Origin of the sequence: Bradyrhizobium sp., from assembly GCF_035935975.1 — a bacterium.
GTDB lineage: Bacteria > Pseudomonadota > Alphaproteobacteria > Rhizobiales > Xanthobacteraceae > Bradyrhizobium.
Genome location: NZ_DASYWN010000030.1, coordinates 1 through 57,671, shown reverse-complemented (window position 1 = coordinate 57,671; position 57,671 = coordinate 1). Strand labels below are relative to the sequence as shown.

The 57,671-nt window shown below is 65.1% G+C and carries 48 protein-coding genes (1 of these 48 running past the window's edge); 15 read left to right on the top strand and 33 right to left on the bottom strand.

Annotated features, from left to right (window positions below; genetic code table 11):
* Together VGR99_RS16175 and VGR99_RS16170 are read right to left on the bottom strand one after the other, a co-directional pair.
* Window positions 1-657: the 5' end (the start) of a B12-binding domain-containing radical SAM protein gene (locus VGR99_RS16175; RefSeq protein ID WP_326899585.1), read on the bottom strand. The gene continues 930 nt to the left of window position 1, outside the view; 657 of the gene's 1,587 nt are visible here — the first part of the coding sequence; the start codon lies at window positions 655-657; its stop codon lies off the left edge, out of view.
* Between the two features lie 149 nt (window positions 658-806).
* Entirely contained in the window at window positions 807-2,189 is a 1,383-nt protein-coding gene (locus tag VGR99_RS16170; RefSeq protein ID WP_326899584.1) for an ethanolamine ammonia-lyase subunit EutB, read from the bottom strand.
* Window positions 2,190-2,410: 221 nt separating this feature from the next.
* On the opposite strand from VGR99_RS16170, the gene VGR99_RS16165 reads away from it, so the two are divergent.
* Together VGR99_RS16165 and VGR99_RS16160 are read left to right on the top strand one after the other, a co-directional pair.
* The gene (locus tag VGR99_RS16165; protein ID WP_326899583.1) at window positions 2,411-4,150 is read left to right on the top strand and encodes a HAMP domain-containing methyl-accepting chemotaxis protein; all 1,740 of its coding nucleotides are present in this window, start codon (window positions 2,411-2,413) and stop codon (window positions 4,148-4,150) included.
* 473 nt (window positions 4,151-4,623) lie between these two features.
* A complete protein-coding gene (locus VGR99_RS16160; RefSeq protein WP_326899582.1) occupies window positions 4,624-4,890 on the top strand; it encodes a hypothetical protein in 267 nt (88 codons plus the stop codon).
* A 180-nt stretch (window positions 4,891-5,070) separates the two neighbouring features.
* Here VGR99_RS16160 and VGR99_RS16155 read toward each other — a convergent pair whose 3' ends face one another.
* Together VGR99_RS16155 and VGR99_RS16150 are read right to left on the bottom strand one after the other, a co-directional pair.
* Window positions 5,071-5,430, bottom strand: coding sequence for a hypothetical protein (locus VGR99_RS16155; protein ID WP_326899581.1), 360 nt, complete (start codon window positions 5,428-5,430; stop codon window positions 5,071-5,073).
* Between the two features lie 155 nt (window positions 5,431-5,585).
* Window positions 5,586-7,079, bottom strand: a complete 1,494-nt coding sequence (locus VGR99_RS16150; protein WP_326899579.1) for an FAD-dependent oxidoreductase — start codon at window positions 7,077-7,079, stop codon at window positions 5,586-5,588.
* Between the two features lie 50 nt (window positions 7,080-7,129).
* Between VGR99_RS16150 and VGR99_RS16145 the strand changes: the two genes are divergently transcribed.
* Both VGR99_RS16145 and VGR99_RS16140 read left to right on the top strand, forming a co-directional pair.
* Window positions 7,130-7,609 carry a MarR family winged helix-turn-helix transcriptional regulator gene (locus VGR99_RS16145; RefSeq protein ID WP_326899578.1) on the top strand — a complete coding sequence of 160 codons (480 nt, stop codon included), beginning with the start codon at window positions 7,130-7,132 and terminating at the stop codon, window positions 7,607-7,609.
* 24 nt (window positions 7,610-7,633) lie between these two features.
* A complete protein-coding gene (locus VGR99_RS16140; protein WP_326899576.1) occupies window positions 7,634-8,086 on the top strand; it encodes a low molecular weight phosphatase family protein in 453 nt (150 codons plus the stop codon).
* Between the two features lie 19 nt (window positions 8,087-8,105).
* Here the strand turns inward: VGR99_RS16140 and VGR99_RS16135 are convergent, their stop codons facing one another.
* On the bottom strand, window positions 8,106-9,122 hold the full coding sequence (locus VGR99_RS16135; protein WP_326899575.1) for a zinc-dependent alcohol dehydrogenase family protein: 1,017 nt from the start codon (window positions 9,120-9,122) through the stop codon (window positions 8,106-8,108).
* A 147-nt stretch (window positions 9,123-9,269) separates the two neighbouring features.
* Here VGR99_RS16135 and VGR99_RS16130 point away from each other — a divergent pair, with 147 nt between their 5' ends.
* Window positions 9,270-10,178 (top strand): LysR family transcriptional regulator, encoded by a 909-nt coding sequence (locus VGR99_RS16130; RefSeq protein ID WP_326899574.1) that lies wholly within the window; start codon window positions 9,270-9,272, stop codon window positions 10,176-10,178.
* Between the two features lie 272 nt (window positions 10,179-10,450).
* Here the strand turns inward: VGR99_RS16130 and VGR99_RS16125 are convergent, their stop codons facing one another.
* The 22 genes from VGR99_RS16125 to hpaR form a co-directional block, all read right to left on the bottom strand.
* A complete protein-coding gene (locus VGR99_RS16125) occupies window positions 10,451-10,660 on the bottom strand; it encodes a hypothetical protein (protein WP_414645124.1) in 210 nt (69 codons plus the stop codon).
* A 523-nt stretch (window positions 10,661-11,183) separates the two neighbouring features.
* Window positions 11,184-11,528 carry a hypothetical protein gene (locus VGR99_RS16120; RefSeq protein ID WP_326899572.1) on the bottom strand — a complete coding sequence of 115 codons (345 nt, stop codon included), beginning with the start codon at window positions 11,526-11,528 and terminating at the stop codon, window positions 11,184-11,186.
* A gap of 7 nt (window positions 11,529-11,535) precedes the next feature.
* Window positions 11,536-12,027, bottom strand: coding sequence for a septal ring lytic transglycosylase RlpA family protein (locus VGR99_RS16115; RefSeq protein WP_326899570.1), 492 nt, complete (start codon window positions 12,025-12,027; stop codon window positions 11,536-11,538).
* A 456-nt stretch (window positions 12,028-12,483) separates the two neighbouring features.
* On the bottom strand, window positions 12,484-13,716 hold the full coding sequence (locus tag VGR99_RS16110) for an acyl-CoA dehydrogenase family protein (RefSeq protein WP_326899569.1): 1,233 nt from the start codon (window positions 13,714-13,716) through the stop codon (window positions 12,484-12,486).
* Window positions 13,717-13,963: 247 nt separating this feature from the next.
* The gene (locus VGR99_RS16105) at window positions 13,964-15,175 is read right to left on the bottom strand and encodes an ABC transporter substrate-binding protein (protein WP_326899568.1); all 1,212 of its coding nucleotides are present in this window, start codon (window positions 15,173-15,175) and stop codon (window positions 13,964-13,966) included.
* Window positions 15,176-15,392: 217 nt separating this feature from the next.
* On the bottom strand, window positions 15,393-15,968 hold the full coding sequence (locus tag VGR99_RS16100) for an HdeD family acid-resistance protein (RefSeq protein ID WP_326899566.1): 576 nt from the start codon (window positions 15,966-15,968) through the stop codon (window positions 15,393-15,395).
* Between the two features lie 125 nt (window positions 15,969-16,093).
* Window positions 16,094-17,617, bottom strand: coding sequence for an FAD-dependent oxidoreductase (locus VGR99_RS16095; RefSeq protein WP_326899564.1), 1,524 nt, complete (start codon window positions 17,615-17,617; stop codon window positions 16,094-16,096).
* A 78-nt stretch (window positions 17,618-17,695) separates the two neighbouring features.
* A complete protein-coding gene (locus VGR99_RS16090; protein WP_326899563.1) occupies window positions 17,696-18,592 on the bottom strand; it encodes an alpha/beta hydrolase in 897 nt (298 codons plus the stop codon).
* Between the two features lie 118 nt (window positions 18,593-18,710).
* Complete coding sequence (locus VGR99_RS16085; protein WP_326899562.1) at window positions 18,711-19,538, bottom strand: metal-dependent phosphohydrolase; 828 nt, start codon at window positions 19,536-19,538, stop codon at window positions 18,711-18,713.
* A gap of 294 nt (window positions 19,539-19,832) precedes the next feature.
* Entirely contained in the window at window positions 19,833-21,467 is a 1,635-nt protein-coding gene (locus tag VGR99_RS16080; protein ID WP_326899560.1) for a tetratricopeptide repeat protein, read from the bottom strand.
* A 173-nt stretch (window positions 21,468-21,640) separates the two neighbouring features.
* Complete coding sequence (locus VGR99_RS16075; RefSeq protein ID WP_326899559.1) at window positions 21,641-22,519, bottom strand: transglutaminase family protein; 879 nt, start codon at window positions 22,517-22,519, stop codon at window positions 21,641-21,643.
* Window positions 22,516-25,041: a circularly permuted type 2 ATP-grasp protein gene (locus VGR99_RS16070; RefSeq protein ID WP_326899557.1), complete on the bottom strand. Its 2,526-nt coding sequence runs from the start codon at window positions 25,039-25,041 to the stop codon at window positions 22,516-22,518. The genes VGR99_RS16075 and VGR99_RS16070 overlap by 4 nt, the downstream gene beginning before the upstream one ends.
* A 27-nt stretch (window positions 25,042-25,068) precedes the next feature.
* On the bottom strand, window positions 25,069-28,338 hold the full coding sequence (locus VGR99_RS16065; RefSeq protein ID WP_326899556.1) for a transglutaminase family protein: 3,270 nt from the start codon (window positions 28,336-28,338) through the stop codon (window positions 25,069-25,071).
* 182 nt (window positions 28,339-28,520) lie between these two features.
* Window positions 28,521-29,825: a methyl-accepting chemotaxis protein gene (locus VGR99_RS16060; protein WP_326899555.1), complete on the bottom strand. Its 1,305-nt coding sequence runs from the start codon at window positions 29,823-29,825 to the stop codon at window positions 28,521-28,523.
* Window positions 29,803-30,324 carry a PAS domain-containing protein gene (locus tag VGR99_RS16055; RefSeq protein WP_326899553.1) on the bottom strand — a complete coding sequence of 174 codons (522 nt, stop codon included), beginning with the start codon at window positions 30,322-30,324 and terminating at the stop codon, window positions 29,803-29,805. The genes VGR99_RS16060 and VGR99_RS16055 overlap by 23 nt, the downstream gene beginning before the upstream one ends.
* Window positions 30,325-30,513: 189 nt before the next feature.
* The gene (locus VGR99_RS16050; RefSeq protein WP_326899552.1) at window positions 30,514-32,037 is read right to left on the bottom strand and encodes an altronate dehydratase family protein; all 1,524 of its coding nucleotides are present in this window, start codon (window positions 32,035-32,037) and stop codon (window positions 30,514-30,516) included.
* Between the two features lie 171 nt (window positions 32,038-32,208).
* On the bottom strand, window positions 32,209-32,985 hold the full coding sequence (locus VGR99_RS16045) for an HpcH/HpaI aldolase family protein (protein ID WP_186467493.1): 777 nt from the start codon (window positions 32,983-32,985) through the stop codon (window positions 32,209-32,211).
* Between the two features lie 252 nt (window positions 32,986-33,237).
* Window positions 33,238-33,966 carry an ABC transporter ATP-binding protein gene (locus VGR99_RS16040; RefSeq protein WP_326899778.1) on the bottom strand — a complete coding sequence of 243 codons (729 nt, stop codon included), beginning with the start codon at window positions 33,964-33,966 and terminating at the stop codon, window positions 33,238-33,240.
* On the bottom strand, window positions 33,966-35,744 hold the full coding sequence (locus VGR99_RS16035; protein ID WP_326899551.1) for a branched-chain amino acid ABC transporter ATP-binding protein/permease: 1,779 nt from the start codon (window positions 35,742-35,744) through the stop codon (window positions 33,966-33,968). Before VGR99_RS16035 ends, VGR99_RS16040 begins: the two co-directional genes overlap by 1 nt.
* Entirely contained in the window at window positions 35,741-36,613 is an 873-nt protein-coding gene (locus tag VGR99_RS16030) for a branched-chain amino acid ABC transporter permease (protein ID WP_326899550.1), read from the bottom strand. The genes VGR99_RS16035 and VGR99_RS16030 overlap by 4 nt, the downstream gene beginning before the upstream one ends.
* 233 nt (window positions 36,614-36,846) lie before the next feature.
* Entirely contained in the window at window positions 36,847-37,992 is a 1,146-nt protein-coding gene (locus VGR99_RS16025; RefSeq protein WP_326899549.1) for an ABC transporter substrate-binding protein, read from the bottom strand.
* A 293-nt stretch (window positions 37,993-38,285) separates the two neighbouring features.
* A complete protein-coding gene (gene hpaR, locus VGR99_RS16020) occupies window positions 38,286-38,804 on the bottom strand; it encodes a homoprotocatechuate degradation operon regulator HpaR (protein ID WP_326899548.1) in 519 nt (172 codons plus the stop codon).
* A 111-nt stretch (window positions 38,805-38,915) separates the two neighbouring features.
* Here hpaR and hpaH point away from each other — a divergent pair, with 111 nt between their 5' ends.
* The 6 genes from hpaH (at window position 38,916) to VGR99_RS15990 (ending at window position 45,318) form a co-directional block, all read left to right on the top strand.
* Window positions 38,916-39,722, top strand: coding sequence for a 2-oxo-hept-4-ene-1,7-dioate hydratase (hpaH, locus tag VGR99_RS16015; protein ID WP_326899547.1), 807 nt, complete (start codon window positions 38,916-38,918; stop codon window positions 39,720-39,722).
* A 29-nt stretch (window positions 39,723-39,751) separates the two neighbouring features.
* Window positions 39,752-40,150 carry a 5-carboxymethyl-2-hydroxymuconate Delta-isomerase gene (locus VGR99_RS16010; protein ID WP_326899546.1) on the top strand — a complete coding sequence of 133 codons (399 nt, stop codon included), beginning with the start codon at window positions 39,752-39,754 and terminating at the stop codon, window positions 40,148-40,150.
* On the top strand, window positions 40,143-41,681 hold the full coding sequence (gene hpaE / locus VGR99_RS16005; RefSeq protein ID WP_326899545.1) for a 5-carboxymethyl-2-hydroxymuconate semialdehyde dehydrogenase: 1,539 nt from the start codon (window positions 40,143-40,145) through the stop codon (window positions 41,679-41,681). Before VGR99_RS16010 ends, hpaE begins: the two co-directional genes overlap by 8 nt.
* A gap of 133 nt (window positions 41,682-41,814) precedes the next feature.
* Window positions 41,815-42,798 carry a 3,4-dihydroxyphenylacetate 2,3-dioxygenase gene (gene hpaD, locus VGR99_RS16000; protein WP_326899544.1) on the top strand — a complete coding sequence of 328 codons (984 nt, stop codon included), beginning with the start codon at window positions 41,815-41,817 and terminating at the stop codon, window positions 42,796-42,798.
* A complete protein-coding gene (locus tag VGR99_RS15995; protein ID WP_326899543.1) occupies window positions 42,798-43,667 on the top strand; it encodes a fumarylacetoacetate hydrolase family protein in 870 nt (289 codons plus the stop codon). The genes hpaD and VGR99_RS15995 overlap by 1 nt, the downstream gene beginning before the upstream one ends.
* A 25-nt stretch (window positions 43,668-43,692) precedes the next feature.
* Window positions 43,693-45,318 (top strand): thiamine pyrophosphate-dependent enzyme, encoded by a 1,626-nt coding sequence (locus tag VGR99_RS15990; protein WP_326899542.1) that lies wholly within the window; start codon window positions 43,693-43,695, stop codon window positions 45,316-45,318.
* A 168-nt stretch (window positions 45,319-45,486) separates the two neighbouring features.
* Here the strand turns inward: VGR99_RS15990 and alkB are convergent, their stop codons facing one another.
* The 5 genes from alkB to VGR99_RS15965 all read right to left on the bottom strand — a co-directional run bounded on the left by alkB (window position 45,487) and on the right by VGR99_RS15965 (window position 50,007).
* Window positions 45,487-46,140 (bottom strand): DNA oxidative demethylase AlkB, encoded by a 654-nt coding sequence (gene alkB / locus VGR99_RS15985; protein WP_326899541.1) that lies wholly within the window; start codon window positions 46,138-46,140, stop codon window positions 45,487-45,489.
* Between the two features lie 9 nt (window positions 46,141-46,149).
* On the bottom strand, window positions 46,150-46,896 hold the full coding sequence (locus VGR99_RS15980) for a 2OG-Fe(II) oxygenase (RefSeq protein ID WP_326899540.1): 747 nt from the start codon (window positions 46,894-46,896) through the stop codon (window positions 46,150-46,152).
* 104 nt (window positions 46,897-47,000) lie between these two features.
* The gene (locus tag VGR99_RS15975) at window positions 47,001-47,765 is read right to left on the bottom strand and encodes a hypothetical protein (RefSeq protein WP_326899539.1); all 765 of its coding nucleotides are present in this window, start codon (window positions 47,763-47,765) and stop codon (window positions 47,001-47,003) included.
* A 213-nt stretch (window positions 47,766-47,978) separates the two neighbouring features.
* On the bottom strand, window positions 47,979-48,665 hold the full coding sequence (locus tag VGR99_RS15970; protein ID WP_326899538.1) for a DUF2848 domain-containing protein: 687 nt from the start codon (window positions 48,663-48,665) through the stop codon (window positions 47,979-47,981).
* Complete coding sequence (locus VGR99_RS15965) at window positions 48,658-50,007, bottom strand: amidase (RefSeq protein WP_326899537.1); 1,350 nt, start codon at window positions 50,005-50,007, stop codon at window positions 48,658-48,660. The genes VGR99_RS15970 and VGR99_RS15965 overlap by 8 nt, the downstream gene beginning before the upstream one ends.
* 176 nt (window positions 50,008-50,183) lie before the next feature.
* Between VGR99_RS15965 and VGR99_RS15960 the strand changes: the two genes are divergently transcribed.
* The 4 genes from VGR99_RS15960 (at window position 50,184) to VGR99_RS15945 (ending at window position 53,902) form a co-directional block, all read left to right on the top strand.
* Window positions 50,184-50,597, top strand: a complete 414-nt coding sequence (locus tag VGR99_RS15960) for a Zn-ribbon domain-containing OB-fold protein (protein ID WP_027558650.1) — start codon at window positions 50,184-50,186, stop codon at window positions 50,595-50,597.
* A 3-nt stretch (window positions 50,598-50,600) separates the two neighbouring features.
* Window positions 50,601-51,740, top strand: a complete 1,140-nt coding sequence (locus VGR99_RS15955) for a thiolase C-terminal domain-containing protein (protein WP_326899536.1) — start codon at window positions 50,601-50,603, stop codon at window positions 51,738-51,740.
* 5 nt (window positions 51,741-51,745) lie between these two features.
* Complete coding sequence (locus VGR99_RS15950; protein ID WP_326899534.1) at window positions 51,746-52,660, top strand: SDR family oxidoreductase; 915 nt, start codon at window positions 51,746-51,748, stop codon at window positions 52,658-52,660.
* 129 nt (window positions 52,661-52,789) lie between these two features.
* On the top strand, window positions 52,790-53,902 hold the full coding sequence (locus VGR99_RS15945; RefSeq protein ID WP_326899533.1) for an SMP-30/gluconolactonase/LRE family protein: 1,113 nt from the start codon (window positions 52,790-52,792) through the stop codon (window positions 53,900-53,902).
* A 62-nt stretch (window positions 53,903-53,964) separates the two neighbouring features.
* Here the strand turns inward: VGR99_RS15945 and ppc are convergent, their stop codons facing one another.
* A complete protein-coding gene (ppc, locus tag VGR99_RS15940; RefSeq protein WP_326899532.1) occupies window positions 53,965-56,757 on the bottom strand; it encodes a phosphoenolpyruvate carboxylase in 2,793 nt (930 codons plus the stop codon).
* Window positions 56,758-57,671 lie beyond the last annotated feature (914 nt).

Genomic DNA, 57,671 nt, shown 5'->3' with positions numbered 1-57,671 from the left:
GTCGAGCTCTGCGATGATCTGTTCCGGCGACTTGATGCGCGGGTTGCGGCCGTAGAGGCCGGGGATGTCGCAGAACTCGCACTCATACGGACAGCCGCTGGAATACTGGATGCTGCCGAGGAAGTATCTCTTCACGTCGGCGAGCTCATAGGCCGGGATCGGAAACTCCGTCATCGGCACGCGGTCTTTGGTGGTCAGCACCACCTGTTCGTCAGGACGCGAGGTGTCACGCGACAGAATCTCGATCAGCCGGTTGGTGGCATCGCCGAGCTCGCCGACATGGAGATAGTCGAACGACGGATAATAGTCCGGGCAGGCGCTGACCGAGGGACCACCGAGCGCGACGGCCAAGCCGAATTCATGGGCGCGGCGGCAGATGTCGTTCATCTGCTGGCGCTGGATGTGCATGCCGCTGACGAACACCGCTTCCGCCCATTCGAACTCCTCCTTCGTGGTACGGCGGAGGTTCTCGTCGACGAATTTGACCTGCCATCGCTCCGGCAGATAGGCCGCGAGCAGCAAAAGCCCCTGCGGCGGCATGAAGGCGCGGACGCCGTCGGTCAGGGGATAGGAATGCTCGAACGTCCCGAACGAGGAGGTGTATCGCGGAAACACGCACAGAATCCGCCGGGCCGTACCGTTGCTTTCAGCTCGCATCAAAGCTCCCCCGCCACTCGACATAGCTGCGGAAATTGCCAGCCAGACACATAGCGTAATGCTGTCGCCGGAATTTCTCAATATTGTGGCATGAGCATAATTCCGAAGGGGACCAATGGTTTCCTCCGGGCTCGGAGGCTCCCGTCGCGTCAGGCGATCAGCCGGGAGGCAAAATCGGGCAGCAGGCCCGCATCGCCGGCAAGTCGGAAATCGGCGCCCGCAATACCCGACTGCACCAGCCAGTCGTCGAATTCCGGCGCACGGCGCAGGCCGAAGACGTCGCGGACATAGAGCGCGTCGTGAAAGGACGTCGACTGGTAGTTCAGCATGACGTCGTCGGCGCCGGGGACGCCCATGATGAAGGTGACGCCGGCCGCCGCGAGCAGCGTCAGCAGGTTGTCCATGTCGTCCTGGTCCGCCTCGGCATGGTTGGTGTAGCAGATGTCGATGCCGAGCGGCAGGCCGAGCAGCTTGCCGCAGAAGTGGTCCTCCAGCCCGGCGCGGATGATTTCCTTGCCGTCGTAGAGATATTCGGGGCCGATGAAGCCGACCACGCTGTTGACCAAGAGCGGCGCATAGGCGCGGGCGACCGCATAGGCGCGCGCCTCGCAGGTCTGCTGGTCGACGCCGTGATGGGCATTGGCCGACAGCGCCGAGCCCTGCCCGGTCTCGAAATACATGACGTTCTGGCCGACCGTGCCGCGCTTCTGCGACAGCCCGGCCTCCTGCCCTTCCTTCAGCAGCGCGAGGTCTATGCCGAAGCTGCGGTTGGCGGCCTCGGTGCCAGCGACCGACTGGAAGACGAGATCGACCGGCACGCCCTGCCCGATCAGCGACAGCGTCGTGGTGACGTGGGTCAGCACGCACGCTTGCGTCGGGATCTTGAGCCGCGCGATGATCTCGTCGAGCAGCCGCAGCAATCGCCCGATCACGGCCGGATCGTCGCTGGCCGGATTGATGCCGATGCAGGCATCGCCCGCCCCCAGCAGAATGCCGTCGAGGATCGACGCGGTGATGCCCCTGGCGTCGTCGAAGGGATGGTTGGGCTGCAGCCGCGTGCTCATCCGGCCCTTCAGGCCGATGGTGTTGCGGAAGGCGGTAGTGACCTCGCATTTCCGGGCCGCCAGGATCAGATCCTGGTTGCGCATCAGCTTTGACACCGCCGCCGCCATTTCCGGGGTGACGCCGGAGGCAAGCTTGCGCAGCACCTCGGGAGTAGCGGCATCCGACAGCAGCCAGTCGCGGAAGGCGCCGACCGTCAGCGAAGCCACCGGCGCAAAGGCCCTGGCGTCATGGCTGTCGACGATGAGGCGGGTGACCTCGTCGGCCTCATAGGGGATGACGGCTTCCTGCAGGAATTGCCCGAGCGGGACATCCGCCAGCGCCATCCGCGCCGCGATCGTCTGCTCGGCGCTGGCGGCGGCAATGCCGGCCAGCCGGTCGCCGGAGCGCGGCGGGGTCGCCTTGGCGAGGAGGTCGCGCAGGTCCGGGAAGGTGTAGGTCGTAGCGTCGATGGTGTGGCGGTAGACCAAGGGGCCTCTCCGGGGTTCGTCGGCCAATGACCGACCTCAGCGCGATCCGAGGTACTATACCTGCGGATCAAGACGCTGAAATATCTTACCTTTCCTACGACCAAGGATGAAGGGCCCCGACCGGCGCGTTAACACTGCGTCCATCTTCATTCTGCATAGTTTTGCATCAATTTTGACGACCGCGCTTTCCGGCCGCTCCCGGCCGTTCGGGTCCCCGCACCATGACATCAGACCGATCTGGGAATGCCACTGGGCTGGCAGGCCGTTTCACGCTTGCCACCAAGCTCTATGCGATCTTCGCGCTGTTCGCCCTGCTCACCGCGGCGATCGCGCTGCTGTCCGACTACAACAGCCGCCGCAGCGCCGACCTGACCAGCGCGATCGAGACCGCCAATGCCGCTGCGCTGAACGTCGAGCGCGTCAATTCGCTGGTCTACGCCGTCGTGATGGAATCGCGCGGCGTCTACATGTCGACCGAGCCCGCGGTCGTGAAGAAATACGGCGAGGGCCTGCTCAAGTTCAACGAGCAGATCCTCGACGTCGTGAAGCGCTGGGAGACCATCGTCAGGGACGACGACGCCGCGCAGTTCGCCACCTTCAAGAAGCGCATCGAGCAGTTCGTCGACTTCCGCAAGGAGCTGGTGCGCCGCGGCGTGGAGATCAACGCCGCCGCGGGCCGCGAATGGGGCGACAACGACGCCAACCGCGCCGTGCGCTCGGCGCTGAACAAGGACCTCGAGGCGCTGTCCAAGGTCTATGCCGAGCGCGCCAGGCAAATCGCGCGCGAAACCGAGACCAACCGCACCCTCTCCTTCGTGCTGACCTGCCTCGGCGGCGTGGCGCTGGCGCTCGTCGTGATCGGCATCATCATCATCGCCCGCTCGATCGCGCGGCCGCTGGCCTCGATCACCGCGACCATCAAGCAGGTCGCCGACGGCGCCGAGAATGTCGAGGTGCCGCATTCCGGCCGTGCCGACGAGATCGGGGCGCTGGCCCGCGCGATCCAGGTCTTCCAGGACGCGATGGGGCGCAACCGCAACCTCGCCTCGCAGGTCTCGCAGGACTCCGCCGCACGCGAGCAGCGCACCCGCCACATCGAGCAGTCCGTCGAAGAGTTTCGCGAGGCGATCGGCGCGATCATGCGCGGCCTCAGCGACAACGCATCCGTCATGCGCGAGACCGCGCAGACCATCACCCGCGTCACGGCGGATGCGAACAGCCGCGCCGGCACGGCGGCGGACGCGACCGCGCAGGCCTCGCACAACGTTACGGCGGTGGCCGGCGCAGCCGAGGAGCTGTCGGCCTCCGTCGAGGAGATCGGCCGGCAGGTGCGCCAGAGCGCCAGCGCGGTCGAGCAGACCGGCCAGCGCACCGAGAAATCGATCTCGGAGATCGAGAGCCTCGCCGCCGCCACCCAGCGCATCGACGGCGTGCTCAGCCTGATCCAGGCCATCGCCGAGCAGACCAACCTGCTCGCCCTCAACGCCACCATCGAGGCCGCCCGCGCCGGCGATGCCGGCCGCGGCTTTGCCGTGGTCGCGCACGAGGTCAAGGCGCTGGCGGGCCAGACCGCGAAAGCGACCGCCGACATCAGCGAGAACGTCTCGATGATCCAGGCCTCCACCCGCAATGCGGTCGACGCCGTACGCGAGATCGGCGGCGCGGTGCGCGAGATCAACGAGGTCACTTCCGCGATTGCCGGCGCCGTCGGCCAGCAGGACCAGGCGACGCGCGAGATCTCCTCCAACGCGCAAAGCGCAGCGCAAGGCAACGAGACGCTGGTCGCCAACATCACCTCGCTGCGCGACGCCATCGACGAGACCGACACGGCGGCCTCGTCGGTGCTGACGGCGGCGAGCAGCCTCACGACGACGGCGGACACGCTGTCACGGGAGGTGGAAAAGTTCTTCCAGAACCTGCGTTCGGGCGCGGCCGAGAGCCGCGTCGCCAAGGCGGGATGACAGCGGATCCGCCGCACGCGAGGCCGGCGGAGGGCCTGCCAAAACAAAAAGTCGAAAAACAACCCCATGCACAGTAGCCGGGGCTTGCGATATCAGTGACTTAGCCGACGGGGTTTCGGGACTACTGATTTTACGAAATCCCTTTGACTCGTCGGGCAAAACACTGGCATGATGTCATCGTGGGCGCGGTGAACATCCAGGCCCGTCCACGAAGGCGCCGGCTCGACTGAGCGGCAGCGCTTCACGTCTACTTCAGAGCCAGGCTGCTGCAGTACCACGGGATGTCGTTGGGTCTCCACCCGATCAGCATCGATGTCGCCCGGCACTCTTCGTAGGTCTTGAACCCATAGATGTTTCTGCACGGCACCGACGACATCGGCCCGGAAGAAAGCGAGCAGCCGTGGTAGACGGTGTTTGGGGTTCTAAAGCTTGTGGCGCAACCGCCGACGCAGCTGCCGGTGAGGGCCGCGAGCTTGGCGAGCTTTGCCGATTCCGGAATCGACGCTGACAACACTGTTCCAACGGTCGTCGTCGGCGACACGTCGTGTACAGCAGTTCGCGCAAGCACGTGCGGCTTCGACTTCGGCCTGACTGTTGGAGCTTCGACAGTGACGCTGGGAACGGACGTTGCGGTTTGCGACGATGCCGGACTGCCGGCTCCGCACATCATCAAGGCAATGCCAAAGGAAGAGGCAGATAAACGTGACGAGAACCTCATGACGACGTCTCCCTACGCTTGAGACGATGCTACTCGCTTTGGTTGAAACCTACAAGATTGTCGCAGGGGAAATGAGCAGGCCTTGGAGCTTCCAGCCGGTTGCCACGTCCGAATCGAAGGCGGAATCGAGATCGTGGCATCATTGGCGACTGCATCGCGGCAAGCTCTCTTGAACATCAACAGCGGCCAACACGCTGCGCGGTTACTCGGTCTTGTAAACGGACAACTGAACGTCCATCCCGGCCCCGCCGGCAATCGCGGCCACATCGGCCGGGATCGTAAACGTTTTGGCCACGTACGAATGGGGGAAAACCATAGCGACATCCAGGCTCGGCGCGCCGATCGATCCTTCGGCAACCAGCCGCAAAATGACGGCGCGAACTGATTGGACGCAGGCGAGAGCAGCGTCCCATTGATCTCCGATGTCGATCTGAGCATAGGCGCGTCCGGGCGAGTTCTCGTACCGGTCGACTTCCAGACCCAACGCGGCGTTCAGTTCAGAACGCGAAAGAGCCACATCTGGTATGCGAACGACGATGCTAAGCGGCTGCGAGCTTGCCATGCTCCATTGTATTCCGGTTCTCGATACGTCGGCAAACGGGCAGAAGCCGACATCGGCTGAGACGATCGAGACAGTTGCTGGCAGGCCACAACTGACTTGCGGCCTGCCGATCCGATCCCGAGGCCGGGCGCTGCCGCTCTCATGCGCCGTCTCGATCAGACAAGTCCCTGCTCGCTCAGGAAGCGCGTGAGCCTATCTGCTTGCCGTGCGCCCACGAAAGCACCGATGTAGCCGTCCGGGCGTACCAGCGCCCAATCGCCAGGCGACATCGCATAAGCGGCGCGAAAATATCCGCTGTCGTCGATGAGCTCGCCATCCGAACCGATGCAGTGGATGTGCAATCCGCTCCGCGCCGGCATGGCATCGCGCTTCACCTGATAGCCGAGCAGCGTCCAGTGCCGCCCCTTGAACAACTCGAACAGGCGCCGCGTCTGTCCGGCCGCGCCGCGCAGCGGCGCATCCGGTGCACGATCGCCTGCGAGCAGGCCTTGCGATCGCTCGGGTTCTTCCAACGCCAGCGGCGAGCCGGGATAGCCGATGTCGAGTTGCTGCACCTCGCGCCCGCGCCGCATGTCGCCCCGCTTGGCGGCCTCCAGCAATCCGGTGGCAAGGCCGAGCATGCTCGCCGCGACGGGGCGGCGCTCGCTCTCATAGCTGTCGAGCAGAGTTGACGAAGCGCCGCCCATCACGGCTGCGAGCTTCCAGCCGAGATTGTAGGCGTCCTGCACGCTGGTGTTGAGACCTTGTCCGCCGGTCGGCGGATGAATGTGGGCGGCATCGCCGACCAGAAACGCGCGGCCATCCCTGTAACGATCGGCGAGGCGCGCGTTCATCTGATAGGCCGATGCCCACAACACGGACTGGATGCGGATGTCGTCACGGCCGGTGCGCTCAGCGATCATCCTCGACAGCCCTGCGGCCGACAGGTCGACCTCGCCTTCAAGCGGGACCGGCGCCTGCAACTGGAAAAGCTTCGTGCCGGCGAGTGGACACAGCGAGATCTGGCGGTCCATCGCGCCATCGTTGAAGCGGTGCCACGCTGTGCGGTCGAGCCCCGTGAGGACGACGTCGACGACCACGGCGCGCACGCCGAGCGTCTTGCCTGGAAAGCCGATATCGAGCGCGTGGCGCACGAAGCTGCGGCCACCATCGGCACCGACGAGGTAACGCACCCGCATCGTCTCCTCGCCGGCCTTGCCGGAGAGACGCGCCGTCACGCCGTCGGGGTCCTGCTCGAGGCCGACCAGCTCGCAGCCGAACTCCACCCGGTGGCCGAGCTCGAGCAAACGCTCGCGCATCACGCCTTCGGTCAGGAATTGCGGGATCATCAGCGCCATGTGGTAGGGCTCGGCCGGCGTCGGGGCGATGTGCTCGGCGACCTCGGATTCGGTGAAGCTGCCGTCCGCGCGGTAGACGCGCTGCGGCGGGTAGGGCCCGCCGGCCGCGACGATGCGGTCGATGATGCCGAGATCCTCGAAAATCTCCTGGGTGCGCGGCTGGATTCCCTTGCCGCGAGAGCCGTGGAACGGACGGTCCATCTTCTCGATCAGGTGGAACGAGACGCCCCGCCGCGCCAGATCGATGGCGAGCGTGAGGCCGGCCGCACCCGCGCCGCAGATCAGGACATCCGCCGTGAATTGCTTTGTCATAGGACCCTCAATATGTGTAATATGCACACATTAGGCAGAGGGCTATCGGGATGTCAAGAAGGGTGCAAAATACACATATTAAAAAACAGGTGCGTTCGCTTCACGAGGCGTTGATCGACATCATCAGCGTCATGAACCGCCGGCAGGGTGACGAGATGATGATCCGCGAAGCCGGGATATCGCTCGATCGCGCGCTGTTTCCGCTGCTGGTCGGCATCGAGCGGCGCGGTCCGATCGGTGTCGTCGACCTCGCCGATCGCATGGGACGGGACTACACGACGGTCAGCCGGCAGGTCGCGAAGCTGGAAATGCTGGGCCTGGTCAAGCGCCACGCCAGCGAAGCGGACCGCCGCGTCAGCGAAGCCACCATCACGGCGACCGGCAAGGCCATGACGGATGCGGTCGACCGGGCCCGCGAGCGGATCGTCGGATCGATGTTTGCAAGCTGGGAGGATCGCGATATCGATGAGCTGGTACGTCTGATGCACAAATTGGCCGACGCGATGACCGCGCAGGGCGATCCCACCTGAAATCGATCACGGAAGTACTGACTGATGAGCAAGACCCAGCGCGTATTGTTTCTCTGCACCGGCAATTATTATCGCAGCCGCTATGCCGAGGAGATCTTCAACCACCGGGCCCGGCTCGAGGGGCTGGACTGGTTCTCCTTCTCGCGCGCCGTGGCCGAGGCGCTCTTCCCGCAAAACGTGGGGCCGATCTCACCCCATGCGCTGGACGCCTTGCAGAGGAAAGGTATTGCGGCGGGCGGCGTTACGCGGCATCCCGCGCTGTGCACGGTCGAGGATTTTGCGGAAGCCGAGCTCGTCGTCGCGCTCAAGGACGCCGAGCATCGCCCCATGATCGAGCGCCGCTTCGCCGGCGTCGCCCATCGCGTCGAATATTGGGACGTGGACGATATCGAATACCTCGATCCGCCGACGGCGCTGGGCAAGATCGACGAACGCGTCGGGCTGCTGATCGGGAGCCTGCAAAGCCGCTCCCGATAGACAGCACCCTGCCCCGCGCTCACACCGTCAGCAGCGTCTTGATCGCGCGGCGCTCATCCATCGCCTTGTAGCCCTCGGCGACCTGGTCGATCGACAGCGTGAGATCGAACACCTTGCCCGGCCGGATCCGTCCAGTGAGGACCCGGTCCATCAGGTCGGGCAGGAACCGCCGCACTGGCGCCGGGCCGCCCATCATGCGCCGCTGGGCGAAGAACAGCGCCTGGCCTTCGAAGGTCACGCCGTGGGGAACGCCGACATAGCCGATCGTGCCGCCGGGCCGCGTGCATTCGAGCGCCTGCGACATCGCTTCCTGGGTGCCAACGCATTCGAGCACAGAGTCGGCGCCGACGCCGCGGGTCAATTCCTTGACGCGCGCGATGCCTTCCGCGCCGCGCTCGGCCACGATGTCGGTGGCGCCGAACTCACGGGCGAGATCCTGCCGCGTCTTGTGGCGGCTCATGGCGATGATGCGCTCGGCGCCCATCTCCTTGGCCGCGAGCACGCCCATGAGGCCGACCGCGCCGTCGCCGACCACCGCGACCACGGAGCCCTGCTTCACGTTCGCTGCATCGGCCGCGTACCAGCCGGTCCCGAGCACGTCGGAGGTCGCGAGCAGATGCGGGATGAGATCGGGTCCCGGCATTTCCTTTGTTGCGACCAGCGTGCCGTCGGCGAGCGCGACGCGCGCGTAGGGCGCCTGCGCGCCCGACATGAACTCGCGCTGCTCGCACGAGGACTGGAAGCCGAACTTGCAATGCGGGCAGGTGTTGTCCGACAGGCAGAACGAGCCGACCACGAACTGGCCCGGCCTGATGGTCCGCACCGCACTGCCGACCTCGATGACGACGCCGCAATATTCGTGCCCCATATGCGCGGGGCCGTCCTTCGGCTGCAGCCCGCGATAGGGCCAGAGGTCGGAGCCGCAGATGCAGGTGGCCGACAGCTTGATGATGGCGTCAGTCGGGTGGATGATTTTGGGATCGTCGACCTGCTCGTAACGGACATCGCCGGGTCCGTAGAGTATGGTTGCCTTCATGGTCATGCTCCTTTGGCGACCGGCGTCGTCATGCTTGCGGCCGAGAGCCGGTGCTGTTCACGGCACCATCTAGTCCTCCGCGCGGCATTCGATTAGCCGATATAATTTGCTTGCATTGATCGATCCGGGCCATGAATAGTCGGGGCCATGGCAGCTCAGGATTTCAACGATCTCCTGGCTTTCGTGGCCGTCGCCCGCGAGCGCAGCTTCACGAAGGCCGCCGCGAAACTGGGCGTCGTGCAGTCGACGCTCAGCCACACCATCAAGCGCCTCGAAGCGCAGATGGGCCTGCGGCTGCTCACGCGCACGACCCGCAGCGTCGGCCTGACCGAGGCCGGCGAGCGGCTGCGGCAATCGGTTGCGCCACGTATCGAGGAGATCGAGCGCGACATCGCCGCGCTGATGTCGCTGCGCGACAAGCCGTCGGGCACGATCCGGATCACGCTCTCGGAGCATGCGCTCGACAAGGCCGTGTGGCCGAAGCTAGCACCGGTCCTGCAAAACTATCCCGACATCAAGGTCGAGTTCAGCCTCGACACCGCGTTCCGCAACATCGTCGAAGACGGCTTCGACGCAGGCATCCGCCTCGGCGAGAGCGTCGAGAAGGACATGATCGCGGTGCGCATCGGACCCGATTGGCGGCTCGTCGCGGTCGCCTCGCCGGCCTATCTGAAAGAGCATCCGAAGCCGAAGCATCCGCAGGACCTCTTGAAGCATGTCTGCATCAAGCGGCGCGCGGCGGCCGGCGGACATTACGTGTGGGAGTTCGCCAAGAACGGTCCCGACCTGCGCGTGAGGGTCGAGGGCCAGCTGACTTTCAACGATTCCCGCGCGATGATCGAAGCCGCCGTCAAAGGCTTCGGCATCGCCTATGTGCCCGAAGACATGGTGACGCGGCAGGTCCGGTCCGGCGAGCTCGTCATCGTGCTCGACGACTGGTCGCCGCCATTCGACGGCTACTACATCTATTATCCGACCTCGCGGCAGAACTCGGCCGCCTTCAAGGTGATCGTGGATGCGCTCCGCCATCACGAACCGCGAAGGAAACGCGGCTAAAGCGCGATGAGATTGGGAGGAATCGTCATCGCGCTTTAGGTTATTGTTTGAGCATGATCTTTTCGGAAAACCGCTGCGCACTTTTCCGGATCATGCTTTAGAGGCGCTGATGCATGCCCGACAACGAAAAGCCCCGGCACGCGGGCCGAGGCTTGCGATCCAGCTCGCGTACATCCGGCGAACCAATCGTCGAGTCAGAGACTAGCTCTGAATCTTGAAAAGATGATGACGGAGTTCGACGCAGACAAAGTGTCGCGCCGGGCGGAACTCCATCACTCAATCGCGTCGCGAAGATGGAGTTCCACCCGTTGGAGCAGATCGTCGATCGAATCATTGGCGGTATCGAGCACCAGATGGTCTCGACCCCAGGGTTCGTAGTGCCTGATGACGATGTCCTGCCAGGTCGGCAGTCGGAGGCCGGCAATGTCGGACGTGCGCTTCTCCGCCCGCTGCCGGTGCAACGCCGGATCGCTGCAGATCACTTCGATCTCGGCGATGCGGGCCGACGCTTGCTGCGAGCCGTCGCGTCAGTTCGCGCGAGAGCGTGGTCTTGCCGGTAGCGGGAAGGCCGCCGAAGACAATGAGGATGGGTTGCCCTGTCATGCCTCATCATCGACCGGCGCGCCTCGACCTGCAACGGCCCGGTCGCAAACGGGCTCAGAGCATCATGGTCGCGAGAGCGATCAAGCCGATCGCGGTCAACCCCCAAGCCAGTGAATGCATCGCCCACGGCCGCATCGTTGCACTCCGTCCGGGTGTCCTGCCCACGACAGGAGACGCCCCAGGGACATGCACGGTTTGAGATAGATCAATGGCTGAACAGAACGACAGATACGGCGGCGACGGTGAAAGCACCGGCCGCGATGGCAATGACACGCAGGAAAAACTCGTCGCCCATGCCCCAAGACTAACATGGGTTGAACCGGGAAAACTATGCAGTTTGTGCCAGAATGGACCGTTCGGACAATATGACCTCGCGATCGGCCGGCCGCTCCGCCCTTGCGCCTATTTCGGCAGACATTCCACGTTGTAGGCGATGATGATCTGGCTGGGATCGGCCTTGCCCAGGCTCTTCAGGTCTTCCAGGCCGCTCTTCAGCCTGGCGCCTGCCTGGCCCAGGCTGCCCTCGAGCGCCGCCTTTGCCGCCCTGCAGCGCTCTTCGTTCGAGAATTCCTGAAAGACGACAGTCGGCAGCAGCCGCCATTCCGCCTTGTCGCTGGTTGCGGCGGGACTGACCGAATAGGAAAACACGTACATCAGGACCCACATGAAGGGGCTCCGGTGCGATGCGAGCGGGAGTGCGCCACGCATCGCGCCATGCGGCGGCACGGCCTCGTTGATCCAGATCAACGAACGTTCAGCCGACCGGCCCGGGCGTCCAGTCATCGCCGGCTAGCGGCCTGACCACGACGTCGGGAATGACGCCGCGCTCCATGCTCGGATCGAAATGGCGCATGGTCCGCTCGTTGAGATCGATGATGCGGCCGGGCCTGAGCGGTCCCACGTCATTGATCTTGACGATGACCTTCTTGCCGGCGGCCTCGACGAGCGCAAATTTCGGTCTCACCCCGAATTGGACGCCGCCAAATTTCTGACGCAGGCTCGTCTTGATCGCGGCTGTCCACACTTCGGGATCATAACGTTCGCCGGAGGCTGTCCTCGGGCCGCCCTCCTCCTTGCCGGGCTTGAACGGATTATACGTGGACGCCGCGCCGACGATCCCATCCCCACAGGCGGCATCGACGACGGCGCTGGATTGAACCCCACTAGTTTCACCACGGGCAACGGTCACAGAAACGCCAAGCGCAACCAGGGCGCCGCAAATTGCGGCGCTCGAGCGGAACACCATTACATCTCCTTTGATTTTCGTCCGGTTCCCGATGCCGCAGAACATGGTCAAGCGAACGCGGGATGCGTTTCGGAACTTGAACCAAACTTTTGCGGATTCGCACCAACCCCTTGGCTGCGGAACCATTGCGAGAACCTGAGCGGTCCCGCGTCGTGTTTTCGTTATCGCCGTCTAAGACAGAGATTGAGTCAGCAACATGACCCCTGAGGTCATGGGTCTTCGAACCCCGGAATCTTACGCGCTCAGCGGTGAGGTCCATTGCGGAACACCCGTGAAACCCACGATGCGCGGAACTTCACGAGAGTTGCATATCGTTGTTTTGCAACAGGAGGCACTAAAGCGCGATGAGATTTGGATGAATCGTCATCGCGCTTTAGGTTGTTGTTTGAGCATGATCTTTTCGGAAAACCGCTGCGCACTTTGCGCCAACGCGGCCCTTCGGGTCCGGATCATGCTTTAGCCTCCGATCACTCCACCGCGCTTGATCAGCTCCTTGCCGACGGCGGCGAGATGCACCTGATCGGGGCCGTCGCCGATGCGGATGAAGCGGGCGTAGACGTAAGCACGCGCAAGGAACGTGTCCTGCGAGACGCCGGCGGCACCGTGGATCTGGATGGCGCGGTCGATGACGCGCGCGGCCATGCTGGGCACCACGATCTTGGCGGCGGCGATCAGATCGCGCGCGGCCTTGTTGCCTTCGTTGTCCATCTTGTCGGCGGCCTGCAGCGTCAGCAGCCGCGCCTGCGCGATCTCGCAGAAGGAATGGGCGATGTCCTCGCGCACCGAGCCCTGCTCGGCGAGCGGCTTACCGAACGCTGTGCGCGCGACCGAGCGCTGGCACATCAATTCCAGCGCGCGCTGGGCGCAGCCGATCAATCGCATGCAATGGTGGATGCGGCCGGGGCCGAGCCGGCCTTGCGCGATCTCGAAGCCGCGGCCTTCACCAAGCAGCATGTTCTCGGCGGGAACGCGGACATTCTCGTAGACGATCTCGGGATGGCCGACCGGCGCGTCGTCATAGCCGTAGGTGAGCATGTCGCGGACGATGCGCACGCCGGGCGTATTCCTGGGCACCAGGATCATGGATTGCTGGCGATGGCGGTCGGGATGATCAGGCGCGGTCTTGCCCATCACGATCAGGATCTCGCAATCCTCGTTCATCGCGCCCGAGGTGAACCACTTTCGCCCGTTGATGACGTAGTCGTCGCCGTCGCGCGTGATCGCGCACTGGATGTTGGTGGCATCGCTGGAAGCGACCTGCGGCTCGGTCATCGAGAAGCCGGAGCGGATGCGCCCCTCCAGAAGCGGCTTCAGCCAGCGCTCCTGCTGCGCCTTGGTGCCGTAATTGGCGAGCACCTCCATGTTGCCGACATCCGGGGCCGAGCAATTAAAGACCTCGGGCGCCCAGAGGATGCGGCCCATGATCTCCTTCACGGGCGCGTATTCGAGATTGGTCAGGCCAGAGTTATTAGGGTCTTGGCCGTGCTCACCCGACAAAAACAGGTTCCAGAGCCCCTGCTCCCGCGCCAGCCGCTTCAGATCCTGCAGCACTTGCGGCGTCTTGTAGCGCGCGGCTTCCGGCTTCACCTGCTCGTAATAGAGCTCCTCGACCGGCTCGACATGCGTGCGCATGAACTGGCCGACGCGCTGCTGCAGCTCCAGCGAACGGGCGGAGTGTTGAAAGTCCATGGTGGTCTCCTGTTCACTTGGTCTTCCGCAGCGGCGGAGCGCACGCCTCGCCCTTCGAGACGACCGCGGAGCCTGTCATCGGGCCGCGCTTAGCGCGGACCCGGTGGCGGTCTCCTCAGGGTGAGGCTCAGTGGGAGTCGCGCCCGCTACGCCTGCCGCCGCGCACTCCGCCCTCACCCTGAGGAGCCCGCGCAGCGGGCGTCTCGAAGGATGCGCCGCGATCGACCACGATAGCCGCCCCGTCCCCTCACGTCCCCCGCAGCAGCTCGCTCGCGACCACCCAGTCATTGCCGTCGAACTGGAGCATGTAGCCATCCTTGATCGGGCGGAAATCCTGCGGGGTGGTGTTGAGGGTGATGCCGGGCATCAGCAGCGACAGCGGCACGTTCTTCAAATTCGACGCCTGCGCCATGATGTTCTCGCGCGTCAGATTGTCCTTGCACTGCTTGAGCAGGACCACCAGCGCCTCGGCGACGGTGTAGCCGTAGAGGCCGGCGACGTTATTGATGTCGGCATTGGGCAGGCGCTTCTTCATGAAGTCGATATAGGCCATCATCGCCGGATCGTCCTTCGGCGCTTCGACGAACGGTTTTAGCGAGCCGAGCGACAGCACGCCCTTGCCGGCATCGAGCCCGGCCGGCACCATCACGGTCGCCTTGTTGGCGCAGCCGCTGGCGAGGAAGCGCGTCGGCTGCCAGCCGACCTCGTGCGCCTTGCGGATCGCCTGCGCGCAGGCGCGCGGCGTCACCGAGTAAATCATGAAGACGTCGGCCTTGGTGTTGGCGAGCGTCAGCACCTGGGAATCGACGGTGGGATCGGCGACCTCGAAGCTCGAAGCCATCGCGATCGCCTTGTCGGCGTCGGCACCGAGCGCTTCCTTGACGCCGCGCAGATATTCCTTGCCGGCATCGTCGTTCTGATAGAGCACCGCAAAGCGCGCATTCGGGTTCTTGGCGCGGGCATAGGCGACGTCGATCGCGGCCTCGCTGGTGTAGTTCGGCGCCCAGGGCAGCGCGATCGACCACGGCATGTTGGCGGGATCGTTCCACTTCGAGGCCGAGCTGATCAGGAAGATCTGCGGCACCTTGTTGCTGTTGAGATATTTTGCGATCGCCGAGCTCGGCGCGGTGCCCATGGTCGCGAAGATGAAGGCGACGCCATCGCCCTCGACGAGGCGCCGCGCGGCTTCCATGGTCTTCGGCGGCGAGAACGCATCGTCGAGCGACAGCAGATTGAGCTTGCGCCCGTTGACCCCGCCCTTCTCGTTGACCTCGTCGAAATAGGCCGAGATGACCCTGCCGGTGATGCCGAGCGGCGATGCCGGGCCGCTATAGGGCATGGTGTTGCCGATCTTGATCTCGGTGTCGGTGACGCCGGGACCGTAGGATTTCTGCGCGGATGCAGGCGCGGACAGGCAGGCGGCAGCCAGCGCTGCGGCGAGGGCCAAAGCGGCTTTCATGGTTTCTCCCCAGTGCTTATCGTCCGCGCGAGACGTGCGCACGGCGTGCTGCTTTTTGTCAGCACGTCAGCTCACCGGAGTTCCGCAAGATGGTCTTGCGTCGAGTTGCTGATAGCCTGAAGCGCGATGAGATCAGGATGAATCGTCACCGCGCTTCAGGTCGTTGTTTGAGCATGATCTTTTCGGAAAACCGCTGCGCACTTTTCCGGATCATGCCCTAGCGGCGCGACTTCAGCCCAAGGCCGACGCTGATCCAGCCAGCCCCCGCCATGATCAGGTCGATGCCGAGGAACAGGCCGAGGATGTAGACGCTGTTGACCGGCCAGCGCGCCAGGATCAGCAGCCCGAGCAGCAGCGTGATCACGGCCGACAGCGCGACCCAGACCCAGGGGCTCTCCCGCTTCATGCTGAAGGCGAGAAACAATCTGACGGCGCCGGACGCGAGCAGTGATGCGCCGAGGAACAGCGTCAGCAGGACTGCCGCGAACAGCGGATTCTCGAAGGTCAGGAAGCCGGCAACGATGTAGAGCACGCCGAGCAAGGCCCAGATCAGGAACTTGCCCCAGCTCTTCATCTGGAATGCGCCGATCACCTCGGTCACGCCGGCGATGATCATCATGACGCCGACCACGAGGACGCTCGCCACCGTCGCCATCATCATGCTGCCGAGCGCGATGAAACCGGTGATGAGGTAGACGACGCCAAGGGCGACGATCCAACCCCATTTGGCATGGAGTGACGCGATGCCCGAGCCGAGGCTGGAGGGATGGGACGTATCGGAAGCGCTTGTCATGGCGGCTACTCCTGCATGCGAAGCCCTCGGGGACACGCCAGGATAGCACGGGCCGCGCCGGGACGACAGCCAGCATGCAGCCGCGGCCGGCAGCAACATTGACGCAAATCAAGCCCGAAGCGGCTTCAGGTGCGGGAACGCTCCATCTCGAGCTCGGCCTTGAGGTTGTCGAGATCGCGATAAATTGAGGCAACCGCGAGCACGCGGCCGCCCTTGCGGTACTTCAGCAGGCAGTCTTTTCCGGAAATGCTGCCGTCGATCGCGATGTCGTCAAAGCTCTCGGCGTGGCCGACATAGTTGATCGGCACGTCGTAATGCTGGCTCCAGAAGAACGGCACGGCGTCGAAGCGCTCGCGCCGGCCCAGCATGTTGCGCGCCGCGGTCTGCCCCTGCCGCTCCGCCACCACCCAGTGCTCGACACGGATGGTGTGCCGGGAATGCGGATCGGGCCAGCGCGCGATGTCGCCGGCCGCGAAGATGCCGGCGACGCTGGTCTCCAGATATTCGCTCACGCTGACGCCGCGATCGGCGGCAAGCCCTGCGTGCTCGGCCAGCGCAAGGCGCGGCCTGACGCCGATGCCGACCACGACGAGATCGGCCTCGATGACAGCGCCGCTCTTCAGCGTGGCACGGGTGCCGTCGAGCTTCTCCACGGTGTCCTCGAGATGAAAATTGACGCCGTTCTCCTCATGCAGCGCGCGCACGAAGTCGCCCATGTCAGGGCCGAGCACCTTCTGCATCGGCCGTTCCTCCGGCGCGACCACGTGCACCTCGATCTTGCGCGCCCGCAAGGACGCCGCGACTTCGAGCCCGATGAAGCTGGCGCCGATCACCAGCGCGCGTTTCGCGCTGCCCGCGGCCTTGATGATGGCGCGGCTGTCGGCGACGGATCGCAGGGTGTGGACATGCGGCTGGTCGGCGCCCGGAATCTGCAATCTGACCGGCTCGGCGCCCGTTGCGAGCAGCAGCCGGTCGAACGGCAGCTTGTCGCCATTGCCGAGCGTGACGCTTCGCGTCTTCGCATCGATCGCGGACACGTTCGTGTTGAGCCTGAGGTCGATGCCGGCGTCCTGATAGAAATCGTCGCCGCGCAGCGGCAGCCAGTCCTCCGGCGCGTTGCCGGCGAGATAATCCTTGGACAGGTTGGGCCGGTCCACCGGCAGCGCGCCGTCACTGCTGAGCATGGTGATGGCGCCGGCAAACCCCTCGCGCCGGAGCGTCTCGGCCGCGGCAAAGCCGGCCGCGCCGCCGCCGATGATGACGAACTTTTCGGGTGTCGGCGCACTGCGGTGCGCGGCGGACGGTTTTGGCGCCTCGCGCTTACTCTGAACGATGATCCTGTCCCGGTCCCGCGTCACCTCCCACACCGCCAGCGCGTTCAACGCCGGCGGGCGGGTGGCCTCGCCCGTGCGCAAGGAGAAGCAGGCGTGGTGCCAGGGGCAGCGGATGGTATCATCGACCACCAGCCCTTCGGCGAGCGGGCCGTGATAATGGCTGCAGGCCGGCTCGATCGCGAAGATCTCGCCGCCGGCCTGCACCAGGAGGACATCTTCCGCCCTGACATGGCCGAGCAATTTGCCGTCCTTGAATTCGGTCAACGACACGCCTTTGGTCAGGTCGGGTCCACTCGGCTTGTTGTCCTCGGTCATGGTCATCTCCTCAAGCAGCTTAACGCAGCTCAGGATTTGGACGGCGGGACCGGCGAAAAGTTCCTGCGATCGCGAAATTCAGGACCCGGCAGCCGCCTTCCGCACATCCAGCACCGCCTGCGCCCATTCGGCGGGACGCTCCTGCGGCAGATTATGGCCGGCGCCTGCGAACACGCGCCGCTCGAAAAAGCCCTCGAACTTGCGTGCGTGGTGGGCGGTGCCGGCATTGACGCCGTCGCTGTCGCCGTCGATCGCGATGGTCGGCACGCGGATGGCCGGTTGCGCGGCGAGCTTTGCCTCGATCGCGGCGTAGGCGGGATCGCCTTCGACCAGCGCGTAGCGGTGCCGATAGGAGTGGATCACGACATCGACGAAGTCAGGATTGTCGAACGACGCCGCGCTCTTGTCGAATGTCGCGTCGTCGAATTTCCACGTCGGCGACCACATCGTCCAGAGTTGGCGGGCAAACCCACCACGATTCCGCTCCAGCGCGCGGCGACCGCGCTCGTTGTGGAAGAGATATTGATACCAGAGCGCGGCTTCCTCCGGCGGCGAGGCCGGCTCCATCGAACGCGCGATGTTCTGGATGTTGTAGGAATTGCCGGAGACGAGCCCGACCACGCGCTCCGGGTATAGCGCCGAGACGACGCAGGCGGCCCGCCCGCCCCAGTCATAACCGCCGACGATGGCGCGTTCGATACGGAGCGCATCCATGAAGGCGAGAAGATCCGCACCGAGCGCCGCCTGCTCGCCGGAGCGCAAGGTCGACGCGCTGCGAAAACGCGTCGGCCCGTAGCCGCGCAGCCATGGCACCAGCACCCGCGCACCCGCCTTGGCGATGATCGGCGCAGCTTCGGCATAAGCGTTCACGTCGTAGGGAAAGCCGTGGCCCATGATGCAGGGCCAGCCGTCGGGTGCGCCATAGTCGAGATAGGCGATGTCGAGGACGTCCGTGGTGATTGTTTTTTGTTGCATGATTTGCTCACGGCGTTACGCGACATCGTAGCCCGGATGAGCGAAGCGACATCCGGGATTTTGCGCTACCGCCCCGGATATCGCTTCGCTCATCCGGGCTACGGCACCGCGAAGGCCGCTACTTCTGCGGCCCGGACAGCGTGATCTCGCGCTCGGCGCGGAAGACGTTGCTGTAGAGATTCGCGATCCACTGCCGGCCGATCTCGGTCTTGTTGAGATAGCCGATCTCGGTCTGGATATGCGGTGCGACGCTGTTCCAGTAGAACTGCGGATAGCGGTTCACGATGTCGGCGGGCGAGTCGTAGCCGAGCTGACGATTCATGCCGACTTCCTCGAACTCGTAGTAGAGCGCGTTGGCCTTGCGCAGATAGTTGGGATCGCCGAGCTGGCCGATGAAGTCGGCCGCGCGCAGGATCGAGGCGTCCTCGTCGTAGTCCTGGCCCTCGCGGGCCGGAAAACGCGTCCCCTCGATGGCGCGGGCAATGCGTGCGGCGTCGAGGCCTTCGACCGGCGGGAGCCGCTGCTCTACATAAAGCTTCGACCGATCAACGTGATACATCATGAGACTGGCATCCGATGCCCCCCGCGGCAAAGAGACCTTGGTCCCTGCCGCGTCGATCACGAAGCCGTCCTCATCATCATCCTCGAACAGGCCACGGACATAGCCGATGTCGTGAGCGAGGCAGGCGACGAGAATGTGGGTGTAATCCTCTGCCGAGAGGTGTGCATGCAGATGGCGGCCCTGGAGGATCGCCTGGCCGGCCAGCGTCACCAGCATGGTATGCTCGATATTGTGGTAGAGCGCGTCACTGTTGCCGATGCACTCCAGTGCCGTACGCGTTGCCCCCTCCACGATCCTTGCGGAGTTCTCGTCGTAGCGCCGACGCATGAACGTGCCCAGCAACTTCTCCAGGGACTCGGCCGCCAATCTTGGCAACGTGATCATGGATGCAGCCCCGTTTGTCGGTCGTGTCCCACGCCTGCTCCCGACGTCCTTCCTCGACGCACGGGTCAGCATAGCCCAACTTTGGCTGGCTGGACAAATCCCGAAACAAGGACACGAAAATATGTTGCGGTACCGCTTCGCAACATCACGGTTGCGGTCACGCGCAGGTACACCGCGGGATGCGAGGCCGGCCAATGGCCGACCTTAAAATTCATGTCATGGGGAGGCCCCGTGGCGACAGAACATTGCGCACGGCCAGGCGCGGACGCCCGCGCCGTACTGCGGAGGGCGGCGTCAAATCCCGCGTGCGAGGCGCTCCAGCATGGCGTCGAAGGCGACCTTGATCCGGCGGATACAGGGGTCCTTGTAGGGACAATCCGGGTTCTGATCATGCACCAGCATGGAAGCGTTGACCTCGAACACGACGAGGCGGCCGTCGCGATCGAGGGCGCAATCGATGCCGAAATAGTCGAGGCCGATGCGGTCGCGGATCGCCCGCAACATGTCGTTGTGAGCAGCGCCAAAGACCTCGCCAGGATTGCGCAGGAAGCGCTCCTCCTCCGCCTGCATCCAGGCGTGATGCGCCATCTCCGTGCTATCGCGATGCAGCTTCCAATCGTCGCCGATCGCCAGATGATAGGGCAGGATCTCCTCGCCGACGAACAGGAATCTGTACTTGCGGAAGAAGCCGTCGGCGGAGCGGTAGTCGACATAGTCGATCACGTAGCGATCGCAATCAGAATGCTCTGCGAGAAACGCGGCCAGCGCGGCATCGTCGTCGAGCTTCTCGAAGATGTCGCCGCCATGGGTGCCGGCCGGCCGCGCCAGCAGCGGAAATGCGAGCTCGGTGCGCGCGGCAAGTCCCTCATCCGCACCGACGCGGATCGTGCGCGGCACCAGGCAGCCCGCGATGCCGGCAAGCGCCAGCGCCGTGGCATCGCGCGTGGTGCGCTGGATTTTTGCGGGATCGTTGACAACGGGCTTGCCAAGTGACTTGGCAATGGCGGCAGCAAGAGGCAGAACCTCGCCGCCCTGGTCGGCATCGGACACGAGATTGACGACGACATCGGCCTGATGCGCGAGCATCGCGATGTCGGGCCGGCTTAGAGGCAACAGCGACAGGATGCTGGTCTCGTAAGCGCAATCCTTGAACAGGAACTCGACCGGCGTGTTGCCGACGAAGGGCGCGAACAAGGCCAATGCACGGAACGCGGGCGGCGATTTGATCGCAGGCTTGCGCAGCACCGGATGCGCCCGCGCGGCGCGCGTATAAGCCGCCTGCGCCGCCTCACTCTCGCCGCGCGCCTGCCGGATCGCGCCGATCCAGTAAAAACTCTCGGCGTGATCGGGCGCAAGCGCGACCGCCCGCTCGAAATGCGCGATGGCCTCATCAGTCTCACCAAGCTCGAAGCAGACCTTGCCGAGCTGGCCGTGGAGAGCGGCATCCTCGGGTGTCTCGTCCAGCAATTCACGCAGCAGCGTCCCGGCAATCGCAAACTGCCGGGTTGCGACCAGCGCCTCGACCAAATTGGTCCGCGACGGCCGGTGCGCCGGGTCGAGGCGGAGCGCTTCCAGATAGAGCGCAATGGCTTGCTGGGCCATGCCGCTGCGCTGATGAACGATGCCGAGATTGCACCAGCAGGCGACGAGATGCGGTGCGAGACGCAAGGCGGCCTTGTAGTTCTCGCCAGCGGAGTCGATGTCGTCGCAGAGCATGAAGGCGTTGGCGAGCGCGGCATGAAGGTCGGCCGCAACGCCGCCGGCTGCACCGATCGCCATCGTCGCCGCGAGCGCAAGTCCCGCCTGGAAGATCGCGATGGCATCCCTGAGATTGCCGCGGCGGTAGTGCTCGCGTCCCCTCAGCAAATAGTCAGCCGCATCCGGCGCGCCGGCTGCCGCCGGCGCGAAGGCAAACGAAGTCGCAGTCATGGAATCTCCGCCGGAAGCTTTGCCGCGGATGTCCGCGAACCGCTTCAGCAATGATGATGCGCCGGAATGTCGCGGCGCAGCGTTAACAGGCGCTTAATGAACTGGCTTTGGCCACAGCCGGGAAACACGCCGAAACAAATTTTCCCGCCTGGGACGGTCCCCTCGCCGCGCGATCACTCCACCAGCAGCACGTCCACGGCGACGCCGAGCTTCTGCTTCGGCGAGCCGACGATGATGCCGTCCACGGGGGACACATCGGAGAAATCGCGGCCGACCGCGAGCACGATGTGATCGTTCGCGACCAGCAGATCGTTGGTCGGATCGAAATCGATCCAGCCGAGTTCGGCCCCGCACCACAGCGACACCCAGGCATGGGTCGCATCCGCGCCCTGCAAACGCGGCTGGCCCGCAGGCGGAATGGTGCGCAAATAGCCGCTGATATAGGCGGCGGGCAGGCCGAGCCCGCGCAGCCCCGCGATCATCACATGGGCAAAATCCTGGCAGACGCCGTGGCGCTTGTCGAAGACCTCGTCGAGCGGCGTCGAGATCACGGTGGCCTTGGGATCGTAGCGAAACTCGGTGCGGATGCGATGCATCAGATCGACCGCGCCGACAAGGACGCCCGCGCCGGGCGCAAAGCTCGCAGCCGCATAGGCGCTGACCGGGCGCAGCACCGGCACCAGCGGGCTCGCAAAGACGTAGCCGACCGGCGAGGACGGGCCGAGGCTGGTCGCTTCGAACGCGATGTCGCGGATGCTCTCCCAGGCCGGGCTCGCAGCGTCGCGCGCCGGCGGCTGCCGGTCGACGGAGACGCGCGAACGTGAATCGATCCGCAGATTGCGATGCGCCGCCTCGATCACGACGCTCTCGGTCAACGTGCCGAAGAAATCGCGGCGAACGTTGCGCTCGACCGGACGCGGGCGGATGTCGACGCTGTGCGAGATCAGCTGCTGGCCATGGCCGCTCTTCGGCTCCAGCCGCAGCGTGCAGCGCGCGAAGCTGACAGGACTTTCGTATTCGTAGGTGGTGACGTGCCTTATGTCGTAGATCACGCCAGCCCCGTCAGCTTTTCCGGCCGGGCGGCATTGGGACCGTGCGGGAAGTAGTGCTGGCCGATCGCCTCGGCGAGGCCGAGCAGATCCTGCTCCAGCGAGAACAGCGTCTTGACCTCGAGCTTCTCGGCCTCCGCGGTCGCCAGCATCGACTGCACGGCCACCGCAAGCCGTTGCGGCTTCTCGATCAGGCCGTGCTCCTTCAGGCTCGGCAGCGCCGCGATGTGCTCGTTCAGCGCCGCGACCTGGAAGGCGACGGAACGCGGGTTGTAGCTGTCGAGCACCGCGAGGTCGCGCACCGGCGCCAGGATCGGCGCCAGCAGATAACGCGAGCGGTAGGTGATCTGCGAATCCACCAGCGTCAGCAGGATGTCGAGATCCTCGTCGCCGGCCTCGTCATAGGCGAACTGACGCGCGAAACGCGCCGTGTTGATGGCGCGCTCGGCGCGGCGGCCGATGTCGAGGAAGCGCCAGCCGGCGGCGCGGTTCATGTTCTCCTGCGCGAGGCCCGCAAAGCTCGAAAGCTCCTGCAAGGTCAGCTCGGCCGCGCTCAAGACGCCGTCGTCGCCCTCGACCTCGTAGGCGAGACGGTCGGCCATCTCGGTGATCACCTGCCACGCATCGGGCGACAGCCGCTCGCGCAAGGAGGTCGCGGTGCGCTGGGCCGAACGCACCAGCGACAGCGCCGAGCCGAAACGCTCCGCGCTCTGCAGCGCCTCGGCCGCGATGCGTCCCGGTGTGGCGCGCGAGGTCTGCGAGATCGCGCCCCAGGCGACCAGCAGGCGCTGGATGCGTTCGGACGATTGCAGCGAGGCCGCGGTGCCCTTGTTGGGCCCGCTCGGCGAGCCCAGCGCGCGCACCAGCCGCAGCGTCGCCTCGGCGCGCTCGAGATAGCGGCCGAGCCAGAACAGATTGTCGGCGGCGCGGCTCGGCAGCACGCCGGCGATGCGGCGGATGCGGACCTTGTCCTTCGCCGGCAGCAGCGTCGCGGTCGAGACCTGCTTGTCGGAGACGACCCAGACGTCGGCGGCGCGGGCACCGTCGCCCATCGACACCGCGCGCGCATCCGGCTGCTCGGCGATCCGGCAGAAGCCGCCGGGCATGATGGCCCAGCCGTCGGGCGTCGCGGCCGCGAACACGCGCAGCACGAACGGGCGCGGCGTGAGCTGGCCCTGCTCCCACACCGGCATGGTCGAGAGCCGCACCACCTCCTGGCCGACATAATCCATGCCGCGCGTGCCGATGGCGTCGATCAGGCGCTGGCGTCCAGTGGTGTCGAGCTCGCTCGCGAGCACCGGTCCATTGCTGTCGAAGCCGGGCACGCCGCGGCGATAGGCGCCCTCGATCGCGACCTCGTCGAGCCGCGACAGCACCTCGTCGCGCGCGTTGCGCTGGCCGCACCACCAGGTCGCGATGTGCGGCATCTTCAGCTCTTCGCCGAGCAGACGGCGGCTGAGCGCCGGCAGGAAGCCGAGCAGCGCCCTCGCCTCCAGCACGCCCGAGCCCGGCATGTTGGCGACGACGACGCCGTCCTTGCGCAGCACGTCGATCAGGCCGGGCACGCCGAGATGCGAGGACGCATCGAGCTCGAGCGGGTCAAGCGAGTTGGAATCGACGCGGCGCAGGAGCACGTCGAGCCGCTTCAGGCCGGCAACGGTGCGGATGTGGACGCGGTTGTCGCTGACGGCGAGATCGTCGCCCTCCACGAGGAGGAAGCCGAGATAGCGCGCCAGCGTCGCGTGCTCGAAATAGGTCTCGCTGAAGCTGCCGGGCGTCAGCACGCCGATGCGCGGCTCGTCGCGATCGGCACGGGCACGCAGACTGTCGCGGAACGCCTCGAAGAACGGTGCGACGCGCGGCACGTTCATCGACTTGTAGAGATCGGAGAAGGCGCGCGACTGCACCAGGCGGTTCTCCAGCGCATAGCCCGCGCCTGATGGTGCCTGCGTGCGGTCGCCGAGCACCCACCAGCGGCCGTCGGGTCCGCGGCCGACATCGGCGGCATAGAGCGAGAGATAGCGCCCGCCCGGCGGCGGCACGCCGCAGACGGGACGGAGATATTCGGGGCTGCCGGCGATCGCGGCCGCGGGCAGCGCGCCCTCGGCGACCAGCTTGCCGGCGCCATAGATGTCGCGCAGCACGAGCTCCAGAAGCTCGGCGCGCTGGGTGATGCCGGCGGAGAGCTGCTTCCAGTCGGCCTCGTCGATCAGCAGCGGCAGATGGCTGAGCGACCAGGGCCGGTCGGCGCCGTCGCCGGGGGCCCGGTAGGTGACGCCGGCCTCGCGGAGGTGACGGTCGGCCATGGCGAAACGCCGCTCGGCCTCGTCAGGGGCGAGCGCGCCGAAGGCGTCGAAGAACCGGCTCCAGACCGCGCGCGGGGCGCCATCAGGCCCGAGGAATTCGTCGGGGATGCCGGGCAGGCGGCGATAGTCGCGGACCCATTGCGCGAGCCGGCGCTGGCCTTCGCGTTGACCTTGCGCCTTACCCGCCTTGTCACCCTGTTCGGCTGCGCCCTCGCCCATGCGCCTCTCCCTGCCCCTCCATCATACTCATTGCAGAAGCGGGGTCCGCAAGTCGAGGGTCAGCGGGAATTCATTTGTGCGTTCCTCGGGCGGCGGCTGCATCGGCCCCGGCGTATGGCCGTGGTCCTGGAAGCGCGCCAGCCGCCGCGCCTCGGCCTCATAGGTGTTGACCGGCTTGGTGTCGTAGCTGCGGCCGCCGGGATGGGCGACGTGGTAGACGCAGCCGCCGAGCGAGCGGCCGTTCCAGGTGTCGATCAGGTCGAAGGTCAGCGGCGCGTGGACCGGAATGGTCGGGTGCAGGCCGGAGGCCGGCTGCCAGGCCTTGAAGCGGACGCCGGCCACGGCCTCGGCCGAGCGGCCGGTCGAGGTCATCGGCAGGCGGCGGCCATTGCAGGTGATGATGTGGCGGCCCTCGATAAAGCCTTCCGCCTTGACCTGGAGCCGCTCGACCGAGCTGTCGACATAGCGAACCGTGCCGCCGGCCGAGCCCTCCTCGCCCAGCACGTGCCAGGGCTCCAGCGCCTGCCGCAGCTCCAGCGTCACGCCGCCATGATGGATGCGGCCGAAGGCGGGGAAGCGGAACTCGAGCTGGGCCAGATACCATTCCGGCTCGAACGGATAGCCGAACTCCTTCAGTTCGGTGAGCACGTCGAGAAAATCTTCCCAGATGAAATGCGGCAGCATGAAGCGGTCGTGCAGCGCGGTGCCCCAGCGCACGAACTTGCCGGCTTGCGGCTCGCGCCACATCTTCGCGATCAGCGCGCGGATCAGAAGCTGCTGTGCCAGCGACATGCGCGGATCGGGCGGCATCTCGAGCGCGCGGAATTCGACCAGGCCGAGACGGCCGGTCGGACCCTCCGGCGAATAGAGCTTGTCGATGCAGATCTCGGCGCGATGGGTGTTGCCGGTGATGTCGACCAGCAGATGCCGGAACAGCCGGTCCACCAGCCACAGCGGCGTCTGGTAACCCGGTGGCGGCACGTGCGAGAGCGCTATCTCGAGCTCGTAGATGCTGTCGTGGCGGGCTTCGTCGATACGCGGCGCCTGGCTGGTCGGGCCGATGAAGAGACCGGAGAAGAAATAGGACAGCGACGGATGCCGCTGCCAGTACAGCACGAGGCTCTTCAACAGATCGGGACGGCGCAGGAACGGCGAGTCCTGCGGGCTGGAGCCGCCGACCACGACGTGATTGCCGCCGCCGGTGCCGGTGTGGCGGCCGTCGACCAGGAAACGGTTGGCGCCGAGGCGTGTCTTGCCGGCATCCTCATAGAGCCCGACGGTGATGTCGACCGCCTCGTGCCAATTCTTTGCCGGCTGAACGTTGACCTCGATCACGCCGGGGTCGGGCGTCACCTTGATCACCTCGATGCGCGGATCGAACGGCGGGGTATAACCCTCGACATGGACCTGGAGCTGCATCTCCTCGGCCGTGGCTTCGAGCGCCGCGACCATTTCGAGATAATCCTCGATGCGTTCGACCGGCGGCATGAAGGCGCAGATCACGCCGTCGCGGACTTCGATCGACAGCGCAGTTCGGACGGGGACGGATGTGTTGAGCTTTTCGGGCGCAACGCGCTGCGGCGATTTCGGCCGCTCCGGGAGCGTGAACACTGGCAGCTTGCCGCGCGCCTCCATCGGGTCCTGCTCGACGATGTAGGGATACTGGTTCGGCGGAACGTAGCCGAGCGAGCCGAGGGGCAGGCGCAGGCCGAGCGGTGAATCGCCCGGCGTCAGAAACAGATGATTGCGCCGGAGTTGCCAGCGCTCGCTGCGCCAGCGCGGCGGCGCGTTCCAGCGCTGCACCGGCAGCACGAAGCCGCGCGGGGTGTTGAGGCCCTGCTCGAACACGCGTGCGATGCGCGCACGCGCCTCCGGGTCGGACAATTTGGAATCGGAGGGATCGACGTTGACCGGAAGCTCGGCTTCCTTCTGAAGCCAGAGCGCGGTGTCCTCATAGGCCGGAATGATGTAACCGGGATCGAGCCCGAGCCGCAGCGCCGCGCCCTCCATGAAGGTCTCGGCGTCCTTCGTCTCGGCGGGCCGCGGGTTTTCGATCTTGGCGATGAGGTCGGCATTCTTCCAGATCGGCAAGCCGTCCTTGCGCCAGTAGAGGCCGAAGGCCCAGCGCGGCAGGCTTTCGCCCGGATACCATTTGCCCTGGCCGTAATGCAGCAATCCGCCGGGCGCGAAGCGATCGCGCAGGCGGCGGATCAGTTCGTCGCCGAGCGCGCGCTTGGTCGGGCCGACCGCTTCCGTATTCCACTCCGCAGCTTCGAGATCGTCGACCGAGACGAAGGTCGGCTCGCCACCCATGGTGAGCCGCACGTCCTGCGCGGCGAGGTCGCCGTCGACCTGCTCGCCGAGATCGTTGAGCCGCGCCCAGGATTCGTCCGAGAACGGCTTTGTGATGCGCGGCGCCTCGCGGATGCGCTTGACGCTCATGTCGAAGGCGAACTCGACCTCGGCAAAGCCGGCACCGCCGGAGATCGGCGCCGCGGAGCGATAATGCGGCGTCGCGGCGACCGGGATGTGCCCCTCGCCCGCGAGCATGCCGGAGGTGGCGTCGAACCCGATCCAGCCGGCGCCGGGCAGGTAGACCTCCGCCCAGGCGTGCAAATCGGTGAAATCGTTCTCGACCTCAGGCGGCCCTTCGATCGGATCGATGTCGGGGCGGACCTGGATCAGATAGCCGGAGACGAAGCGTGCCGCGAGGCCGAGATGGCGGAAGGTCTGGATCAGCAGCCAGGCGGAGTCGCGGCACGAGCCGGCGCAGGAGGTCAGCGTCTCCTCCGGCGTCTGCACACCCGCCTCCATCCGGATGATGTAGCGGATCTTCTTCTGCAGCTCCCTGTTGAGGTCGACCAGGAAGTTGACCGTGTTGGGGGCTTCGTGCGGGATCGTGTCGAGGTATTTCGCGAACAGGCGATCAGGCTTGATGGTCTCGAGATAGGGCGCGAGCTCGGTCTTGAGATCCTTCGGATACTCGAACGGAAAGCTGTCGGCGTAGGGCTCGACGAAGAAGTCGAACGGGTTGACCACGGTCATCTGCGCCGTGAAGTCGACCTCGAATTTCAGCTCGGTGGTCTTCTCCGGGAAGACGTAGCGGGCGAGCCAGTTGCCCTGCGGGTCCTGCTGCCAGTTCACGAAGTGATTGGCCGGGGTGACCTTGAGCGAATAGCTCAGGATCGGCGTGCGCGTGTGCGGCGCCGGCCGCAGGCGGATGGTCTGCGGGCCAAGATCGATCGGGCGGTCGTATTTGTAGTGCGTGACGTGGTGTAATGCGACGTAGATCGACACGGGGTGCGGTGCTCCAGCAGCTTTTTTGAGCAGAACACCTGACGTCAATGCGATCAAGCACTAACAACGGGCAGACCGTGCCTATGCAAGGTGCGGGCCGAGTGATTGTGTGCCACCGGCCGCCGCCTTCCCTTCTCCCCTTGTGGGAGAGGGAAAGAAGACGCCCAGTCTTGGCGAAAATCTCACGCCGCCGAGGTCAGCCGCTGCAGGAACTGCGTCACTTCGCGGCGGAGCGTCTCGACTTCGCCGTGGACGCGCTCGGAGGCGCTGTTGACGCGGCTGGCGACGCGCCCCGTATCGGCGGCGGCTTCGCTGATGCCTGTCACGTTGGAAGAGACCCGCGAGGTGCCGGCCGAGGCTTCCTGGACGTTGCGGGCGATCTCGCGGGTGGCCAGGCCCTGCTGCTCGATCGAGGTCGCGATCGAGGCGGTGATGCCGTTGATCTCGGCAATGGTCTGCGCGATCGCCTCGACGGCCGTGACCGAATTGGTGGTCGATTGCTGCATCTCGCCGACCTTGGCGCTGATCTCTTCGGTCGCCTTGGCGGTCTGGTTGGCGAGGCTCTTGACCTCGGAGGCCACGACCGCAAAGCCGCGGCCGGCCTCCCCTGCGCGCGCCGCCTCGATGGTGGCGTTGAGGGCCAACAGATTGGTCTGCGAGGCGATCTCGCTGATCAGCTTGACGACGTCGCCGATCCGCATCGCGGCGTCCGCAAGCGAGCGGATCTCGCTGCCGGCGCGATTGGCCTCGTTCACCGCACGTCCCGTGCTCGCGGTCGAGCCGGTCACTTGGCGGCCGATCTCGGCGATCGAGGATGCAAGCTGCTCGGCGGCGCTGGCGACGGTCGCGACGTTGCGCGAGGCCTGGTCGGAGGCGCTGAGCACGCCCGAGGTCTGCTGGCTGGTCTTCTCGGCGGCCGCCGCCATCTGGCCGGCGTCGGTTTCGAGATCGGTCGCCGCGCCCATCAGCGTGCCCGCGACCTGGTCGAGATGCGTGCCGAACTGTTTTGCGAGGTCGGCGATCTCGACCACGCGGCGGCCGAGGCTGTCGGTGCCGGCATTGATGACGACGGCCGAACGGCGGAACGAGCCGGGCAGACCGCGCGCGAGGATCTTTCGGAAATGCTTGCCGCGGCTGGCATAGTCCATCGAAGCCGAAGCCTCGCGCAGGTAGGCGTCGGTGATGTCGAGCATGTCGTTGACGGACTTCTGGATGGCTCCGATCCGTCCGGCCTGACGATCGCTCAGGATGCGCGCCTCGAGATCGCCGCGCGCCGCCTTGCGGCAGACATCGGCGACCTCATCGACGGCGACCGCCGTGCGATGCTGGCACCAGACCGCGTAGCCGAGCAGCGCGACCGTCGCACCGGGCAGCGCCGCACCGGCGATCCCGGTCACACCGAGAAGCGAGAGCCCGAACGCGACGACAGCAAGAACACACGCGAGCGCGGTCGCTCCCTGCGCCTTAGAGAGAGAGCACAAATTCATCGTAACCGACACCCTGTTGCTTCAGTAGTCCGACCATCGCATCGAAGCTCGCGCGCATGCCGTCCTTGGCATTGGCGTGCCGCGCCTCTTCCGCGCACAGCGTCTTGTAGATCGGCTTGATGCGCTCGATCTGCGCCGGATCCGGCTTGCGGCGGTTGGAGTGGTAGCCGACGATATTGCCGCGCTCGTCGAAGGTCGGCGTGACGTGGGCGAACACCCAGTAATGGCTGCCGTCCTTTGCCAGATTGACGACGTAGGCGAAGATCTCCTGCTTGGACTGGAGCGTGTCCCAGAGCAGCTTGAAGACGCAGCGCGGCATGTCGGGATGGCGGATCATGCTGTGGGGCGCGCCCATCAACTCCGCGTAGGAATATTTGGCCATGCGGACGAAGACGTCGTTGGCGTAGGTGATGCGGCCCTTCAGATCCGTCTTAGAGACGATCAGCTCCTCTTCACCGAGGAGATTCTCCACGCCAGTTGGCCGTACCGCATGCGTCATCGTTGACGAATCCTGTCGAAGGGCGAACGTCCCCTGAAAGGAGTCGGGCTCGCATTGCACAAGGATTACGACAGGAATTATTAATCATAGGTGAGCACGGCAACCCGTGCAGCTACGCTGGGACCCCGTAGGATTACCTACGGGCTCGCTCGTCCTGCATATTTCGGCAGCGAATTGCGCCGGGCGCAATTACATCGTCGCACCGAGCACCCAGGGCGCGAACTCGGCGCCGCCGAAATCGAAGCTCTCGCTCTTCGTCGGCTGGCCCGATGCGGTCTTCAGGATGAGATCGAAGATGCGCTGGCCGCACTCCTGCACGCTCTCCTCGCCTTCGAGGATGGTGCCGCAATTGACGTCCATATCCTCTTCCATGCGCTTGTACATGGGCGTGTTGGTGGCGAGCTTGATCGAGGGCGCGGGCTTGCAGCCGAACACGCTGCCGCGGCCGGTGGTGAAGCAGACGAGGTTGGCGCCCCCGGCGACCTGCCCGGTCGCCGCGACGGGGTCGTAGCCGGGCGTGTCCATGAAGACAAAACCCTTCTTGGTGATCGGCTCGGCATAGCGCAGCACCTCGACGAGGTTGGTGGTGCCGGCCTTGGCCATTGCGCCGAGCGATTTTTCCAGAATCGTGGTGAGACCGCCGGCCTTGTTGCCGGGGCTCGGATTGGCGTTCATCTCGGCGCCTTCGCGCTCGGTATATTCGTCCCACCAGCGCATGAGATCAACGAGCTTCTCGCCAACCTCGCGGCTGACCGCGCGGCGCGTCAGCAGATGCTCGGCGCCGTAGGTCTCCGGCGTCTCCGAGAGGATCACGGTGCCGCCGTGACGCACGATGAGATCGCTCGCCGCGCCCAGCGCCGGGTTGGCCGACACGCCGGAATAGCCGTCGGAGCCGCCGCATTGCAGGGCCACGGTGAGCTCGCTCACGGGCACGCTCTCGCGCTTGACCTTGTTGGCGTCGGCGAGCGCCTCGCGCACGAAGGCGATGCCGGCTTCGACCGTCTTGCGGGTGCCGCCGACTTCCTGGATGTCCATCGCGCGCAGGCGGCCGGCGAGCTTCTGCTCTTCCATCAGACCGCCGATCTGGTTCACCTCGCAGCCGAGGCCGAGCACGATGACGTGGGAGAAATTGACGTGCCGCGCATAGCCGCCGAGCGTGCGGCGGAGCAGCGCCAGCGGCTCGTTCTGCGTCATGCCGCAGCCGGTCTTGTGGGTCAGCGCGACGACGCCGTCGACATTGGGGAATTCGGCCAGCGGATTGTCGCCGGTGAAGGGATTCTTCTTGAAGACGTCGGCGACGAGGCTCGCGACATGCGCGCTGCAATTCACCGAGGTGAGGATACCGATATAGTTGCGCGTCGCGACGCGGCCATCGGGGCGGCGGATGCCTTCGAAGGTCGCCGGCAGGTCGAAATTCGGCGTCGGCTTGACGTCGGCGCAATAGGCGTAGTCCTTGGCGAAATCACCCATGCCGCAATTCTGCACGTGCACGTGCTGGCCCGGCGCGATCGGAATGGTCGCAAAGCCGATGATCTGGCCGTAGCGGATCACAGGCTCGCCCACCGCGATCGGCTTGATCGCGACCTTGTGGCCGGAGGGAATCCGCTCGACCGTGGTCACGCCGTCGGCCACCAATGTCCCCGGCGGCAGGCTCGCGCGCGCGATCAGCACGCCATCATCGGGATGCAGGCGGATGACGGGGCTGATGGTCATGGGAATCTCCTTGAGTCTTCAACGTATCGTGCCCCGGACGCTGCGCAGCGCGAAAGCGGTGCGCTGCAGATCCGGGGCCCAGTTGTCAGTTCATGTGCTGCGCTAGTATCTGGGTCCCGGCTCTGCGGAGCGGCACTGCGTGCCGCACCGCGTCCGGGACACGGAGAGAGATCAGGCCTTGCCGCCGGAATCCTTGCGGGTCGCGTTGACCTGCATCTTGGCGTAGGTGGCCATCAGGCCGACCTCGTTCGAGAGCGTCACCAGCTTGAAGCCCATGTTGATGGCGCGCGCTGCGCCTTCGGCGCCGCTGCAATGGATGCCCGGGTTGAGGCCGCGCTTGCCGCATTCCTTGATGATCTTCTCGTAGATCGCGAGGATCTCGGGCTCGCTACGGTCGAGCTTCGGCTCGAGGCCGTAGGAGAAGCCGAGGTCGGACGGGCCGATATAGACGCCGTCGATGCCCTCGACGTCGAGGATCGCTTCCATGTTCTCGACCGCGGTCTTGGTCTCCATCATCGGCAGCAGGATGATGTCGTCGTTGGCGGTCTTCTGATAGGAGCCCGCGGTGCCGTACATGCCGGCGCGGATCGGGCCGTTGGAGCGCACGCCCTTCGGCGGATATTTGGAATAGGAAACGAGGTTCTTGGCTTCCTGCGGCGTGTTGACCATCGGGCAGATCACGCCATAGGCGCCGCCGTCGAGCACCTTGCCGATGATGCCGGGCTCGTTCCAGGGCACGCGGACCATCGGTGTGACCGGGTGCTTGTCCATCGCCTGGAAGCACTGCACCATCGACAGATAATCCTGCACGCCGTGCTGCATGTCGACGGTGACGCTGTCGAAGCCGCATTGCGCGACCATTTCGGCCGAGAAGCCGGAGGGTATAGCCAGCCACGCGTTGACCACGGCCTTGCCCGACTTCCAGATTTCCTTGACCTTGTTCGCCACGTTGCCTTCCTTCTTCGTTGTTTGAGCCTTCGTCACCATGACGAGCGCCGCGACAGCACGACCTCGCTGTTACCGCGAACCGGCGCGCCGCGCTACGCTCGCAATGACGCAAGACCTATGCGCTGGTCCACTGGATGCTGCCTCGCGGGTGGCGACAGTATCGCCGCCCGGGTTCGTCCGGCAAGGGGATGCCTCGCAAGGCGTTCGGCCGGGGTTTTCCGCCCGGAATCGGCATCCCGACGACGGAACCGGTTACGCACTCGCCTTGGCATGGCCGCCGAGATAGGCGGCGCGGATCGCTTCATTGCCCCAGAGCTCGTCGGGCTTGCCGCCGAGCACGATGCGACCGGTCTCCAGCACAAAGCCGTAATCGGCGACCGAAAGGCCCATGCGCGCGTTCTGCTCGACGAGCAGCACCGTCGTGTTGCGGCGGATCTCGGAGATGATCTTGAACACGGCCTGCACGATGACGGGCGCAAGGCCAAGCGAGGGCTCGTCCAGCAGCAGCAGCCGCGGCTTGGCCATGAGACCGCGGGCGACCGCCACCATCTGCAACTGGCCGCCGGAGAGCGTCCAGCCGAGCGCATTGGTGAATTTGCGGATATCCGGGAACAGGTCGAACATCGCGTCCGCCTCGCGCGAGATCTCCGAGGTCGACGCCTTTCGATTGGAGGCGCCGAGCATGATGTTCTCTTTCACCGTCAGGCCCGGGAAGACGCGGCGTCCCTCCGGCACGTGGCTGATGCCCATGCGGACGATGGCCTCGGGGCCAAGGCCCGCGATCGACTTGCCGTCGAACATGATGTCGCCGGAGGTCGGCTTGGCGAGGCCGGAGATGGCACGCAGGGTCGTGGACTTGCCGGCGCCGTTGGCGCCCAGCAGTGTCACCACCTGCCCCTGCTCCACGGCGCAGGTCACGCCACGCAGCGCTTCGATCTCGCCGTAGCGCACCACGAGATTGCGGATTTCGAGCAACGGCATCATTCGCTCCCGAGATAGGCGGAGACGACGTCGGGATGACGCAGCACGGCCATGGATTCGCCGTCCGCGATGCGGCGTCCGAAGTTGAGCACAGTGATGTGCTGGGCTGCTTCCGAGACCAGCGTCATGTCGTGATCGATGATCAGGATGGTGAGGCCCTGCGCGGCGATACGCTTGAGCAGCTCGTGCAGCTCCAGCTTCTCGGTCGAGTTGAGGCCTGCGGCGGGTTCGTCGAGCAGCAGCAGTGTCGGGTTCGAGGCCAGCGCCCGCGCGATCTCGATCAGGCGCTGATGGCCGTAGGAGAAGCTCGAGATCAGCTCGTTGGCGCGGCTGCCGAGGCCGACGAAGGTGAGCGCCTCCATCGCGCGCTCGGTCAGGGCGTCGTCGCCCTTCCCGACCATGGTGTTGCCGGGCCGCTCCGCGCCGATCTCGACGTTCTCGAGCGCCGTCATCGAACGGAACAGGCGGATGTTCTGGAACGTGCGGCCGAGGCCCGAAGCCGTACGCTGATGCGGCGGCATGTGGGTGATGTCGGTGCCATCGAGCACGATCTTGCCGGCGGTGGCCTCATAGAGACCCGAGAGCACGTTGAGCGTCGTGGTCTTGCCCGAGCCGTTCGGCCCGATCAGCGCATGCACGCCGCCGCGCTTCACCGCGATATCGACGCCGTCGACGGCCTTGAGACCACCGAAATGTTTCGACAGGCCGGTAACCTCGAGCACCGTGTCGCCGCCGACGGTCGCCGGCTTCAACTGCAGCGCAGCTGCAGCGGGCGGCGCCTTGGTCTTGGCGCGCCAGCGCGTGAAGGCGTCGGCGACAAAGCCCCAGATGCCATCGGGCATGAAGCGGATGATCAGGATCACGAACAGGCCGTAGATGGCCAGGTACAGGCCCGGCACGCTCTTGAGGAAGCGCAGCCATTCCGGGATCAGGATCAGCAGACCCGTGCCGATCGCAGATCCGATCGGCGAAGCCACGCCGCCGAGCAGCGACATGGTCAGGAACACGATCGATTCCGCGAAGGAGAATTGATCGGGGCTGACATAGGCGAAGCCGCCGGCGAACAGTCCGCCCGCGAGACCGCCAAGCAGCGCGCACAGCGCGAAGGCGTAGATCTTGGTGCGGAAGACGTCGATGCCGTTGACGCCGGCCGCGAGCTCGTTGTCGCGCACCGCACGCATGGCGCGGCCGAGTTTCGTGTCGGAGAGATGCCAGACGAGGTAACCGACGATCGCGAGCATCGCGACGCAGAAGGCGAGATAGCTCTGCGACGACTGGAACAGCTCGGGACGCTTGATGTTGGGAACGCCGTCGGGACCGTGCGTCAGCCAGATCGCGTTGATCATCACCAGCGTCACGATCTGCTGGAACGAGATCGTCACCATCGCAAGATAATGGCCGCCGAGCCGCAGGGTCGACATGCCGAGGAAGGCGCCCGCGACCAGCGAGATCAGGCAGCCACCGACGAGGCAGAGCCAGAAGCTGACATGCAGGTCCGTCGTGCCGATGCCGACCGCGTAGGCGCCGAGCCCGAAGAACGCGGCCTGCGCCAGGTTGATCTGGCCGCACAGGCCGAGCACGACCGAGAGGCCGAACACGGCGATCGAGAACGTCGTGGCCTGCAGCAGGATGTTGTGGACGTATCCGTCGAAGCGCATGGTCGCGGCGAGCGCAACCAGGATCGCGGCGCCGATGAAGTACGGCAAATGCCGGACCAGCAGCGGCTTCGAATGGATGGCGGATGCCGGAATCGGCATGTTGTCGCTGGGAGCGCTCATGCTTTTTCCGCCACGCGTTCGCCGAAGATGCCCTGCGGCCGGAAGATCAGGAAGGCGACCAGAACCAGGAAGGCAAAGCCGTCCTTGTAGGGCACCGAAATGTAGGCCGCGCCGAAGGTCTCGATCACGCCGAGCGCGAGCCCGCCGATGATGGCGCCGGCGACGTCGCCGAAGCCGCCGATGATGGTGGCCGCGAACGCCTTCAGCGCGATCGTCGAGCCCATCTGGATCGAGACGAACAGCACGGGCGCGACGAGAATGCCGGCCAGACCGCCGAGCACCGCCGAATAGATGAAGGTGATCATGATCATGGTGGACACGGAAATGCCGAGCAGCGAGGCCATCTCCTTGTCCTGCGAGGTCGCCTGCAGCTTCTTGCCGAGCAGCGTCTTCTCGAAGAACCAGAAATTGAAGATCACGAGGCAGATCGTGACGCCGATGATCAAGAGATACTGGCTGTCGAGATAAACCGGGCCGAGCTGGATGCCTGGTGTGTCGAACCAGCCCTGCAGCACCTGCGGCTGCGGGCCGTAGATCGCGAGCACGGAATTCGCCAGCAGGATCGAGGCGCCGATGGTGGCGATGATCACGGGCAGATAGGTGCGGTGGCGCAGCGGATAGTAGACGCCGAGATTGAAGACGACACCGAGCAGCGCCATGCCGAGCAGCGCGACGATGAAGGCCGCCCAATAGGGCAGACCCGCCTCGACCGCGACGACCATCAGATAGGCTGCGACCATGGAGAACTCGCCCTGGGCGAAGTTCACCACGTTGGTGGCACGGAAGATCAGCACGAAGCCGAGCGCGACGAGCGCGTAGACGGCGCCGATACCGATGCCGGTAAAGAGCAATTGGAGGGCGAGATCCATGACAAGCGTTCTGTTGGAGAAGCGAATATTCGGTGCCGGCGGGAGCGGAGTTGCTGTCGTGTTCACAGCATCTCGTAAGAGGCCACGCGGGAGGTGGTAGGGCTCTCTCCCGCTTGCGGAGGAGAGTTGGAGAGAGGGGTAAGCCACAAACACCGCGCGTGCGGCTTACCCCTCTCCCTAACCCTCCCCCGCAAGGGGGGAGGGAACCCATCCGTCCGTGCGTCCCTGCCCCGTCAGTCGTTGAACTCGATGTGCTTGTCGAAGGTGATGGTGCCCTTCTCGTTCTTCACGATGTTGTAGCCGTGGAGACCGTCGCCGTTCTGGTCGAAATTGTACTCGCCTTCGGCACCGGCGAACTTCCTGGTCGCCAGGATGGCTTCGCGGATCTTGGCGGGATCGGTCGAGCCGGCCTTGTTGATGGCCTGAGCCAGCACGTTGACCGCATCGAACGTCCAGGAGCTCTGGTTGTCGGGCGCGACCTTGACCGCATCACGGTAGATCTTGCCGAACGCCTTGGAGCCCTCGCTGGAATCTTCCGCGTAGTCGGCGACGCCGTAGGTGTTGTAGAGCGCGGGACCGGCGAGCTTCAGCGCGGTGATGTTGACGATCGAGGGCGAGCCGACCCACGGGATGTTGACGCCGAGCTGACGGAGCTGGCGGGCGAAGATGCCGAGATCGTTCTCGAAGGTGAAGTAGGAACCGAGGATGTCGGCGCCCGACTGCTTGATCGCGAGCACGACCGGGGTGAAATCCTGGCTCTGGTTGGCGTAGCCCTGATCGAGCACGGGCGGTGCGCCCAGCTTGGTCAGCGCTTCCGTCAGCGCCTTGCCGCCGGCGGTGCCGAACGCATCGGTCGAGTGCAGCACGGCCCATTTCTTCTTGGCCAGCGTGTTGACGCCGTATTCGGCGATGACGCGGCCGGAATAGCTGTCATTGGGACGGCAGCGGAACAGCCACTGATTGCCCATGTGGGTGAGGTTTGGATCGGTGCCGCCGATCATCACGGGCTTGCCGAGCTTGATCACGTCGGGCGCCATCGCGTGCACCTGGGTCGAACGGATCGAGCCGAGGAACCCGACGATGTCGGACTGCGCGGCGAGTTTCGAGAACGCGAGCACGATGCCGGGATTGGTGGTCTGGTCGTCCTCGACGATCAGCTCGCCCTGCTTTCCCAGAATACCGCCGGCTTTGTTCACGGCTTCGAGCGCGAGCTTGGCGCCCTTGATGGCGTAGCCGCCGGATTCAGCGGCGGGGCCCGTGACGGGCGCGCACATGCCGATCTTGATGGTGGCGCCTTGCGCATGCGCGCTCTTGATGAGGTAGGGCGCGGCAATGCCGGCAGCAATTCCGGCAGCGAAGTCGCGTCTCGTCAGTCTCATTCATTCCTCCCTGGGGCCGGGCATCCTTGTCGGCCCTTCTTTGTTTGGCTTTGTTACTGAATACAGAGCCGGATGCTACTTACGGATTCTCCCGGCGTGAGTAAATTGATATTGAGATGTCATCGACTAAGTGCGGAGAACGCGCGCCTGATTGTGTGTAACACCTGCGGCGACGATCTATTCTCGGCTATTTCCAGAGGGCTTTTCGCGCATTTCGCGTCGCGCGCGCTGCTCACGCGTTAAGCAATGACGACAGTCATGCGTAGCAGGAACATCATCATGCAAATTTGCCGTTACGTTTCATCCGCGACGTCGTCGCTCGCGTCGGTGGAAGCAAGGCACAACTCCAACTGCCCGAGCATCTCCTGCAACTCGGCGAGCTTGCGCGCGCCGAAGCGCTGCGTGATCTCGGCATAGATTGCTTCGGAGGACGGCGCGACCAGCGCCATCAGCTTCACGCCCTCCTTCGAGATCGAGACCATGCTGCGGCGCTGGTCGGTCTTCGCGGTCTTGCGCTCGATCAGATTGCGCGCCTCGAGATCGCGCAGGATCCGCGACAGGCTCGGCCCGAGCAGAAACGCGGTGCGCGCGAGTTCCGTCACTTCCGCCGCCTCGATCGAGGCGAGCGCGCGCAGGATGCGCCATTGCTGCTCGGTCAGGCCGTGCTCGCGCAGATTGGGACGAAACTGCCGCATCACGGCTTCGCGTGCCCGCAAGAGCGACATCGGCAGCGAGCGCGAGAAGTCGCGCATCGGCACGTGTCGCGCGGCAGGCGCGTTTCCGTTGGCGGGATCGGCCGGTCTCTTCGTCATGACGCCCCTTCAGACCGCAAAACGTTTGCAGTGCAGCAAGCCAATTTCCGTTTGACGCATTCACTTAACATGTTAAGTATTTCCCGGCACCACGATTTTGGTAGACCACCAATGGCGCTTTCCAACGACGATATCCAAGCTTGCGCGAGGCGTCTGCACCAGGCGGAGAAGACCCGCGTGCAGATCCGGCAGCTCTCGCAGGATTTCCCCGACATCACCATCGCCGATGCGTATGCGATTCAGAAGGCGTGGGTCGACGTCAAGATCGCCGAGGGGCGCGCCGTCAAGGGCCACAAGATCGGCCTGACCTCGAAGGCGATGCAGAGCGCGCTCAATATCGACGAGCCGGATTCCGGCGTGCTGCTCGACGACATGTTCTTCGCCGATGGCGGCCTCGTCCCGACCGAGCGCTTCATCGCCACGCGCGTCGAAGCCGAGCTCGCCTTCGTGATGAGCAAGCGCTTGTCGGGGCCGGACTGCACGATGTTCGACGTGCTCAACGCCACCGACTTCGTGGTGCCGGCGCTGGAGATTCTGGACACGCGCATCGAGCGCGTCGATCCCAGGACCAAGGCGACGCGCAAAATCTTCGACACCATCGCCGACAATGCGGCGAATGCCGGCATCGTGCTCGGCGGACGTCCGATCCGTCCGCTCGATTCGGATCTGCGCTGGATCGGTGCGCTGTGTTTCAGGAACGGCCAGTTGGAAGAGACCGGCCTTGCCGCCGGCGTGCTCAATCATCCCGCGACGGCTGTCGCCTGGCTTGCGAACAAGATCGCGCCGCTCGGCCTTGCGCTGGAGCCCGGACAGGTCGTGCTCGCGGGGTCCTTCATCCGTCCGATCGAGACCCGCAAGGGCGACACAATTCAGGCCGATTATGGCGCCTACGGCTCGGTCAGCTGCTACTTCGCCTGAACGATAAAAATACAGGGAGTGAAACCGCGATGCCGCATTTCACGATCGAATATTCGGCCAATCTCGACAGCCGTCTCGACATCAGCGCGGTCTGCGAAGTCGTGCGCAGGGCGGCGGTCGAGACCGGCATCTTCCCGCTCGGCGGCATCCGCGTCCGCGCCGTCAGGTGCGAGCATTATGCGATTGCGGATGCGCGAAACGACTACGGCTTCCTCGACATGGTGCTGCGCATCGGCGAGGGCCGCGATCTTCCCACCCGCCAGAAAGCCGGCGAGCACGTCTTCCAGGTGCTGTCAAAACATCTCGACCCCGTCTTCGCCGCCAGCAAGTTCGCCCTGTCGTTCGACATGCAGATCAACGACAAGGACACCAGCTGGAAGCGCAACAACATCCACGACGCACTGAAAGTGGAGGCCGCAAATGGATAAGCCCACGCCCAAAGCCGATGTGTTCCAGGCCAACCGCGACCGCGCCGCGCCGCTGCTGAAGAAGCTCCGCGCCGACGGCATCGGACACATGATCGACGGCAAGACCGTCGCCTCGATCTCCGGCGAGACCTTCGAGACGAAGTCGCCGGTTGATGGCGCAGTGCTTGCGACCGTTGCGCGCGGCAACGCCGAAGATATCGACGCGGCAGCCACTGCGGCCTCCCTCGCCTTCAAGTCCTGGCGCGACATGGGGCCTGCGATGCGGCGCAAGCTGCTGCATCGCGTTGCGGACGCGATCGAGGACAATGCCGACGACATCGCGGTGCTCGAATGCATCGACACCGGACAGGCCTATCGCTTCATGGCCAAGGCCGCGATCCGCGCCGCCGAGAACTTCCGCTTCTTCGCCGACAAATGCGCCGAGGCACGCGACGGCCTCAACACGCCGAGCGACGAGCACTGGAATATCTCGACGCGCGTGCCGATCGGCCCGGTCGGCGTGATCACGCCGTGGAACACGCCGTTCATGCTCTCGACCTGGAAGATCGCCCCTGCTCTCGCGGCCGGCTGCACGGTCGTACACAAGCCGGCCGAATGGTCGCCGGTGACGGCCGCCATCCTGGCGCGGCTGGTCAAGGAGGCCGGAGTGCCGGACGGTGTGCTCAACACCGTGCACGGCTTTGGCGAGGAGGCCGGCAAGGCGCTGACCGAGCATCCTGCCATCAAGGCGATCGGCTTCGTCGGCGAGAGCGCGACGGGCTCGGCGATCATGGTTCAGGGCGCGCCGACGCTGAAGCGCGTGCATTTCGAGCTCGGCGGCAAGAACCCGGTGATCGTGTTCGACGATGCCGATCTCGACCGCGCGCTCGATGCCGTCGTGTTCATGATCTACTCGCTCAACGGCGAGCGCTGCACCTCGTCGAGCCGCCTGCTGATCCAGCAGAACATCGCGGACAAGTTCATCGAGAAGCTGACCGCGCGCGTGAAGGCGCTGAAAGTCGGCCATCCCCTCGATCCCGCCACCGAGATCGGACCGCTGATCCACGAACGCCACCTCGCAAAGGTCTGCTCCTATTTCGACGTCGCGCGCCAGGACGGCGCTACGATCGCGGTCGGCGGCAAGGCCTATGACGGCCCCGGCGGCGGGCATTATGTCGAGCCGACACTGGTAACAGGCGCGAGCGGCAAGATGCGCGTCGCGCAGGAAGAAGTGTTCGGCCCCTTCCTCACCGTGCTGCCGTTCAAGGACGAGGCGGACGCGATCGCGATCGCCAACGACATCCGCTATGGGCTGACCGGATATGTCTGGACCAACGACGTCGGCCGCGCGCTGCGCGTTGCCGATGCGCTGGAGGCCGGCATGATCTGGCTCAATTCGGAAAACGTGCGCCATCTGCCGACGCCGTTCGGCGGCATGAAAGCCTCCGGCATCGGCCGCGACGGCGGCGACTACTCGTTCGACTTCTACATGGAAACCAAGCACGTCTCGCTGGCGCGGGGCACGCACAAGATTCAGAAACTGGGAATTTAGAACCGCCGTCGTTCCGGGGCGATGGGAAGCATCGAACTATGGTGCGCAATTGCGCACCTGAGAACCTCGAGATTCCGGGTTCGGTCCTGCCGGACCGCCCCGGAATGACGGGACCTAAAGAGGGAAAACGCCAATGCCCGTACCGCAACACGTCTTCGAACCGCCGTTCAACATCATCCGCTCCAGCCACGTCGTGCTCGACGTGACCGATCTGAAGCTGAGCCGCGAGTTCTACGAGACCACCGTCGGCCTGCATGTCGAGGATGCCGACGACAATGTCGTGTACTTGCGCGCCGCCGAGGAGCACCAGCATCACTCGCTGGTGCTGCGGAAAGCCGCAGCGCCCGCCTGCGCCCGTCTGGGCTTCAAGGTCGGCAACGACAGGGATCTCGACAAGGCGGCCGCCTTCCTCTCCGAGAACGGCCTCAGCTACGCCTTCGTCGATCAGCCCTTCCAGGGCCGCACGCTGCAATTCACCGATCCCTTCGGTTTCCAGATCGAGCTTTATGCGTCGATGGAGCGCCGGCCGCATCTGCTCCGCCGTTACGATCTCTACAGGGGATGCCACCCGCAGCGGCTCGACCATTTCAACGTCTTCGCCGCCGAGGTGCAGGACACCGTCGAGTTCTACGCACGGCTCGGCTTCCGCCTCACCGAATATGCCGAGGAGGATGGACCGAACGGGCGCATCGCCGCCGCCTGGATGCATCGCAAGGGCAACGTCCACGATTTCGCGATCACCAACGGCAAGGGCCCGCGCCTGCACCATTTCGCCTACTGGACGCCGACGGCGATGAACATCATTCATCTCTGCGACGTCATGGCCTCGCAAGGCTTCGTGAAGAACATCGAGCGCGGCCCGGGACGTCACGGCATCTCGAATGCGTTCTTCCTCTATGTGCGCGACCCCGATGGTCACCGGCTCGAGCTCTACACCAGCGACTATTTTACCGGGGATCACGACCACGAGCCGCTGCGCTGGTCGCTGCGCGATCCGCGGCGCCAGACCTTGTGGGGCGCGCCCGCGCCGCGCTCCTGGTTCGAGCAGGGCTCGCCCTTCACGGGCCAAGCCGTGCGCGAGCCGAAATTCGTCGCCGACGTGCTGGTGGCTGACTGATGAAGCTCCCTCACCTCGCCACCTATTCCATCAAGGGTGATATCCGCTACGGCGCCGTCCTGGAGGGCGGCATCGTCGATCTCTCCCCGCGCCATGCCAAGGACTATCCGACGCTGCGCGAGGTGATCGCGGCCGGAAAGCTCGCAAGCCTGGCCGAAGAAGCCGCCGGCCGTTCGCCGGATCACGCGCGCTCGGATATCACCTGGCTGCCGCCGATGCCCGCGCCGGAGAAGATCATCTGCATCGGCGTCAACTATCCCGACCGCAATGCCGAGTACAAGGACGGCCAGGACGCACCGAAATATCCGAGCATGTTCATGCGGTCGCCGCGCTCCTTTGTCGGCCACGATACGCCGCTGGTGCGTCCGCGCGCCTCTGCGCAACTCGACTATGAGGGCGAGATCGTGCTGGTGATCGGCAAGCCCGGCCGGCACATCGCGGAAAGCGCTGCGCTCGACCACATCGCAGCGCTCACGCTCTGCAACGAGGGCTCGGTGCGCGACTGGCTGCGCCACGCCAAGTTCAACGTGACGCAAGGCAAGAACTTTGATTCCAGCGGCAGCCTCGGGCCCTGGCTCGTGCCCTACACGAAGGAATCGCAGATCGCGGATATCCGTCTTACCACCCATGTGAACGGCGAGCTCAGGCAGGACGATCGTACCAGCCGGCTGATGTTTCCGTTCCGCTATCTCATCAGCTATATCTCGACCTTCGCAACGCTCGTCCCCGGCGACATCATCGTCACGGGCACGCCGACCGGCGCCGGCGCACGGTTCGATCCGCCGCGCTACCTGAAGCCCGGCGACGTCATCGAGGTCGCGGCGGAAGGCATCGGAGCCCTGCGCAACGGTGTCGTCGACGAAGCCTGAAGAACAATGGAACTGGAATAGTGCAATGACCACCCTCACCGGCGGCGAAGCGATCGTAAGCGGGCTAGTCGCCCATGGCGTCGACACCGTGTTCGGCCTGCCCGGCGCGCAGGTCTACGGCCTGTTCGATGCCTTCCACCAGGCCCAGCTCAAGGTGATCGGCGCGCGGCACGAGCAGGCCTGCGGCTACATGGCGTTCGGCTATGCGCGCGCGAGCGGCAGGCCCGGCGTGTTCAGCGTGGTGCCCGGCCCCGGCGTGCTCAACGCCAGCGCGGCGCTGCTCACGGCCTATGGCTGCAACGAACCGGTGCTGTGCGTGACAGGCCAGGTGCCGACGCAATTTCTCGGCAAGGGCCGCGGCCATCTGCATGAGATGCCGGACCAGCTCGCGACCCTGCGCACCTATGTGAAGTGGGCGGACCGCATCGAGCATCCCGGCAATGCGCCGACCACCGTGGCGCGCGCCTTCCAGGAGATGACGTCGGGACGGCGCGGCCCCGCCTCGGTCGAAATGCCCTGGGACATCTTTACGCAGCGCGCGGACACCCGCGCAGCACAGGTGCTGGAGCCGCTGCCCGCGCCGCTGCCCGACCCCGACATGATCAAGCAGGCGGCCGCGCTGATCAAGAACAGCAAGGCGCCGATGATCTTCGTCGGCAGCGGCGCGATCGAGGCGCGCGAGGAGATCCTCGCGCTCGCCGAGATGATCGACGCGCCCGTCGTCGCCTTCCGCAGCGGCCGCGGCATCGTCTCCAATGCGCATGAGCTCGGCCTCACCATGGCCGCCGCCTACAAGCTGTGGCCGAAGACGGACCTGATGATCGGCATCGGCTCGCGGCTGGAGCTGCCGACGATGTCGCGCTGGCCGTATCGGCCGGACGGGTTGAAGAGCATCCGCATCGACATCGATCCGGTCGAGATGCGGCGCTTCATCTCCGACACCGCCATTGTCGCCGACGCCAGAACCGCAACCGCCGATCTTGCCGCCGCCGTCAGCAAGGCCGGCTACAGCAAGACCGCCGGCCGCCGCGCCGCCATCCGCGACGCGACTGCGACGGCTCAGCAGGAGATCCAGCGCATCCAGCCGCAGATGGCGTATCTCAACATCCTGCGCGAGGTGCTGCCGGCGAATGCGATCGTCACCGACGAATTGTCGCAGTTTGGCTTCGCCTCCTGGTACGGCTTCCCGGTCTATGAGCCGCGCACCTTCATCACGTCAGGCTATCAGGGCACGCTCGGCTCCGGCTTCCCGACCGCGCTTGGCGCCAAGGTCGCCAATCCCGACAAGCCGGTGGTGGCGATCACCGGCGACGGCGGCTTCATGTTCGGCGTGCAGGAGCTTGCCACCGCCGTGCAGTTCAACATCGGCGTGGTGACGCTGGTGTTCAACAACAACGCCTATGGCAATGTCCGCCGCGACCAGCGCGAACGTTTCGACGGCCGCGTGGTGGCGTCCGATCTCGTCAATCCCGATTTCGTCAAGCTCGCGGAGTCTTTTGGCGTGGCAGCGGCGCGCGTGACTGCGCCGGACCAGTTCAAGGCGGCGATGGAGAAGGCGCTTAGCCATGGCGGGCCGTATCTGATCTCGGTCGAGGTGACCAGGGATTCGGAAGTCAGCCCCTGGGCGTTCATTCACCCGCCGAAGCCGTAATCGAAGCACCGTTGTTCCGGGACTCTTCCCTTCTCCCCTTGCGGGAGAAGGTGCCTTCCCAAAGGGAAGGCGGATGAGGGGTCTCCATCCGCGGAGACAGACCCCTCATCCGTCTCGCTGCCGCTGCGCGTCAGCGATCCACCTTCTCCCACAAGGGGAGAAGGAAGATCAGCGGGTCCGGCGGAAGGTCAGATTGATCCGCCTCCGCCCCAGCAGCGCATGCTCGCCTTCGGCAAGCGGCGCGATGCCGTGATAGGCGAGCCGCGACGGCCCGCCCCACACGACGACGTCGCCATGGACGAGCCGGAAGCGCCGCGGCTTGTCGCTACGCGCCAGGCCGCCGAACAGGAAGGTCGCGGGCAGGCCGAGCGAGACCGAGACGATCGGCGCCGAATAATCCAGCTCGTCCTTGTCCTGATGCAGCGTCAGCCGCGTGCCGGGCTCGTAGCGGTTGACGAGGCAGGCATCGGGCGCGAAGTTTTGAAAGCCGCCCTGCTCCGCCGCGCGGCGGGCGAGATCGCGGAGCACCGGCGGCATCGCCGGCCATGGCGCACCGGTTCGCGGATCGATCGGGTCATAGCGATAGCCGGTGTGATCGGTGATCCAGCCGCGCTCGCCGCAATTGGTCATGGCGACCGACATCAAATGGCCGCCGGGCGTGGTCATCCGCCGGAACGGCGACTGCGCCACGATGGCGCGCGCCGCTTCGATCAGCTCGCTCTCGATCGGCCTGACGAAACCACGCAGCAGCACGGCGCCGTCGGCGATCTCCTCGCGCGACGGCTGCGCCTCGGCAACGCTGTCGAACAGATCAGCCGTCAATCGCAACACTCATTTGGCATCGTGGAAGATCACACCCACCGTGTGGCGCTGGCCGGACCTGATACGGCTGACGCCATGGCGCAGATTAACGCGATAGGTGCCGCGTGTCCCCTGCACGGGGCGATGATGCACAGCGAAAGCAACGGCGTCGCCCTGCGCCAACGGCACCACTTCGGCGCGCGACTGCATACGCGGACGTTGTTCCGTCAGCACGAACTCACCGCCGGTGAAATCGCGCCCCGGCTCGGAGAGCAGGATCGCGACCTGGAGTGGGAACACGTGCTCGCCATAGAGATCCTGGTGCAGGCAGTTGTAGTCGCCGGCTTCATATTGCAGCAGCAGCGGCGTTGGCCGCGCCTGTCCGGCCTCGTGGCAGCGCTTGAGGAACGCCGCGTGCGCCGTGGGATAACGGATGTCGATCCCCATAGACTCGTTCCAGCGATTGGCGACACCTTGCAGGTGGGCGTAAAGCGCCGGGCGCAGCTGCGCGATCAGATCGGGCAGCGGATAGGAGAAATATTTGTACTCGCCGCGGCCAAAGCCGTGGCGGCCCATGACGATCCGGCTGCGGAAGTGCGAGTCGTCGGGATAGAGCGTGGAGACGGCGCGGCACTGGTCCGGCGTCAGCAGGCCCTTCAGGACGGCGCAGCCCTGGGCGTCGAGCTCGGCGGTGATTTGGGGCCAGTCGAGGGTGTCGACGTGGGTGGCGAGGTCCGCGGGCGACTGAGAGGGCGATTTGCGTGCTGTTGCTGTCATGGCCCCAGTTTCGCTCATAACGCGGTTCTGGGCCACCCGATTTCCGGGAAGTGGGTCAAACAGCACCAACGTGAGAGTGCTGCAAATCATAGAAAATTGCTCGCTCAGAGAGAGGCTCGTCGACGCGCCTCCCTAAGCAGGTCCGCAATTCTGGTTGCCTCTTTTTTTAGGACAACAAGATGTCCGTCCGCGGCTGATCTCGCCAACTCGGCATCGGGCAAGACAGTGATCTGCTTGCAGGCTGCCACTGCTTCGGCACTCAGGAAGACCTCATCCGGCCTGGGCATCTCGGCAATTCGGTTGAACTCCTTCTGCGCTTTTCCGAATTTTTCATCCAAAGCCTTCAGAGCGTCGCGAATTTTGTTCCTCTGTTTTACATCGACAATTGAGTGAATCTGGTCGTTCGTCTTCAAGCTGCGGTTCGCGAGCCTTCTGATCTGTTTTTTATCACGCTCGAACTTGGCCTTCTCTGAGTTGAAGGACGCAATGCTGATGGTTTCAGTCTGGAATCGAAATCGTTCGCGCCGAACCGGCTGGTAGGCCGAAAAGCGAACTTCTCTCATGAATCTCTGATCTTGGGCGATAAGAGTCGACAGATTGCGCAGCGCCTTGAATGCAACCAGAGCCGACTGCCGGTCGGCAATATCTCGCTGAACCTCAACCTGCTTTTGAACGGCCCGCCAGGCAAGCACAGCTGCAATCAGCGTGACCATGGCCCCGCCAATCGAGCCGGCAAAGCCAAGCCAATCGGAAGCCCGGATAGATTCGCAAGCCAATACCAATGGAATGCCGACTGTCAGCAAGACGGAGAGCACCCCCGCCAGCGCAAGCGTGCCGATCGCCCCAAGCCCCTGGTCGAATTTCCCCATCGTACAACCATCCGTGCTGACGGTTTGTTGCCGAGGTGAATTCACACAAGAATAGTGAGAACCAAACTCACGGGAGCGACGCCCGTAATAGTCATTGTGGGCGTCGCTCGTTGTTCATCGACAGATGCGTTTCATTACGGGCGGCAAATGTATCCAAAGGTATCGTGCCTAGCGAGGACGGATCTCGCGGAGTGCATTCTCGAACTGCAACAGCTAGCCCCGCACCGGCAGCGTCGCCACGGCGTAGCCGTGCTTGATCGTACGCTTCAGCACGGGATCTTCCAGCTCGAAATCGAAGCGGTCCGCGGGGCGGATGCCGCCCTTGGCGGCGAAGGTGCCGCCGAACATGGCGCAGCCGTCGGGGAATTTGCCGCCGTCAAAGCCACGCGCGATGAGGTCGGCGACGGGCAGCATCGCGTCGAGCGTGCCCTCCTGGTAGAGCACGCGCTCGCCCTTGATCGTGGCGTAGGAGCGCAAAATCATCTTGTCCCAGTGGCCGATGACGTCCTCGAGCTCCCAAAGTGTCGAGGCGATCGGCTTGTCGCACATCTGCTTGGACACCGTGACGTTATAGGCCTCGACCTTGCGGTCGGTGTGGTCCGAGCCGCAGCCGACGAAGATGCGGCCCTGCCAGCCGATCAGAACGAACTCGACCTCGCCGGAGGAATCGCCACCGGTGCATTCGATGGCGTCTTCCTGCGTCAGCCGCCGCGCCGAGCCGCGGTAATAGATCGGCGTCGAGGCCGGCGGGGCGATGCCCATCTCCTGCAGCTCGGCGATGTGCTTGTCGCGCGCGACGGGATCGCGGCCGGTCCAGCCGGCGATGACCATCTGGTCGATCGCCAGCGTCAGCGGCGTGGTGGTGTCCTGGGCATCGACGGTGAAAGTCAGGTCAAACACGAATTACGGCCTCCATGCCGGCAGCAAGTTCAAAGATACGACGGTCGGATCCGCCCGCCCCTGCAAGCATCAGGCCGACGGGAATGTCGCCCTCGCGATGCGCGGGCAGCGAGATGGCGCAGCCGTCGATCATGTTGATCAGGGTGCAATTGCGCAGCGCGCGCAGGTTTTGCGTGGTGAACGCCTTGTCGTCGGCGAGATCTGCGATCTTCGGCGGCGTGTTGGCGGTGGTCGGCAGCACCAGGGCGTCATAGGGCGCGATGCGCGCATTGACGCGGGCGATCAGCGAGCGGCGCTCGTTGAGCAGATCGATGTAGTCGGCCGCGCTCTGCGCCTCGCCGCGCATGATACGGACGGACACGCGGGGATCATAGACGTCGCCCTTCGACGTGATGAGATAGCGGTGCCAGGCGTAGCTCTCGGAGGCCGCAAAGCCGCCCTTGGCGTTCATCGGGCCGATGTCGTGGAATTCGGCCATCTCGATGCGCTCGATGATGGCGCCGTGATCGGCCAACGCTTTCAGCGCACGCTCGAACGTCTCAGCCACGGGGGCGTCGAGATCGTCGAGCGCGATCGTGGTCGGCACCGCCAGCCGCATGCCCTTCACCGGGCGCGGCTTCAGCGGAACGACCGGCTCGTTCGCGAGCACAGCGTCGAGAATGGCACAGCAACTGACCGATCGCGCCAGCGGCCCGATGCTGTCGAGCGAAAACGACAGCGGCACCGAGCCATCCAGCGGAACGCGCCTCTGCGTCGGCTTGTAGCCGACGATGCCGTTATAGGCGGCGGGAATGCGGCAGGAGCCGCCGGTGTCGGTGCCGAGCGCGCCATGCGCCATGCCGTCGAGCACGGAGACCGCGGCGCCCGAGGACGAGCCGCCGGGCACGTGACCCTCGGCCCGGTTCCAGGCGCCCTTCGGCGTGCCGTAATGCGGATTGATGCCGATGCCGGAATAGGCGAACTCGGTCATGTTGGTGCGGCCGATCACGACGAAGCCGGCCTTGCGCAGCCGCGCCACGGTGGCAGCGTCCTGCTCCGCCGGCGGAGAATCGTCGAGCGCGCGGGAGCCGGCGCGCGTCACCTGGCCCTTGATGTCGAACAGATCCTTGATCGAGACCGGGATACCGGCATAGCGCGACGGCGCGGCCTTGGCCTTGCGCAAACCGTCCATCGCATCGGCAGCCGCGAGGGCTGCGTCCTTGTCGACATGGATGAAGGCGCGCTGGCCCTCGCCGGCGGGATCGGCGATCTTGGCGATGCACGCCTCGACCAGTGTTCGGGAGGTGGTGCGGCCGCTTTCGAGGTCGTCGGCGAGCTTCGCCAGTGTCGGAAAATCGGGCATGTCTGTCTCACGGAATATTTGCGCGCGCAATCTATAGCGCCGCCTCAGTTCGACACAAGCATTGTGCGCATGATGGCATGCATGCTCCCGGCTGGACCGTTGACGCGCCATAGTCGATTGTCGCATCAAGATCGAAACAGACGGGCGGAAGCCTGTCTTCTGGGAGGTTTTCCGAGATGGCCGAACCGCAGCGCGCGCGACCGAAACCGACGCCGGAGACCCAGCATTTCTGGGACGGCACGAAGGCGGGCGAACTGCGCCTGCAGCGCTGCGATGCCTGCGCGCATGTCTATTTCCCGCCGCGCCCGTTCTGCCCCTCCTGCGCCTCGCGCAAGGTCAGCATCTTCAAGGCGAGTGGCAAGGGCTTCCTCTACAGCTACGTGATCAACCACCGCCCCGCCGCGCCCGGCTTCACGCCGCCTTACGCGATCGCGGTGGTGGAGCTCGACGAGGGCCCGCGGATGATGAGCAACATCATCGACTGCCCGCAGACGCCTGAGGCACTCGAGCTCGACATGAAGCTCGAGGTCGCGTTCCAGGAGCTGGACGACAAGATCACCCTCCCCGTCTTCCGTCCGGCGAAGGGGTAAGTCATGCGCAAGAACCAGGTTGCCGTCGTCGGCGCGGCCGAGACCACCGAGCTCGGTGTCGTCCCCAACATGTCGCAGCTCCAGCTTCACGCGGATGCGGCGCTCAATGCCATTGCCGATGCCGGGCTGAAGCTGTCCGATATCGACGGCTTCGCCACCGCGGTCGAAACGCCGCAGCAGGTCTGTCACTATCTCGGCATCAAGCCGACCTGGGTGGACGGCACCTCGGTTGGCGGCTGCTCGTTCATGCTGCACGTCCGCCACGCGGCGGCGGCGATCGAGGCCGGCCTGTGCAAGACCGTGCTGATCACGCACGCCGAGAGCGGCAAGTCGATGATCGGCAAGCTGCCGCGCTCGACGCCGGCGGACAGCCTCAACGGCCAGTTCGAGGCGCCCTACGGCGTCTACGGCCCGCCCAGCATGTTCCCGATCCCCGTGCTGCGCTTCATGAAGACCTACGGCATCACGCATGAGCAGCTCGCCTCGGTCGCGGTCGTGCAGCGCGAATGGGCGGCGAAGAATCCGCGGGCGATGATGAAGGACCCGATCACGGTTGCCGACGTGCTCAACTCGCGCATGATCGCCTATCCGTTCCGCCTGCTGCAGTGCTGCCTCGTCACCGACGGCGGCGGCGCGCTGATCCTGACCTCGGCCGACCGCGCCAAGGATTTTCCGCGCAGGCCCGTCTACATCATGGGCACCGGCGAGAGCGTCGAGACGCCGATGGTCAGCCAGATGGAGACCTTCAACTCCTCGCGCGCGTTCAAGACGGCGGGGCCGCTGGCGTTTAGGGAAGCCGGTATCGCGCACAAGGACGTCGATCATCTCATGATCTACGACGCCTTCGCGCATCTGCCGCTGTTCGGCCTCGGCGATCTCGGCTTCATGCCGCACGAGGAGACCGGCAAGTTCATCGCCGACGGCAACACGCGGCCCGGGGCTAAGCTGCCGCTCAACACCAATGGCGGCGGATTGAGCTACATGCACTCCGGCATGTACGGCATGTACGCGCTCCAGGAGAGCGTGCGCCAGATGCGCGGCATCGCGCCGGCGCAGGTGCCGAACGCGAAGATTTCGGTGTGCCACGGCGTCGGCGGCATGTTCGGCGCCAGTGGCACGATCGTGTTCACGAACGAGAGGTAATCGACATGAGCAAATCACTGCAAGACAAGGTCATCATCGTCACCGGCGCAGGCCGTGGCATCGGGCGCGAGATCGCGCTGCTCTGCGCGGCGGAAGGCGCCAAGGTCGTCGTCAACGATCCCGGCGGGGCCGCCGACGGCGCTGGCACCAGTGCCACGCCTGCCGAGGAGGTGGTCGAGGAGATCAAGAAGCGCGGCGGCATCGCTGTCCCGAACTTCGAGTCGGTCGCCGAAGCCGTTCCCGCCAGCAAGATCGTGAAAACCGCGACCGATCATTTCGGCCGGCTCGACGGCGTCGTCAACAATGCCGGCATCCTGCGCGACATGATCTTCCACAAGATGAGCGTGGAAGCGTTCGAGGCCGTCATCAAGGTCCATCTGATGGGCTCGTTCTACGTCAGCCACGCCGCCGCGCGCATCTTCCGCGAGCAGGAGTCGGGCTCCTTCGTGCACTTCACCTCGACCTCGGGCCTGATCGGCAATTTCGGCCAGGCCAACTACGCCGCGGCCAAGCTCGGCATCATCGGGCTGTCGAAGTCGATCGCGCTCGACATGGGCCGCTTCAACGTCCGCTCGAACTGCGTCTCGCCGTTCGCCTGGACCCGCATGATCGGCACCATCCCGACCGAGACCGAGGCCGAGAAGGCGCGCGTCGAGAAGATCAAGCAGATGGGCCCGGAGAAGATCGCGCCGATCTGCGCTTACCTGCTCTCCGATGCCGCCAAGGACGTCAGCGGCCAGATCTTCGGCGCGCGCATGAACGAGCTGTTCCTGTTCAGCCAGAACCGTCCGCTGCGTTCGGTGCACCGGAGCGAGGGCTGGACGCCGCAATCGATCGCGGAACACGGCATGCCGGCCCTGAAGGGCTCGTTCTACAAGCTTGACCGCTCCGCCGACATCTTCCCTTGGGATCCGGTGTAAGGATCCCGTCTAGCCATATTTTTGGCATCCCTGCGCTGCGATCTCTGGTTGTCTTGTCCAGAGATCGCCCTGCTTTAAGCCTGATTGCGGGCGAATGGTGTCCTCCCAACACAATCTTGGGAGGAAACCATGACAAGAATACTGACCAACACCGACGACACGACGACAAACGGCGGCCTCGGCCGCCGCACGCTTCTCAAGGGCGCGGCAACCGTCGCCGCATCCGCCCTGCTCGCCTCAAGGGCCGACGCGCGTGAGTTCGGCGCCAATGCCGAGCCGCAGCGCTATCCCGACCCCGACATCGTCGTCATCGACCCCAAGCGCTTCAAGGCCAAGGTCGGCAACACCGCGATCAAGCGGCTCTACACCGGCTGCCTGTGGGCGGAGGGGCCGGCGTGGAATGCGCAGGGACAATATCTCGTCTGGAGCGACATCCCCGCCAACCGGCAGCTGCGCTATCTCGACGACGACGGCCACATCTCCGAGCAGTTCCACAAGCCGTCGAACGAGGCCAACGGCAATTCGTTCGACACCGAGGGGCGCCAGATCAGCGCCGAGCGCACCCGCCTCGTCCGCTACGAGCACGACGGCTCGGTGACGACGCTCGCCGAACAGGCGGGCGGCAAGCCGCTCAACGGGCCGAACGACATGGTCGTGCATCCCAACGACAAGGCGATCTGGTTCACCGATCCCGGCTACGGCGCGATCAGCATCTACGAGGGCAAGCTCGCCAATACCGGCTCACTGCAGCCCTTCCAGAAGGAAGCGGTGTATCGCCTCGACACGCAGACCGGACAAGTCGCGAAGGTCGCGGACGAGCCGTTCAAGCCGAACGGCATCGCGTTCTCGCACGACTACAAGAAGCTCTATGTCTGCGACACCGGCATCACGCATTATCCGCAGGCCGAGAACGTGGTGTGGTCCTACGACATCGACGGCCCGAAGCTGTCGAACCCGAAGAAGCTGATCGACATGAAGCTCGACGGCAAGTCGGGCTTCCCCGACGGACTGCGCGTCGACACCGAAGGCAACATCTGGGTCGGCGCCGGCTGGGTCGGTCCGGGCTATGACGGCGTGCAGGTGTTTTCGGGGGCCGACGGCGCGCGGATCGGGCAGATCCTGCTGCCGGAGACCTGCGCAAATGTCTGCTTCGGCGGCCGGAAGCGCAACCGCCTGTTCATGACCGCGAGCCAGTCGCTGTACTCGGTCTATGTGGAGACGCAGGGCGCGCATTTCTGCTGAGAGGCCAATAGTGAGTGGCGAGTGAAATCCATTCGCCACTCGCCATTTCGCTACTCGCCCTCTCAACCCGTATTCCGCAACCCCGCCGAGATGCCGTTGATGGTGAGCTGAATCCCGCGCAGCACCTGCTCGTCCGGGTTCTGCGCGCGATGCTCTTTCAAGAGCTCGACCTGCACGTGGTTGAGCGGATCGAGATAGGGGAAGCGGTGGCGCACCGAGCGCTCCAGCAGCGGGTTGCCCTGCAGCAGCCGATCCTGGCCCATGATGTCCAGCAGCGTCTCGATGCAGGAATGCCATTCGCGGCGGATGCGGCCGAAGATTTTTTCGCGCAGTGCTTCGTCGGGCACCAGCTCGGCATAGCGCGAGGCGATCGCGATCGAGCTTTTCGCCAGCACCATGTCCATGTTCGACAGCAGCATGCGGAAGAACGGCCATTCCTTGTAGAGCTCTTTCAGGAACGGCATGCCCTTGTCGGGATGCTCGGCGATCCACTGCTCGACGGCGCTGCCGAAACCGTACCAGCCCGGCAGCATCAGGCGGCATTGCGCCCATGAGAACACCCAGGGGATGGCGCGCAGGTCCTCGATGGCGCGGGTCTTCTTGCGCGAGGCCGGACGGCTGCCGATGTTCAGCGTCGCGATCTCGTTGATGACGGTGGAGCCCCAGAAATAGTCGACGAAGCCGTCGGTCTCGTAGACCAGGCCGCGATACGCCTTGAAAGCGAGGTTCGACAGCTCGTCCATCGTGGTCAGGTATTCGCGGCGCGGCGCGCTCTGGCGCGGCTGCAACAGGCTCGCATCCAGCGTCGCCGCCGCCAGGATCTCCAGATTGTTGCGGCCGACTTCCGCGTTGGAATATTTCGACGAGATGATCTCGCCCTGCTCGGTGATGCGGATCTGGCCGCTCACCGCGCCGCCGGGTTGCGCGATGATGGCGTCATAGCTCGGACCGCCGCCGCGGCCGACCGAGCCGCCGCGGCCGTGGAACAGGCGCAGCCGCACATGGTGGCGCTCGAACACCTCGACGAGACCGATCTCGGCCTTGTAGAGCTCCCAGCCCGAGGTGACGAAGCCGCCATCCTTGTTCGAGTCGGAATAGCCGAGCATGACCTCCTGCACGCTGCCGCGGCTGTCGACGAGGCGGCGGTAATCGTGCAGCGACAGCATCCGGTCCATGATGCCGGAAGATGCCTGCAGATCCTCGATGGTCTCGAACAGCGGCACAATGTTGATCGCACTGCGCCCGGAGGGATGGACCAGGCCGACCTCCTTCAACAGCACCGCGACCTCGAGCATGTCCGACATGCCCTTGCACATCGAGATGATGCATTGGGGAATGGCGTCCGAGCCGAACTTCGCATGCGCTTCCGCCGCGGCATGGAAGACGTTGAGCTCGCCCATGGTCTCGTCGCTGTATTTGACGAAGGGCGACACCAGCGCGCGCGTCGAGCGCAGCTCGTTGGTGAGCAGCGAGATGCGCGCGTCCTCGCCGAGCGCGAGATAGGACATGCCGGGATTGGCGGCGTCCATCAGCTCGGCGATGGTGCGCTCGTGCACGGCCGAATTCTGCCGGATGTCGAGCCGCGCCAGATGGAAGCCGAAGCAGTCCACCGCGCGCCGCAACAGCCGCAGCCGGCCGCGCGCGATGACGCGGGCATTGTTGGAGATCAGCGAGCGATGCAGCACGTCGAGATCGGCCTGCAGCTCCTTCACGCTCTCGTAAGGAACGCCCCTGCCGACCGGCCGACGGGTGATCTCGACCTCGAGCTTTTCCGCCGTCGCCGTCAGGCGCGCATAGATACCGGAGACCGCAAGCCGATAAGGCTCGCCACTCCGGTGCGGCGAGGTATCCGGCGAACGCTCCGCGAGCGAGCGCAGCTCTTCGGAGACGTCGGCGAGATGCGCCGCGATCGACAGCTCGGAGCCGAGCACGTGCAGCTCTTCCAGATAGAACTGCATCACCCGGCTCGACTGCAGCCGCAGCGTGCCGCGCATGACGTCGGCGGTGACGAAGGGATTGCCGTCGCGGTCGCCGCCGATCCAGCTTCCCATCCGCAGGAACGAGGCGAGCTCGGACGCCGCGGCCTCGCCGCCCTCCTCCAGCCGGTCTTCCAGCACGTTGACCAGCCGCGGCACCTCGCGCAGGAACGTATAGTCGTAAAAGGACAAGCCGTTGGCGACCTCGTCGAGCACGGTGAGCTTGGTGCGGCGGAGCAGATTGGTCTGCCACAGCGTCAGCACCTCGCGGCGGAGCTGCTCGTCGCTGGCGGCGGCCTCATCCGAGGTCAGCGCGACGCGCTCGCGGCGGTCGAGCAGGCCTGCGACCTCCATCTCGCGGTCCATGGTGCTCTTGCGGCGGACCTCGGTCGGGTGCGCGGTCAGGACCGGGCTGACCAGCGCGGTCTTGAAGAAGCTGCGCAACGCGTCGGCGCCGATCCCCGCAGCCTTGGCGTGGGCGAGCGTCTCCGCCAGCACGCCGGCGCCGTTGGCGGCGCTGCGGGCGCGCATCTGGCGGATGTTGTTCTGATCCTCGGCGATGTTGGCGAGGTGGGAGAAATAGCTGAAGGCACGGACGATCCGCACCGTCTCCGACGTCGACATGCTGTCGAGGATCTGCTCGAGTTCGCGGCGGGCGAGCCGATCCTCGTCGCGGTGGAACCGGATCGAGGTCTGGCGGATGCGCTCGACCAGGTCGAACACATCGGCGCCCTCCTGGTCGCGTACCGTGTCGCCCAAAATGCGTCCGAGCAGGCGGATGTCGTCGCGCAGCCGCGCATCCGCTTCCAGCGCCTGAATATCCTCAGGACGGTTAGGGCGCTGATCAGCCGCGTCGGATGGTACGGTCTGGAGGGACATTGGCTCGCTCCCCTTGTAGAGCTCTCTATGGCTCCCCGGCCGACTGAGTGTGCAAGTTTTTTGCCGCAGCGCAAGATGAAGTTGGGGGCGGCGCGGCAAACATCGCCGGTCACGGGCGGGACGACGTCTTGCCGATCGGTGCGGACACGTCTTTTCGATCTCGCGGCGCGAGCGCCCGAGCTTTGCTCTCCCTTTCACCCTCATCGAGACGAGAGGGCGCAGGGAAGGCCGGGCGCCGGCTGGCACCCAGGGTCCGCACGCGAGAGACGCACGCGGGGTGACCACAGGTGATGCCGGGACATCCCGGCCTTCCCTGCGCAATGGTTTTACGGCTTATGGCGCGCTCTCCCCGGGGAGCGATGCACTATTGCCCCCGTCGCCTCGCGGATGATCGGTGCGCGCCCGGTCGGGCCGCTGCACCACCGCAAGCCTTGACGCACAGACCCCGGGCGCCAGGACCACACGCTTTTGCCGTCCGCGGACGTTCCTCCCGAGACATTCGGACGCTCGCGCGTGCTCGCCCCCGACGCCGAAAGGAAACGCTGTGACAGCGCCGTGTCGATCGCGCGGATGATGATGGCTCACGGGGTTCGCCCGCCCTGCCACCCCGTCACGCGCCGGCGCTGCCGCGTCCATCGCATCCCGGCCTACGTATCGTGACGATCGCGAAACGTCCCTTTGGCGGGCCGGGATGTTTTGCGGTTTAACCGAAGACTGGAATTCGGTCAATCAGAATATTTCGCGCCGAATCTCTTGACCTTCATGTCGCGTGGTTTGCCCGACGAGGCTGAGCAAGAATTGGTTTGTTGGCTGTCCTAGGCCGTAGCGAACCGGGCGATTGCGATCTGGGGCTGGAATATTCGCCAAGAGGTCGATAGAGCAACCTTTATGCCCTGCAGGAGGGTTACGAAGGT

Excerpts from the sequence above, each read along its gene's own strand:
- VGR99_RS16165 (WP_326899583.1), top strand. The coding sequence starts at position 2,411 with ATGACATCAGACCGATCTGGGAATGCCACTGGGCTGGCAGGCCGTTTC.
- VGR99_RS16155 (WP_326899581.1), bottom strand. The coding sequence starts at position 5,430 with ATGGCAAGCTCGCAGCCGCTTAGCATCGTCGTTCGCATACCAGATGTG.
- VGR99_RS16150 (WP_326899579.1), bottom strand. The coding sequence starts at position 7,079 with ATGACAAAGCAATTCACGGCGGATGTCCTGATCTGCGGCGCGGGTGCG.
- VGR99_RS16145 (WP_326899578.1), top strand. The coding sequence starts at position 7,130 with ATGTCAAGAAGGGTGCAAAATACACATATTAAAAAACAGGTGCGTTCG.
- VGR99_RS16140 (WP_326899576.1), top strand. The coding sequence starts at position 7,634 with ATGAGCAAGACCCAGCGCGTATTGTTTCTCTGCACCGGCAATTATTAT.
- VGR99_RS16135 (WP_326899575.1), bottom strand. The coding sequence starts at position 9,122 with ATGAAGGCAACCATACTCTACGGACCCGGCGATGTCCGTTACGAGCAG.
- VGR99_RS16130 (WP_326899574.1), top strand. The coding sequence starts at position 9,270 with ATGGCAGCTCAGGATTTCAACGATCTCCTGGCTTTCGTGGCCGTCGCC.
- VGR99_RS16115 (WP_326899570.1), bottom strand. The coding sequence starts at position 12,027 with ATGGTGTTCCGCTCGAGCGCCGCAATTTGCGGCGCCCTGGTTGCGCTT.
- VGR99_RS16110 (WP_326899569.1), bottom strand. The coding sequence starts at position 13,716 with ATGGACTTTCAACACTCCGCCCGTTCGCTGGAGCTGCAGCAGCGCGTC.
- VGR99_RS16105 (WP_326899568.1), bottom strand. The coding sequence starts at position 15,175 with ATGAAAGCCGCTTTGGCCCTCGCCGCAGCGCTGGCTGCCGCCTGCCTG.
- VGR99_RS16100 (WP_326899566.1), bottom strand. The coding sequence starts at position 15,968 with ATGACAAGCGCTTCCGATACGTCCCATCCCTCCAGCCTCGGCTCGGGC.
- VGR99_RS16095 (WP_326899564.1), bottom strand. The coding sequence starts at position 17,617 with ATGACCGAGGACAACAAGCCGAGTGGACCCGACCTGACCAAAGGCGTG.
- VGR99_RS16090 (WP_326899563.1), bottom strand. The coding sequence starts at position 18,592 with ATGCAACAAAAAACAATCACCACGGACGTCCTCGACATCGCCTATCTC.
- VGR99_RS16085 (WP_326899562.1), bottom strand. The coding sequence starts at position 19,538 with ATGATCACGTTGCCAAGATTGGCGGCCGAGTCCCTGGAGAAGTTGCTG.
- VGR99_RS16080 (WP_326899560.1), bottom strand. The coding sequence starts at position 21,467 with ATGACTGCGACTTCGTTTGCCTTCGCGCCGGCGGCAGCCGGCGCGCCG.
- VGR99_RS16070 (WP_326899557.1), bottom strand. The coding sequence starts at position 25,041 with ATGGGCGAGGGCGCAGCCGAACAGGGTGACAAGGCGGGTAAGGCGCAA.
- VGR99_RS16060 (WP_326899555.1), bottom strand. The coding sequence starts at position 29,825 with ATGAATTTGTGCTCTCTCTCTAAGGCGCAGGGAGCGACCGCGCTCGCG.
- VGR99_RS16055 (WP_326899553.1), bottom strand. The coding sequence starts at position 30,324 with ATGACGCATGCGGTACGGCCAACTGGCGTGGAGAATCTCCTCGGTGAA.
- VGR99_RS16050 (WP_326899552.1), bottom strand. The coding sequence starts at position 32,037 with ATGACCATCAGCCCCGTCATCCGCCTGCATCCCGATGATGGCGTGCTG.
- VGR99_RS16040 (WP_326899778.1), bottom strand. The coding sequence starts at position 33,966 with ATGCCGTTGCTCGAAATCCGCAATCTCGTGGTGCGCTACGGCGAGATC.
- VGR99_RS16035 (WP_326899551.1), bottom strand. The coding sequence starts at position 35,744 with ATGAGCGCTCCCAGCGACAACATGCCGATTCCGGCATCCGCCATCCAT.
- VGR99_RS16030 (WP_326899550.1), bottom strand. The coding sequence starts at position 36,613 with ATGGATCTCGCCCTCCAATTGCTCTTTACCGGCATCGGTATCGGCGCC.
- VGR99_RS16025 (WP_326899549.1), bottom strand. The coding sequence starts at position 37,992 with ATGAGACTGACGAGACGCGACTTCGCTGCCGGAATTGCTGCCGGCATT.
- hpaR (WP_326899548.1), bottom strand. The coding sequence starts at position 38,804 with ATGACGAAGAGACCGGCCGATCCCGCCAACGGAAACGCGCCTGCCGCG.
- hpaH (WP_326899547.1), top strand. The coding sequence starts at position 38,916 with ATGGCGCTTTCCAACGACGATATCCAAGCTTGCGCGAGGCGTCTGCAC.
- VGR99_RS16010 (WP_326899546.1), top strand. The coding sequence starts at position 39,752 with ATGCCGCATTTCACGATCGAATATTCGGCCAATCTCGACAGCCGTCTC.
- hpaE (WP_326899545.1), top strand. The coding sequence starts at position 40,143 with ATGGATAAGCCCACGCCCAAAGCCGATGTGTTCCAGGCCAACCGCGAC.
- hpaD (WP_326899544.1), top strand. The coding sequence starts at position 41,815 with ATGCCCGTACCGCAACACGTCTTCGAACCGCCGTTCAACATCATCCGC.
- VGR99_RS15995 (WP_326899543.1), top strand. The coding sequence starts at position 42,798 with ATGAAGCTCCCTCACCTCGCCACCTATTCCATCAAGGGTGATATCCGC.
- VGR99_RS15990 (WP_326899542.1), top strand. The coding sequence starts at position 43,693 with ATGACCACCCTCACCGGCGGCGAAGCGATCGTAAGCGGGCTAGTCGCC.
- VGR99_RS15980 (WP_326899540.1), bottom strand. The coding sequence starts at position 46,896 with ATGACAGCAACAGCACGCAAATCGCCCTCTCAGTCGCCCGCGGACCTC.
- VGR99_RS15975 (WP_326899539.1), bottom strand. The coding sequence starts at position 47,765 with ATGGGGAAATTCGACCAGGGGCTTGGGGCGATCGGCACGCTTGCGCTG.
- VGR99_RS15965 (WP_326899537.1), bottom strand. The coding sequence starts at position 50,007 with ATGCCCGATTTTCCGACACTGGCGAAGCTCGCCGACGACCTCGAAAGC.
- VGR99_RS15960 (WP_027558650.1), top strand. The coding sequence starts at position 50,184 with ATGGCCGAACCGCAGCGCGCGCGACCGAAACCGACGCCGGAGACCCAG.
- VGR99_RS15955 (WP_326899536.1), top strand. The coding sequence starts at position 50,601 with ATGCGCAAGAACCAGGTTGCCGTCGTCGGCGCGGCCGAGACCACCGAG.
- VGR99_RS15950 (WP_326899534.1), top strand. The coding sequence starts at position 51,746 with ATGAGCAAATCACTGCAAGACAAGGTCATCATCGTCACCGGCGCAGGC.
- VGR99_RS15945 (WP_326899533.1), top strand. The coding sequence starts at position 52,790 with ATGACAAGAATACTGACCAACACCGACGACACGACGACAAACGGCGGC.
- ppc (WP_326899532.1), bottom strand. The coding sequence starts at position 56,757 with ATGTCCCTCCAGACCGTACCATCCGACGCGGCTGATCAGCGCCCTAAC.